General features: G+C 68.5%; 49 protein-coding genes and 1 tRNA gene (2 of these 50 cut by a window edge). 24 read left to right on the top strand and 26 right to left on the bottom strand.

Features of this window, described 5'->3' with window-relative positions; genetic code table 11:
* The 10 genes from ACSFA7_RS20960 to ACSFA7_RS21005 form a co-directional block, all read left to right on the top strand.
* On the top strand, nt 1-6446 hold the 3' portion of the coding sequence (locus tag ACSFA7_RS20960; protein WP_435501149.1) for a filamentous haemagglutinin family protein. 6118 nt of this gene lie to the left of the window's left edge; the window shows 6446 of its 12564 coding nt (coding positions 6119-12564); its start codon lies off the left edge, out of view; it ends in the stop codon at nt 6444-6446.
* 259 nt (nt 6447-6705) lie between these two features.
* Nucleotides 6706-8352: a ShlB/FhaC/HecB family hemolysin secretion/activation protein gene (locus ACSFA7_RS20965; RefSeq protein WP_435501150.1), complete on the top strand. Its 1647-nt coding sequence runs from the start codon at nt 6706-6708 to the stop codon at nt 8350-8352.
* Nucleotides 8353-8573: 221 nt separating this feature from the next.
* Entirely contained in the window at nt 8574-10379 is a 1806-nt protein-coding gene (locus ACSFA7_RS20970) for a DUF2341 domain-containing protein (RefSeq protein WP_435501151.1), read from the top strand.
* 16 nt (nt 10380-10395) lie between these two features.
* Nucleotides 10396-10809, top strand: coding sequence for an ExbD/TolR family protein (locus ACSFA7_RS20975; RefSeq protein WP_206173739.1), 414 nt, complete (start codon nt 10396-10398; stop codon nt 10807-10809).
* Between the two features lie 10 nt (nt 10810-10819).
* Entirely contained in the window at nt 10820-11554 is a 735-nt protein-coding gene (locus ACSFA7_RS20980) for an energy transducer TonB (protein ID WP_435501152.1), read from the top strand.
* Entirely contained in the window at nt 11551-13404 is a 1854-nt protein-coding gene (locus tag ACSFA7_RS20985) for a putative porin (RefSeq protein WP_435501153.1), read from the top strand. The genes ACSFA7_RS20980 and ACSFA7_RS20985 overlap by 4 nt, the downstream gene beginning before the upstream one ends.
* Nucleotides 13405-13414: 10 nt before the next feature.
* Nucleotides 13415-14164, top strand: coding sequence for a hypothetical protein (locus ACSFA7_RS20990; RefSeq protein WP_435501154.1), 750 nt, complete (start codon nt 13415-13417; stop codon nt 14162-14164).
* Nucleotides 14161-15102, top strand: coding sequence for a peptidylprolyl isomerase (locus ACSFA7_RS20995; protein ID WP_435501155.1), 942 nt, complete (start codon nt 14161-14163; stop codon nt 15100-15102). Before ACSFA7_RS20990 ends, ACSFA7_RS20995 begins: the two co-directional genes overlap by 4 nt.
* Before the next feature lie 24 nt (nt 15103-15126).
* Entirely contained in the window at nt 15127-15669 is a 543-nt protein-coding gene (locus ACSFA7_RS21000) for a YbjN domain-containing protein (RefSeq protein ID WP_435501156.1), read from the top strand.
* A 26-nt stretch (nt 15670-15695) separates the two neighbouring features.
* Nucleotides 15696-15929 carry a hypothetical protein gene (locus tag ACSFA7_RS21005; protein ID WP_435501157.1) on the top strand — a complete coding sequence of 78 codons (234 nt, stop codon included), beginning with the start codon at nt 15696-15698 and terminating at the stop codon, nt 15927-15929.
* Here ACSFA7_RS21005 and ACSFA7_RS21010 read toward each other — a convergent pair.
* The 4 genes from ACSFA7_RS21010 to ACSFA7_RS21025 are packed head-to-tail and all read right to left on the bottom strand — an operon-like array spanning nt 15915 to nt 19383.
* Entirely contained in the window at nt 15915-16616 is a 702-nt protein-coding gene (locus tag ACSFA7_RS21010) for a substrate-binding domain-containing protein (protein ID WP_435501158.1), read from the bottom strand. The genes ACSFA7_RS21005 and ACSFA7_RS21010 overlap by 15 nt on opposite strands.
* A 5-nt stretch (nt 16617-16621) precedes the next feature.
* On the bottom strand, nt 16622-17617 hold the full coding sequence (locus ACSFA7_RS21015; RefSeq protein WP_435501159.1) for a Bug family tripartite tricarboxylate transporter substrate binding protein: 996 nt from the start codon (nt 17615-17617) through the stop codon (nt 16622-16624).
* 36 nt (nt 17618-17653) lie between these two features.
* Nucleotides 17654-18352: a 4-carboxy-4-hydroxy-2-oxoadipate aldolase/oxaloacetate decarboxylase gene (ligK, locus tag ACSFA7_RS21020; protein WP_435501160.1), complete on the bottom strand. Its 699-nt coding sequence runs from the start codon at nt 18350-18352 to the stop codon at nt 17654-17656.
* A 2-nt stretch (nt 18353-18354) separates the two neighbouring features.
* Nucleotides 18355-19383 (bottom strand): amidohydrolase family protein, encoded by a 1029-nt coding sequence (locus ACSFA7_RS21025; protein ID WP_435501161.1) that lies wholly within the window; start codon nt 19381-19383, stop codon nt 18355-18357.
* 126 nt (nt 19384-19509) lie between these two features.
* Between ACSFA7_RS21025 and ACSFA7_RS21030 the strand changes: the two genes are divergently transcribed.
* A complete protein-coding gene (locus ACSFA7_RS21030; RefSeq protein WP_435501162.1) occupies nt 19510-20799 on the top strand; it encodes a LysR family transcriptional regulator in 1290 nt (429 codons plus the stop codon).
* Between the two features lie 20 nt (nt 20800-20819).
* On the opposite strand, the gene ACSFA7_RS21035 is transcribed toward ACSFA7_RS21030, so the two are convergent.
* From ACSFA7_RS21035 to ACSFA7_RS21045, 3 genes are all read right to left on the bottom strand, one after another.
* On the bottom strand, nt 20820-21959 hold the full coding sequence (locus ACSFA7_RS21035) for a hypothetical protein (protein ID WP_435501163.1): 1140 nt from the start codon (nt 21957-21959) through the stop codon (nt 20820-20822).
* A gap of 98 nt (nt 21960-22057) precedes the next feature.
* Nucleotides 22058-22930: an alpha/beta fold hydrolase gene (locus ACSFA7_RS21040; RefSeq protein WP_435501164.1), complete on the bottom strand. Its 873-nt coding sequence runs from the start codon at nt 22928-22930 to the stop codon at nt 22058-22060.
* A 296-nt stretch (nt 22931-23226) separates the two neighbouring features.
* Entirely contained in the window at nt 23227-24129 is a 903-nt protein-coding gene (locus ACSFA7_RS21045; RefSeq protein WP_435501165.1) for a LysR family transcriptional regulator, read from the bottom strand.
* Between the two features lie 118 nt (nt 24130-24247).
* On the opposite strand from ACSFA7_RS21045, the gene ACSFA7_RS21050 reads away from it, so the two are divergent.
* Nucleotides 24248-25261 (top strand): zinc-dependent alcohol dehydrogenase family protein, encoded by a 1014-nt coding sequence (locus ACSFA7_RS21050; RefSeq protein ID WP_435501166.1) that lies wholly within the window; start codon nt 24248-24250, stop codon nt 25259-25261.
* A 135-nt stretch (nt 25262-25396) separates the two neighbouring features.
* The gene (locus ACSFA7_RS21055; RefSeq protein WP_435501167.1) at nt 25397-26401 is read left to right on the top strand and encodes an AraC family transcriptional regulator; all 1005 of its coding nucleotides are present in this window, start codon (nt 25397-25399) and stop codon (nt 26399-26401) included.
* On the opposite strand, the gene ACSFA7_RS21060 is transcribed toward ACSFA7_RS21055, so the two are convergent.
* Nucleotides 26398-27585: an ABC transporter substrate-binding protein gene (locus tag ACSFA7_RS21060; RefSeq protein ID WP_435501168.1), complete on the bottom strand. Its 1188-nt coding sequence runs from the start codon at nt 27583-27585 to the stop codon at nt 26398-26400. The genes ACSFA7_RS21055 and ACSFA7_RS21060 overlap by 4 nt on opposite strands.
* Nucleotides 27586-27772: 187 nt before the next feature.
* On the opposite strand from ACSFA7_RS21060, the gene ACSFA7_RS21065 reads away from it, so the two are divergent.
* Genes ACSFA7_RS21065 through ACSFA7_RS21090 form a run of 6 tightly spaced genes read left to right on the top strand, consistent with a single transcriptional unit; the run spans nt 27773 to nt 33209 of the window.
* Nucleotides 27773-29032: a dienelactone hydrolase family protein gene (locus tag ACSFA7_RS21065; RefSeq protein ID WP_435501169.1), complete on the top strand. Its 1260-nt coding sequence runs from the start codon at nt 27773-27775 to the stop codon at nt 29030-29032.
* Nucleotides 29029-29985 (top strand): PDR/VanB family oxidoreductase, encoded by a 957-nt coding sequence (locus ACSFA7_RS21070; RefSeq protein WP_435501170.1) that lies wholly within the window; start codon nt 29029-29031, stop codon nt 29983-29985. The genes ACSFA7_RS21065 and ACSFA7_RS21070 overlap by 4 nt, the downstream gene beginning before the upstream one ends.
* 23 nt (nt 29986-30008) lie before the next feature.
* Nucleotides 30009-31352, top strand: coding sequence for an aromatic ring-hydroxylating dioxygenase subunit alpha (locus ACSFA7_RS21075; protein ID WP_435501171.1), 1344 nt, complete (start codon nt 30009-30011; stop codon nt 31350-31352).
* Nucleotides 31349-31834 (top strand): aromatic-ring-hydroxylating dioxygenase subunit beta, encoded by a 486-nt coding sequence (locus tag ACSFA7_RS21080; protein ID WP_435501172.1) that lies wholly within the window; start codon nt 31349-31351, stop codon nt 31832-31834. Before ACSFA7_RS21075 ends, ACSFA7_RS21080 begins: the two co-directional genes overlap by 4 nt.
* Nucleotides 31831-32424: a cysteine hydrolase family protein gene (locus ACSFA7_RS21085; RefSeq protein WP_435501173.1), complete on the top strand. Its 594-nt coding sequence runs from the start codon at nt 31831-31833 to the stop codon at nt 32422-32424. The genes ACSFA7_RS21080 and ACSFA7_RS21085 overlap by 4 nt, the downstream gene beginning before the upstream one ends.
* Nucleotides 32421-33209, top strand: coding sequence for an SDR family oxidoreductase (locus ACSFA7_RS21090; protein ID WP_435501174.1), 789 nt, complete (start codon nt 32421-32423; stop codon nt 33207-33209). The genes ACSFA7_RS21085 and ACSFA7_RS21090 overlap by 4 nt, the downstream gene beginning before the upstream one ends.
* Before the next feature lie 12 nt (nt 33210-33221).
* On the opposite strand, the gene ACSFA7_RS21095 is transcribed toward ACSFA7_RS21090, so the two are convergent.
* Genes ACSFA7_RS21095 through ACSFA7_RS21105 form a run of 3 tightly spaced genes read right to left on the bottom strand, consistent with a single transcriptional unit; the run spans nt 33222 to nt 36877 of the window.
* A complete protein-coding gene (locus ACSFA7_RS21095; protein ID WP_435501175.1) occupies nt 33222-34292 on the bottom strand; it encodes an MBL fold metallo-hydrolase in 1071 nt (356 codons plus the stop codon).
* A 49-nt stretch (nt 34293-34341) separates the two neighbouring features.
* Nucleotides 34342-35868, bottom strand: coding sequence for an amidase (locus tag ACSFA7_RS21100; protein WP_435501176.1), 1527 nt, complete (start codon nt 35866-35868; stop codon nt 34342-34344).
* Nucleotides 35869-35884: 16 nt separating this feature from the next.
* Nucleotides 35885-36877: a Bug family tripartite tricarboxylate transporter substrate binding protein gene (locus ACSFA7_RS21105; RefSeq protein ID WP_435501177.1), complete on the bottom strand. Its 993-nt coding sequence runs from the start codon at nt 36875-36877 to the stop codon at nt 35885-35887.
* Nucleotides 36878-37006: 129 nt separating this feature from the next.
* Between ACSFA7_RS21105 and ACSFA7_RS21110 the strand changes: the two genes are divergently transcribed.
* A complete protein-coding gene (locus ACSFA7_RS21110) occupies nt 37007-37921 on the top strand; it encodes a LysR family transcriptional regulator (protein WP_435501178.1) in 915 nt (304 codons plus the stop codon).
* Nucleotides 37922-37929: 8 nt separating this feature from the next.
* Here the strand turns inward: ACSFA7_RS21110 and ACSFA7_RS21115 are convergent, their stop codons facing one another.
* The gene (locus ACSFA7_RS21115) at nt 37930-38823 is read right to left on the bottom strand and encodes a CsgG/HfaB family protein (RefSeq protein ID WP_435501179.1); all 894 of its coding nucleotides are present in this window, start codon (nt 38821-38823) and stop codon (nt 37930-37932) included.
* A gap of 317 nt (nt 38824-39140) precedes the next feature.
* Here ACSFA7_RS21115 and ACSFA7_RS21120 point away from each other — a divergent pair, with 317 nt between their 5' ends.
* Nucleotides 39141-39359, top strand: coding sequence for a hypothetical protein (locus tag ACSFA7_RS21120; protein ID WP_257860230.1), 219 nt, complete (start codon nt 39141-39143; stop codon nt 39357-39359).
* A gap of 18 nt (nt 39360-39377) precedes the next feature.
* Here ACSFA7_RS21120 and ACSFA7_RS21125 read toward each other — a convergent pair whose 3' ends face one another.
* The 9 genes from ACSFA7_RS21125 to ACSFA7_RS21165 form a co-directional block, all read right to left on the bottom strand.
* Nucleotides 39378-40037 (bottom strand): M23 family metallopeptidase, encoded by a 660-nt coding sequence (locus ACSFA7_RS21125; RefSeq protein WP_435501180.1) that lies wholly within the window; start codon nt 40035-40037, stop codon nt 39378-39380.
* Between the two features lie 43 nt (nt 40038-40080).
* Nucleotides 40081-40317: a hypothetical protein gene (locus ACSFA7_RS21130; RefSeq protein ID WP_435501181.1), complete on the bottom strand. Its 237-nt coding sequence runs from the start codon at nt 40315-40317 to the stop codon at nt 40081-40083.
* 110 nt (nt 40318-40427) lie between these two features.
* Nucleotides 40428-40673 (bottom strand): hypothetical protein, encoded by a 246-nt coding sequence (locus ACSFA7_RS21135; RefSeq protein ID WP_435501182.1) that lies wholly within the window; start codon nt 40671-40673, stop codon nt 40428-40430.
* A gap of 118 nt (nt 40674-40791) precedes the next feature.
* A tRNA-Asn gene (locus ACSFA7_RS21140) sits at nt 40792-40867 on the bottom strand.
* Nucleotides 40868-40950: 83 nt separating this feature from the next.
* Entirely contained in the window at nt 40951-43113 is a 2163-nt protein-coding gene (locus tag ACSFA7_RS21145) for a TonB-dependent siderophore receptor (RefSeq protein ID WP_435501183.1), read from the bottom strand.
* 17 nt (nt 43114-43130) lie between these two features.
* A complete protein-coding gene (thiE, locus tag ACSFA7_RS21150) occupies nt 43131-44066 on the bottom strand; it encodes a thiamine phosphate synthase (RefSeq protein ID WP_435501184.1) in 936 nt (311 codons plus the stop codon).
* Entirely contained in the window at nt 44063-44875 is an 813-nt protein-coding gene (locus ACSFA7_RS21155) for a thiazole synthase (protein ID WP_435501185.1), read from the bottom strand. Before ACSFA7_RS21155 ends, thiE begins: the two co-directional genes overlap by 4 nt.
* Nucleotides 44876-44898: 23 nt before the next feature.
* Nucleotides 44899-45102, bottom strand: coding sequence for a sulfur carrier protein ThiS (thiS, locus tag ACSFA7_RS21160; RefSeq protein ID WP_206173657.1), 204 nt, complete (start codon nt 45100-45102; stop codon nt 44899-44901).
* On the bottom strand, nt 45099-46199 hold the full coding sequence (locus tag ACSFA7_RS21165) for an FAD-dependent oxidoreductase (protein ID WP_435501186.1): 1101 nt from the start codon (nt 46197-46199) through the stop codon (nt 45099-45101). The genes thiS and ACSFA7_RS21165 overlap by 4 nt, the downstream gene beginning before the upstream one ends.
* Nucleotides 46200-46243: 44 nt before the next feature.
* Here ACSFA7_RS21165 and thiD point away from each other — a divergent pair, with 44 nt between their 5' ends.
* The gene (gene thiD, locus ACSFA7_RS21170) at nt 46244-47110 is read left to right on the top strand and encodes a bifunctional hydroxymethylpyrimidine kinase/phosphomethylpyrimidine kinase (protein WP_435501187.1); all 867 of its coding nucleotides are present in this window, start codon (nt 46244-46246) and stop codon (nt 47108-47110) included.
* On the opposite strand, the gene ACSFA7_RS21175 is transcribed toward thiD, so the two are convergent.
* A complete protein-coding gene (locus tag ACSFA7_RS21175; RefSeq protein WP_435501188.1) occupies nt 47055-48389 on the bottom strand; it encodes a purine-cytosine permease family protein in 1335 nt (444 codons plus the stop codon). The two genes, thiD and ACSFA7_RS21175, sit on opposite strands and share 56 nt — an antisense overlap.
* A 320-nt stretch (nt 48390-48709) precedes the next feature.
* Between ACSFA7_RS21175 and ACSFA7_RS21180 the strand changes: the two genes are divergently transcribed.
* On the top strand, nt 48710-50674 hold the full coding sequence (locus tag ACSFA7_RS21180; protein ID WP_435501189.1) for an adenylate/guanylate cyclase domain-containing protein: 1965 nt from the start codon (nt 48710-48712) through the stop codon (nt 50672-50674).
* On the opposite strand, the gene ACSFA7_RS21185 is transcribed toward ACSFA7_RS21180, so the two are convergent.
* Complete coding sequence (locus tag ACSFA7_RS21185) at nt 50655-51395, bottom strand: TetR/AcrR family transcriptional regulator (protein WP_435501190.1); 741 nt, start codon at nt 51393-51395, stop codon at nt 50655-50657. The two genes, ACSFA7_RS21180 and ACSFA7_RS21185, sit on opposite strands and share 20 nt — an antisense overlap.
* 108 nt (nt 51396-51503) lie before the next feature.
* Here ACSFA7_RS21185 and ACSFA7_RS21190 point away from each other — a divergent pair, with 108 nt between their 5' ends.
* A complete protein-coding gene (locus tag ACSFA7_RS21190) occupies nt 51504-52808 on the top strand; it encodes an aspartate aminotransferase family protein (protein WP_435501191.1) in 1305 nt (434 codons plus the stop codon).
* Here the strand turns inward: ACSFA7_RS21190 and ACSFA7_RS21195 are convergent.
* The 3 genes in view from ACSFA7_RS21195 to ACSFA7_RS21205 are tightly spaced (at most 42 nt apart) and all read right to left on the bottom strand, a layout consistent with a single transcriptional unit that may run on beyond the window.
* Nucleotides 52795-53865, bottom strand: a complete 1071-nt coding sequence (locus tag ACSFA7_RS21195; protein WP_435501192.1) for an NAD(P)/FAD-dependent oxidoreductase — start codon at nt 53863-53865, stop codon at nt 52795-52797. The genes ACSFA7_RS21190 and ACSFA7_RS21195 overlap by 14 nt on opposite strands.
* Entirely contained in the window at nt 53823-54152 is a 330-nt protein-coding gene (gene fdxA, locus ACSFA7_RS21200; protein ID WP_093240594.1) for a ferredoxin FdxA, read from the bottom strand. Before fdxA ends, ACSFA7_RS21195 begins: the two co-directional genes overlap by 43 nt.
* Nucleotides 54153-54194: 42 nt before the next feature.
* Nucleotides 54195-55313 carry the 3' portion of a sulfate adenylyltransferase subunit 1 gene (locus tag ACSFA7_RS21205; protein WP_435501193.1) on the bottom strand. It continues 219 nt past the right edge of the window, so the window shows 1119 of its 1338 coding nt (coding positions 220-1338); its start codon lies off the right edge, out of view; the stop codon is at nt 54195-54197.

Below are 55313 nucleotides of genomic sequence, written 5' to 3' on the forward strand. Positions count from 1 at the left end.
TTCTGGGCGTGTGCACGACGTCGCCGTGCCAGGGCAGCAGCACCTTCTATTCGGAGGGCACGCTCACGGCGGCCACCAACGGCGCGTTCGAGCTGAACGAAGCGGCGCGCTACGGCACGCGCCACCTCGCGCTGGCGGTGGGCGGCGTGAACGCGGGCTCGGCCGCGTCGCTGGCCGACGCCCAGGCGCGCGGCGTGCTCGCGAGCGGACTCACGCTGACACAGGACGTGCTGCAGCGCCTCTTGAACGGCGACACCAGCACCGGCGCGCCGGCGCTCGAATCGCTCACGCTCACGGCGCGCGACGCCATCAACTTCTACGGCAGCGTCACGCTCGACACCGTCGATCCGGCCACAGGCAAATCGAAGCTCGATACGCTGGTGCTCGGCACACCCGCGATCTACGGCCACGGTGCGGCCGGCGACGTGGCGACCATCCGAACCCGCAACCTGGTCTGGAGCGGCGCGACCCAGGCGCCCGGCGCGGTGATTGCCGGCGGCGCGGGCACCGGCAGCGGCACGCTCGACATCCAGGCCGCGCGCATCGAACTGGGCGACGCGCCCCACACCATCAGCAACGGGCAGGACGACGATGCGCGCCTTGCGCTCGGCTTCGCCACCGTGAAGCTGGGCGCGAGCGAGCGCCTCACGGCCAGCCGCAGAGGCAGCCTCGCGGTCCACCAGAGCCAGGGCGCCTACGAGGAGGGCAAGGGCTACGCCTACAGCGGCGGCAACCTGGAGATCTCGACGCCGCTCATCACCGGCGATGCCGGCGCGGTCGCCCGCATCACCGCCGGCGGCATCTTGCGCATCGGCGCGCCCGAGGGGAGCCGATACGACGCGTCGGCCGCGAAGGCCATCCAGGCACTGGGCGCGGACCTGTCGTTCAGTGCCGGCAGCATCGTGCTGGACACCGCCATCGTGCTGCCCAGCGGCAAGCTCACGATGACCGCGCAGGACGACATCGCACTGGCCGACGGCGCCTTCATCGACGTCGGCGGCCGGAAGCTCGCCTTCAACGACGTCGACAAGTTCAGCTGGGGCGGCGACGTCGGCCTGGAGAGCCACGCAGGCAGCATCCGCCAGGCGGCGGGCGCGACCATCGACCTCGCGGCCGAGGGCAACCGCGCAGGCACGCTCAAGGCGGTGGCGCTTGGCGCGTCGGCCGGCGCGGTCGACCTGCAGGGCCGCATCCTGGGCGCGAGCAGCGGCCATTACGACGCGGGCGGCACGCTGGTGCCGTTCAAGGCGGGCAGCGTGGACATCCGCGCGCAGCGCCTGGGCGACGGCGGCACGCCGAGCGAGCAGTTCGCCGCGCTCAACCAGCGCCTGAACGAAGGCGCCGTGTTCGGCGCGCGCAGCTTCCAGCTCAAGCAGGGCGACCTCACCATCGGCGACGGCCTGAAGGCCGGAGAGATCAGCGTGTCGGTGGACCACGGCAGCCTCACGGTGCAAGGCACCATCGACGCGAGCGGCGAGCGCGTGGGCAGCATCCGCCTTGCGGGCAGGAACGGCCTGACCATCGGCGGCAATGCGCTGCTGGATGCGCACGGCACGGTGCTGCGCGTGGACAGCCACGGCAGGATCATCGATGCGCCCAACCGCGCCATCGTCGAATTGAACAGTGGGGACGGCATGCTCACCCTCGCGGGCGGCGCACGCATCGACCTGCGCCACGGCACCGGTGCCACCGTGGGCAGCCAGCCGGGACAGCACGACGGCCAGAAGCGTGGCACGCTCGACCTGTATGCGGCACGCACCGGCGAGACCAGCGGCGACATCCGCATCGATGCCAGCGGCAGCCTGGCCATCGACGGTGCGCGCACCATCGCGCTCAACGCCGTCTGGCGCTACGACGACACCGACCCGCTGGCCATCATCCGGGACGGGCAGGATTCGGTGAGCGGCCGTCCGTACCGCGAGATCAACCAGGCCTACATGGATGCCAAGCACGCGCAGAGCGTGAAGTTCATCGACGCCGCGCTCGCCAACGGTGCGCTGATCAACGGCAAGCTCGCGGGCCTGAACAACGCCGCCTACGCCGATGCGCTGCACCTGCGCCCCGGCGTGGAGATCGCGACCGACAAGGACCTGGTGGTGCAGGGCGACCTGGACCTCTCGGGCTACCGCTACGCGAGCCTCAACGCGCGCACGCAGAAGACCGGCGTGTACGGCTCCGGCGAAGCCGGCAGCCTGGTGCTGCGCGCCGCGGGCAACATGGACGTCTACGGCAGCATCAACGACGGCTTCGCGCCGCCGCCCGTGACGCCCGACGAGGATGGTTGGGCGCTGGTGCCGGGCGTGCAGCCCTACAACGGCGACCTGGTGCTGCCGATCGGCGGCGTTCGCGTGGCCGAGGGCACCGCGTTCCCGTCGGGCGCGACGCTGAACTACGACCTGCCGATGCAGGCGCTGACGCTGGGCGAGGCGGTGCGCCTGCCCGCGTCCGCGACGCTGGCGCAGCCCCTCACGCTGGCCGCGGGCACCGTGCTGGCCGCCGATGTGCGCGACGCAGCAGGCGCGCTGCTGCATGCGCGCGGCACCCTGCTCAAGGAGGCCGTGGTGCTGCCAGCGGGCACGCTGCTGGGTGCGGGCACGCCGCTGCCCAAGGGCGCCGCGCTGCAGGCGATGGTCTGGCCCAAGGGTGTGCCGCTGCCGGTGGCCTTCGAGAACGATGTCCTGCGCCGCACCGTGCTGCTCGGCGGCGCGCTCGACCTGCAGCGCGGCGCGCTCATTCCCTCGGCCACGCGCGTCGTGCTCGAAGAGGGCGTGGGCTTCATCGAACTGCGCCCGGCCAGCGACGGCACGCGGGGCCGCAACTGGGCGCTGGCGCCGATGCTGCCCGCGGGGAGCGAGTCGTGGTCGGTACGCCTGGTGGCCGGCGCCGACCTGGATGCGGCCGACACCCGCATCGCGATGGCGAAGGCCGGCAGCCTGCGCTTCGCCGACACCCACTATGGCGCCACCGTCACCAAGGGGGGCGGCACGCTGGTCTGGGCGCCGGACAACGGCTGGGGCATGCCCGCGGGGCAGCCGGTGACCGAGGACGAGAAATGGTTGTGCGAGCTTCTGAGCCCGACCGACTGCGTCAGCAAGACGGGCGTCGTGTGGGCGCCGGACAACGTCTTCGGCGAGCCCGCGGGAGCCCCGGTTCCCGACGAGTACCTGGCGCTCTGCGAGATCATTGCCGGGTCGTGCATCGACTACGGCTCGGCGACCAACGTTCTCACTGCGCACGGCCAGTCGCTCAGCGTGGTGCGCACGGGCACCGGCGACCTCGACCTGGTCGCCTCGGGCGACGTGGACGTGCGCTCGCTCTACGGCATCTACACCGCCGGCACGCAGTCGGCGGGCGTCGATCCGCGCTTCGACCAGGCGCGCGGCACCGCGCCGGGCGCGACCAGCGTGCTGGGCACGGGCGGCGCCGGCTACGAATCGCTGGTGGCGGGCGACGGCCGCGTCTACCGGGCCTGGTTTCCCGAGGCCGGCGGCAACCTCACGGTGCGCGCGGGCGGCGACATCACGGGCGACATGCTCTCGTCCACCCTCAACGACCCGGTGCAGCAGTCCAGCGCGCTGGTGGGCAACTGGCTCTGGCGCCAGGGCGACGGCAGCGCGCAGTTGCCGACGGCGTGGTGGATCAATTTCGGCAGCTACGCGGTGGACCCGGCGGGCGTGCTGGGGGCTGACGTCAAGCCCTCGCTGGTGGGCTTCACCGGTTTCGGCACGCTCGGCGGCGGCAATGTGCGGATGGAGGCGGGCGGCAACGCCGGCATGCTGGCGCGCAAGGGCACGGCCCGCAGCCAGGGCCTGGTGGTGGCGGTCGGCAGCACGGGCCGTGTGGCCGACGACGGCAGTCTCGTGCTCACCGGCGGCGGCGACATCGACGTGCGCATCGGCGGCGGCATCAACAGCTCGCAACAGGCGCGCGGCAACGCCAACAGCATGGACATTCCGAACCACGACCTGCAAGGCGCGCTGGTCAACCTGCGCGGCGCCACGCAATTGAGCGCGGCGTCCGTCGGCGGCATGATCCTGGGCGGCCGCAACCTGAAGGACCCGCGCGCCTTCGACCCCTTCGCATCGAACCGGGCCGAATCGACCGGCGGCCTCGTGCTGGTTCCCGGCGACTCGACCATCCGCATCGACACGCTGGGCGACCTGGTGGTGGGCGGCGCGGGCGACCCCGGCCGCGTGCCGATGCTCAACAGCTCGCCTTTCGGCGCGCAGGGCGGCGGCGGGTTGAGCTGGTTCTCGCTGTGGACCGGGCGCACCGCCATCGATCTCTTCTCAGCCGGCGGCAGCCTCACGCCGAGCACCCAGATGAGCGAGGGCACGCAGAACGGCCTGGTCAACGGCACCAACGTCGCGTCCACCGACTACCGCTTCGTCTATCCGTCGATCCTGCGTGCGGTGGCCGCGGGCGGCAGCATCTACAGCGGCGCCGCGGCCAATGCGGCGAGCGACAGCACCAACGAGTACACGTCGCGCACCTCGCTGCTGCTGGCGCCGTCCCGCAGCGGCCAGCTCGAACTGCTCGCGGGCGATTCGATGTACATGGGGGGCTACGCCATCAACCAGTCAGGCGCCGACCCCGCGCAGATGCCCGGGCCGCTGAACCCGGCGTTCGCCGGCTTCGAGGGCAACACGCGCGTGGCCAGCAACCTGGGCACCGGCGGCCTGGAGATGAACGCGCGCACCGATCCGTTCCGCCTGTTCGCCTTCGTGCCAGAGACCTATGCGGGCGCGCCGGGCGACGCGCCGCGCACGCCCGCGCGCTTCTATGCAATGGCCGGCGACATCGTTGGCCTGCGCAGCGGGGAGATCCTGGCGCGCCGCGATGGCGCCACCTGGTACGAGGCGGCTGCGCCGGCCTGGGTGATGGCCGGGCGCGACATCGTGAGTGCGGGCACGGCGCTCGGCGTGCCGACTGCCGTGAGCCTGGGCACCGGCTCGAACAACGAGGCGACATCCACCGGCAATCTGGCGGTCCATGGCCATGCGCAGGACGTCTCGCGCATGGTCGCCGGCCGCGACATCCTCTACAGCAGCTTCAACGTCGCCGGCCCCGGCACGCTGGAGGTGAGCGCAGGGCGCAACATCGTGATGGAAGACCGCGCGGCCGTCGTGAGCCTCGGCCCGCTGGCCGCGGGCGACAAGCGGCCCGGCGCGGGCATCGCGATGATGGCCGGCATGGGCGCGCAGGGCGCCGACTACGCCGGCTTCCTCGCGCGCTATCTCGACGCCTCCAACCGCGCGCAGGCCGGCACGCCGCTGGCCGACCAGCCCGGCAAGGTCGTGAAGACCTACGAGGCCGAGCTCTTCGCATGGCTCGCCGACAAGGACAACGGCCTGGGCTTCAGCGGCACGGCGGACGAGGCGCAGGCCTTCTTCGAGGCGCTGCCTGCGGCGCAGCAGCGCGTGTTCGCGCGGCAGGTGTACTTCGCGGAACTGAAGGCCGGCGGGCGCGAATACAACGACACCGACGGCGCGCGTTTCGGCAGCTACCTGCGCGGGCGCAATGCCATCGCGGCGCTGTTCCCCGAGGCCGATGTCGCGGGTACGCCGATCAGTTATCGCGGCGACATCACGATGTACGGCGCGGCCGGCGTCAACACGCGGTTCGGCGGCGGCATCCAGATGCTCACACCGGGCGGCGCGCAGGTGTTCGGCATCGAGGGTGGTGTGCCGGTGGCCAGGGGCGGCGTCACGCCGGGGGTCATCACCCAGGGCGAAGGCAACATCGCCCTCTATTCGCTGGGCAGCATCCTGCTGGGCCAGAGCCGGATCATGACGACCTTCGGCGGCCACATCATGGGCTGGTCGGCAGAGGGCGACATCAATGCCGGCCGGGGATCGAAGACGACGGTGGTCTACACGCCGCCCAAGCGCGAGTACGACGCGTGGGGCAACGTGACGCTCTCATCGGACGTGCCGAGCACGGGCGCGGGCATCGCGACGCTCGCGCCCATTCCCGAGGTGCCGGCCGGTGACATCGACCTGGTCGCACCGCTGGGCACCATCGATGCGGGCGAGGCCGGCATCCGCGTGTCGGGCAACGTGAACCTGGCGGCGCTGCAGGTGGTGAACGCGGCCAACATCGCGGTCAAGGGCGAGTCGGTGGGCCTGCCTGCGATCGCGGCGGTGAACGTCGGCGCGCTGACCGGCGCGAGCGCCGCGTCGTCGCAGGCGGCCTCGGCTGCGCAGGACGCGGTGCAGCGCGAGCGCAGCGCGCAACGCCAGGCGCTGCCTTCGGTGTTCACGGTGCGCGTGCTCGGCTTCGGCAACGAGGCCGAAGGCGGCGGCGACACCACCGCGCCGAAGGCGCGTGAACCGCACGCGGGCTACGACCCGCAGGGCGTGGTGCAGGTGCTGGGCACCGGCACGCTCACGGCCGCGCAGAGGCAGTCGCTCACGCCGCGGGAGCAACGCGGCCTGAAGCAATAGGCGGGCGGGGCTGGCGCACCGCGAAGGATCGCGCCGGAAGACCGCGCGAAAGAAAAGGGCCTCCCGCGTGGAGGCCCTTCTTCTTAAGCGCGCAAAACCGCCCGCCGCGATTTCTTGATGAAGTTTTCGTGACAAACGACAGTCGCCGCGCGCGCTGCACGTCTAGATATCCGTACGCAGCAGCGACATGAAGGCTCTCCATCATGAACACGCTGCCCCGCGAGCTTCATCCTTGAGAACCGAGCTGTAAATGCATGACATGAAGAAGAAAGGCCCACCGGCGCGCTGGAGAGCGGTGTGGCTGGCCACGATGGCGATGGGCGCGCAGGGAGCGGCCTTCGCACAGACGCCTGCGGCGGAACCCGCACCGGCCGCCTCGACGCCGGCAGCTGCGACGGCAGCGCCGGAGTCCGTGCGCAAGGTCGACATCAACGAATACATCGTGCGCGGCAACACTGTGCTGGACGCGCGCGCCATCGAAAAGGCCGTCACGCCTTTCCTGGGTCCCGAGCGCACGCTGAAAGACGTGGAAGGCGCGCGCGATGCACTGCTCGCGGCCTACCAGGCGGCGGGCTACCAGTCGGTGTACGTCGACCTGCCCGAGCAGCAGGTGACGCAGGGCGTGGTGTTCCTGCAGGTCAACGAGACCCGCGTGGGCCGCGTGCGCGTGGTGGGCGCCGAGTACAACTCGCCGCTCGACGTGCGCGACCAGGTGCCCGCGCTGAAGGAGGGCGGCGTGCCCAACTTCAACGCGGCGCAGTCCGAGCTCTCCGCGCTCAACCGCGGCCCCAAGCGGCAGGTGATGCCGCTGGTGCGCCAGGGCAGCATGCCGGGGACCATGGACGTGGACCTCAAGGTCGAGGACTCGAGCCCGTGGCGTGCGAGCGTCGGCCTCAACAACGACTACAGCGCCGACACGCGCAAGCTGCGTGCGACCGCCTCACTCGGCCACGACAACCTCTGGCAGCTGGGCCACAGCGCCTCCATCAGCTTCTTCGGCGCGCCGCAGGACCTGAGCCAGACCAAGGTGATCTCCGCCTCCTATGCCGCGCCGTTCGCCGGCACCAACTGGAGCGTGGAGGCCAATGCCTTCGTGTCCGACAGCAACGTGGCCACGGTGGGCGGCACCGACGTGCTGGGCAAGGGCAACTCCTTCGGGCTGAAAGCGACCTACACGGTGCCCAACGCCGGCAACTGGTGGCATGCGTTCAGTGTCGGCATCGACTTCAAGAACAACAAGGAGGCGCTGACGCTCAAGGGCAGCGGCGACACCGTGCCGCTGAAGTACGCGCCGATCACGCTCTCCTACTCGGGCTTCCGCCAGACGGAGAAGGGTCAGTACGGCGTGGGCGTCTCGCTGGTGGTGGGCACCAGCAGCTCGTTCAAGTACGGCAGCGACGAGGTCGAGTTCGACTACAAGCGCTACAAGTCCACGCCCCGGTTCATGGTGCTGAAGACCGACCTCAACGGCACGCACAACTTCGACGGCGGCTCGCAGCTTTCTTTCCGCTTCAACGGGCAGTTGGCCGACTCAGCGCTGGTGTCGAGCGAGCAGATCGCCGCCGGCGGCATGAACTCGGTGCGCGGCTATCTCTCGGCCGAGGCCACCGGCGACTACGGCGTGGTCGGCTCGGTGGAGCTGCGCAGCAAGCCGCTGACGTACCTGGGCAGCGCGGTGGAGAACTGGCGCGTCTATGCCTTCGCCGATGCGGCGCGGCTGCGCCTGAAGAGCCCGCTGGCCGAGCAGAACGACCGCTTCTCGCTGTACTCGGTGGGCGTCGGCACCACCTTCAAGGTCGGCCAGTACCTGGCCGGCCGCGTCGACATCGGCTACCCGCTCACGGACGGTCCGCGCACGAAGAAGCACGACCCGCGGGTGAATTTCAGCCTCACCGCGAACTACTAAGAGGCTGAGAGGCAATCCGACATGACCGCTCATCCCCCGCAAACGGCCCCACTCTGCGTTGCAAATGCTCGCCATAGCCCGAGCTATGGCTGCGCTTTGCGCCTTGATTGGGGCCGTTTGCGGGGGCTGCTCGGCCACGCCGAATTGCCTCTCAGCCTCTGATCCGCGCGGCGCCAAGTGTTCTTTCATTTTTTCTCACGAGTTTTCCGGAGACCCCTGTCATGCGACGAATTCTTCTCATCGTTCTCACGCTGCTGAGCACGCTCCTGCCGGGCCTGGCGCATGCCTGGTGGCAGGCCGAGTGGTCCTACCGCAAGCCCGTCACCATCGACGGCGGCCCGCAGGCCGGCGCCATCGGCAGCGATGCCGGGCGCGTGCCGGTGCTGGTGCGGCTGCATACCGGCAACTTCAAGTTCGAAGGCGTGAACGAGACCGGTGCCGACCTGCGCTTCGTCGCGGCCGACGACAAGACGGTGCTCAACCACCAGATCGAGCAGTTCGATCCGCTGCTGGGCATGGCGCTGATCTGGGTCGACGTGCCCAACGTCTCGGCCGGCACGCCTGCGAAGCTGTGGATGTACTACGGCAACCCGAAGGCGCCCGCCTCGGGCAACGGCCAGCGCAGCTTCGACCCCGACTACACGCTGGTCTATCACTTCGCCGAAGGCGCGGTGCCGCCGCGCGACACCACCGCCTACGGCAACAACGGCCAGACCTCGGCGGTGCCGGTCGAAGGCACCGTCATCGGCAAGGGCGCGCAGCTCGGAACCGGCGCGCTGATGTTGCCGGCCACGCCATCGCTCGCGGTGCAGGCCGGCGGTGCGCTCACTTTCTCCGCATGGGTGAAGCCCGACCAGCTCGGCGCGCGCCAGGCGATCTATGCGCGCCGCGACGGCGCCGGCGAACTCGTGGTCGGCATCGACCAGGGCGTCCCCTTCGTGCAGGTCAACGGCCAGCGCAGCACGCCGGGCCAGCCGGTGCAGGCCGGGCAGTGGTCGCACATCGCCGTGAAGGCCGAGGGCGAGAACGTGGCGCTGTATGTGGGCGGGCGCCCCGCGGTGTCGCTCGCGGCAAAGCTGCCGGCACTGAACACGGCCGCCGCCATCGGCGCCGACGCGCCGACCGGCGCACCTGCGCCGCAGGGCGCACAGCCCGCGGCAGCCTTCGCGCCGTTCACCGGCGCCATCGACGAAGTGCGCCTCTCGAAGGTCGCGCGTGCCGATGCATTGCTGCTGGCCGATGCCGTGTCGCAGGGCGCCGAGTCGCGCCTCACCGTCTTCGGTGCCGACGAGCAGCAGGCCGGCAAGAGCCACTTCGGCTTCATCCTCGCCGCGATGCCGCTGGACGCGTGGGTCGTGGTGGGCCTGCTGGGCCTGATGATGGTGCTGTCGTGGGCCATCATGATCGGCAAGGGCCGCAGCTATGGCGCCACCTCGCGCGCCAACGGCATCTTCATCGAGCACTTCCGCGAAGCCGCCGGCGCGCCGCTCGACCGCCTGGCCGTGAGCAACTCGGTGCCCGAAGACGTGCGCGCCGATTCGTCGCTGTGGCGCCTGTACGAAGTGGCGATCGACGAGATGCGCCGCCGCCATGACCGCGGCTATGACCTGAGCGCCGTGTCCAACGCCACCATCGGCGCGATCCGCGCCGCCATGGACGGCGTGATGGTGCGCGAGACCGAGCGCATGTCCAAGCGCATGAACTGGCTCTCGACCACCATCGAAGGCGCGCCCTACGTGGGCCTCTTCGGCACGGTGATCGGGATCATGCTGGTGTTCGTCGTCGCGGCCATGGCCGGCGCGGTGGACATCAACTCGGTGGCCCCCGGCATGGCGGCCGCGCTGCTGTGTACCGCCGCGGGCCTGGGCGTCGCGATTCCGGCGCTCTTTGGCTACAACTGGCTCGCCTCGCGCTCGGACGCCATCGGCGCCGACATGGCGGTGTTCGTCGACGAGTTCGTCACGCGCCTGGCGGAAGAGCAGGGCGAGGGCCGCTCCTTGCCGCACGCCGTGGCCAAGCGCGCCTGAGATCGAACGACACGCCATGGCAAACACCGCAGCCAAGTTCGGCACCCGCAAGCGCGCGGGCGGCATCAACATCACGCCCTTCGTCGACGTGCTGCTGGTGGTGCTGGTGATCTTCATCCTCACCAGCAACGCCAGCATTCCGGGCATCAAGGTCGACCTGCCGAAGGCCAGCGCCTCGGTGGCGCTGGAGAAGCCCAAGACCAAGGCCATCACCATCGACAACGCGGGCAACGTCTTTCTCGACGCCTACCCCGTAACGCTGCCCGAACTCGAGGAGCGCCTGCGCACCGAGAAGGCGCTGTCGCCCGACTTTCCGGTGATCGTGCGCGGCGATGCGAGCGTGCAGTACGCGAAGGTGATCGACGTGCTCGACCTGCTGCGTCGCATCGAGCTGAACCAGATCGGCCTCGTGACCGGCAAGCAGAAGTGAGGAACAGCGCGTGAAACCTCGCGATCCGACTTCCGCTTTCGCGCGCACGGGCGCGAAGGCAAGGCCGGCAGGGCTGTGGCGCCGATGGGGCGGCGTGGTCATCGGCCTAGCGGTCTTCGCCGCGCTGGTGGCGCTGGTGTGGCATCTGCTGAACGACACCGCGAGCACGAAGCGCGTGGTGGCCGATGCGCCGATGCTGATGCTGCCGCCTCCGCCACCCCCGCCGCCCGAACCCGAGAAGCCGCCGGAGCCCGAACCCGAAAAGGTCAAGCCCGAAGTGGTCGAGAAAGAGCCCAAGCCCGTCGAGCCGCTGGAGCCGCCCAAGGACGACACCCCGCCCAGCCCCTCGAAGGACCTGGGCGATCCGGTGACCATGGACGCCACCGGCCAGGCCGGCAACGACGCCTTCGGCATCCAGGCCGGCAGCGGCGGCGGCATGAGCGGCACGGGCGCCGGCGGCGGCCTGGGCAGCGGCTCGTATGCGCGCTACGTATCGAGCATGTTGCAGCAGGCGCTGTCGCGCGATCCGCGCACCCGCCAGCTGGTGTTCGACGACATCCAGATCGACCTGTGGCTCGGCGCCGACGGCAAGACCACACGCGCGCAACTGGTGCGCGGCACCGGCGCGAGCGACATCGACGAAGCGGTGCTCGCCATGGTGCGCGCGCTCGACCGCATCGACGAGAAGCCGCCGGCCTCGCTGCGCTTTCCGATGCGCGTGTCCATGAAGGGGCGCCGGCCATGACCACCACCCGTGCCGAAGCCCTGCCTGTTCCATTCAATCCTGTGAACGAAGCGATGAACCATCTCAAGAAAATTTCGAGCCGGGGCGCGATGCCGACCCTGCGCCAATGCGCACTCGCGGCGGCCGTGGCCTCCGTGTTCGCCTTCGCGGTCGGCAACGCTGCAGCCCAGGCGGCGCCCGCGACCGGCGAGACCGCCATGGTCAAGCTGATCCGCGGCCTCATCCAGAGCGGCACGCTCGCCAAGGACGTGGGCGAGGCGCTGCTTGCGCAAGCCCAGACCGAGGCCCTTGCCGCGCAACAGGCGCAGCAGCGCCTGGCCGCCTCGGCCACTGCGGCATCGGCCAGCGTGGCCGGCGGCGTGCGGCTCGAGGCGGGCGACGTGCGCGTGCCCTACATCTCGCAGACCGTGCGCGACCAGATCCGCGACGAGATCAAGGCCCAGGTCATGGCCCAGGCGCAGACCGAAGGCTGGGCCGCGCCCAACGAAACGCCCGAGTGGAGCAAGCGCATCCGCGTGGAAGGCGACGTGCGCGTGCGCAACGAATCGCGCAGCTATGCGAGCAACAACAGCAACATCGAGATCAACTGGGCCGAGCTCAACAAGGGCAGCGGCTACGACGTCAACCCGAACACCAACCTTGCGCTGCCGTCGATCCTCAACACGCTCAAGAGCCGCCGCAACGTGTTCCGCGCCCGTGCGCGACTGGGCGTGTTTGCCGACCTCTCCGAGAACACCAAGGCCGGCGTGCGCCTGGCCTCGGGCAGCGACGAGAGTCCGGTCTCGACCACGCAGACGCTGGGCGGGGGCCTCAGCAAGAAGAGCGTGTGGCTCGACCAGATGTGGATCTCGCACAAGCCGGTCGACTGGCTCACCGTGACGGCGGGCCGCTTCGGCAACCCGTTCATGTCGAGCGATGTGCTGTTCTCGAACGACCTGAACTTCGACGGCATCGCCGCGCAGTTCGAGAAAAAGCTCGCCTCGAACCGCGACCTCACGCTGTTCGGAACGCTGGGCCTGATTCCGCTCGAATACTCCTCGGACAACGCGCCCAACCGCACCCAGGCCGAGTTCAAGGCCAAGAGCGAGAACAAGTGGCTGCTGGGCGCCCAGGTGGGCGCCGACTGGAAGATCGACGAAGACAACCGCCTGCGCGGCGCGCTCGCGTACTACAACTTCCGCAACATCAGCGGAAAGGTTTCCGAGCCCTGCGCGCTGTACGCGGGCGCCGACGGCTGCAGCACCGACTGGTCGCGCCCGGCCTTCATGCAGAAGGGCAACACGCTCATGCTGCTGCGCGACATCGCGCTCGATCCGCTCAACCCGGCCGGCACGCCGCAGCCGCAGTACGTGGGCCTGGCCTCGCAGTTCCGCCTGATCGACCTGAACCTGCGCTGGGACACCCAGGTGGCCGGCAACAACCTGCGCCTGGACGCGAACTTCGTGCGCAACACCGCCTACGACGCCAAGGACATCTGGCGGCGCGCGGGCGTGCGCGGCACCATCCTCAACAACTTCGGCCCCTCAGGCGGCACCAGCCAGGCCGATTTCAAGAGCGGCGGCAACGCCTACATGCTGCAGGCCACCTACGGCAAGCCCGCACCGGCGGCGCGCGGCGACTGGAACGTGCTGGCGGGCTACAAGCGCATCGAGCCCGATGCGCTGCCGGACGGCTACAACGACTCGACCTTCCACGGCGGCGGCACCAATGCGCGCGGCTACTTCCTGGGCGGCTCGTATGCGATCGACAAGAACATGTGGTTCACCGGCCGCTGGCTCTCGACCCGCGAGGTCTTCGGGCCGCCGCTGTCGATCGACACGCTGCAGCTCGAATTCAATGCGCGTTTCTAAGGGAGCCGCCGTGTCCAGAAAAATACTTCCGGCGCTGCTGCTGGCCGCGCTGGCCGCCACGGCCGGCGTGGCCCATGCACAGCAGCCGCCGCAGGGCCAGAGCATGGAAGAGCGGTTGCGCGCGCAGTTGCGCATCACGACCTCGCAGTTGCAGCAGGCGCAGAACGAACTGGCTGCGCTGAAGGCGGGGCAGCCCGCAGGCGCAACAGCCGCGCCGGCGGCCGTAGCGCCGGCCAGCAAGTCCGAACTCGATGCGCTCAAGAAGGAATTGGCGCAGAGCCAGCAGCAACTCGCCGCCGAACGCCATGCGCGGGCGCAGGCGAGCGCAGGCGGTGAGCAATTGCGCCAGCAGGCCCAGGCCACGAGCGAGAAGGCCACGGCGCAGGTTGCGCAGTTCCGCGGCGCCTACGACGACCTGCTGAAGCTGGCGCGTGCCGCGGAGGCCGAGCGCCAGCGGCTTGCCGCCGAGGCGGCCACGCAGCGCACCGCGCTCACGCAATGCGAGGCCAAGAACGCGCAGCTCTACGCCGTGGGGCAGGAGATCTTGCGCGCCTATGAAACGGTGGACCTGGGCAGCGTGCTGGCCTCGCGCCAGCCCTTTGCGGCGCAGAGCCGCGTCAAGTTCGAGCAGATCGCGCAGCAGTACGGCGACAAGCTGTACGAAGGCAAGTTCGATGTGCGCGCGGTGAATGCGCCAGCGCCGGCGAAACCGTCGGATGCGGCACCCGCCGCACCCGCATCAGGAGAGCAGAAGCAATGACGAAACACCACATGAAATACGCCGCACTCGCACAGCGGCTGCGCGCCGCATGCGGCGTGCTGCTGGTCTCGTCGGTCGGCGTGGCCGCCGCGCAGGCGCCTGCATCAGGCAGCGCCGTCGTGGCGCGCATGGGCGAAGTCACGGTGGGCCAGGACGAGGTCGAGAAGCTGCTGCAGGCGCTGCCCGAAGCGGAGCGCGCGGCCGTCAAGGCCGACCGCGCGAGCCTGGACGGCTGGCTGCGCCAGCGCCTGTTGAGCGAGGCGCTGCTGCGCGATGCCCGCGGCAAGGGCTGGGCCGATCGGCCCGATGTAAGGGCCAAGGTCGATGCGGCCGTGCGCGAGGCCACCGCGCGTGTGGTGGCTGCGAGCTATCTGGAATCGGTGAGCCAGGTGCCCGCGGGCTATCCGTCGGATGCGGAACTGAAGGCCGCCTACGAACAGGGCAAATCCAACTTCAACCTGCCCGCCGGCTACCGCGTGGCGCAGATCTTCCTGGCCACGCCCGACCGCGATGCGGCCGCCATCGCCAAGGTGCGCGAAGAGGCGGGCAAGCTGGCCCGGCAGGCGCGCGCAGGCGACTTCGCCGCCGTGGCCCGCGCCAGCTCGCAGGACAAGCGCTCGGCCGAGCGTGGCGGCGAGGTGGAGACCCTGCCGCTGGCCCGCATGCTCCCCGAGCTGCGCGACACGGTGGCCACGCTGAAGCCCGGCCAGGTGAGCGAGCCGGTGCAGGCAGCGGCCGGCTTCCACGTCGTGAAGCTGCTCGACACGCAACCCGCGCGCACCGCCACGCTCGACGAGATGAAGCCGCAGCTGCAGCTCGCACTGCGCCAGCAGCGGCAGCAGCAGCTGGTGCAGGCCTACCTTGCGCAACTGGCACCGGCCACGCAATTGAGCATCGACGGCGCCGCGCTGGACGCGGCGCTCAAGAAGACGAACTGAACGAATTCACAACAGGGCAGACACATGAACAACACATCGACGAACAACGAAGCCAACGCCGCCGCAGGCGCGGCGCAGCACCTCGACCTGCTGGATGCGGTCACACCCGAGCAGGTGTCCGACGCCATCAAGGCCGCGGGCGCCGCCGTCACCACCATCGAGCAGAACGGCGTGGTGCGTCTTCACAGTGCGAGCCACGGCGTCGGCTTCCAGGTGCTGTGGGGCAACCCGGTCACGACCACGCAGTACACCGACTTCACCCTGAGCTGCCCGCTGCATGTGCAGGGCGGCACGCTGCCCGAGGCCGTTCTGGCCTCGTGGCACCGCACCAAGCGCTTCGCGCGCGTGGCGCAGCACGGCGACCTCGTGGTGCTGGAGATGGACGTGGTGGTCGCCGGCGGCGTGAGCCCCGCGTACCTCTCGTTCGCGATGCGGCTGTGGATGCAGATGATGGGCGAGTTCTTCCTGCACCTGCGCAACTACGGCCCGGCCGCGGAAACCCGTGGCGATGCGGCGAACGGCGGGGCTGTCGGAGAAGCCGCGCGGGGCGTTCCCGCCGCTGCCTGAGCGTGGCGGGAACGCGCCGAAACGCGATGCCTGCCAATGCCCGACCGGCGCTGTCAATCGACGACCACGAGGCGCCCGTGGTCCGCGCCATCCATGCCACCGAGCGCCAGGCGCAGCGGGCGCGGCGCGCCGAAACCGCGCGCCAGCGGCAGCGCGCGGCGCTGCTGGACTTGCTCGCGCAGACCATGGCGGAGCTGCACATCTCGATGTCGGAACTCAATGCGGCGCGGCGCGCGCGCGAAGGATCAAAGCCGAAGTGAGGCCGGCGCCATGCCGTGGCAGCGCTTGGCTTCGGCGCTGTCGTCCGAGGCCATGAAGTCGAGCAGGGCGCGCACGGCGGCCGGCTGCGGGGTGCCGATGCCTGGCGCGGCCGAGAAGGTCGTGACGATCTGGATGTCCTGCGGCAGCGGACCGAGCAAGCGGATGCCGTCGAGGCCGATCAGCTCACTCATCTGCTGGAACCCGAGCGCGGCCTCGCCGCGCGCGACCAGCGCACCGACCGGCACGCCCGGCGCCGCTTGTACGAGGCGGCTGCGGATCTCGTCGGCGATGCCCCAGTGCTCGAACAACGCGAGCAGCGCAACGCCGCTCGGGCCGGTCGAATAGGCGATGCCGGCCGCCGCCTGCACGGCGTGGTGCACGGCATCTTCCGTGGCGATGTCGAGCGGCTTGGCATCCGCATGCACCGCGACGCCGACTTCCGAGCGGACGATGTCGACCTTGTCCGTCGCATCGAGCCTGCCCGCTGCGATGAGCTTGTCGATCGCATCCGAGGCCAGGACCACGACATCGAACGATTCGCCATCGGCCACGCGCCGTGCGGCATCGACGCCGCCCACTGCCTCGAAGGAGACTGGCAAGCCGGTGCGCTGCGCGTACGCCGCCGCGAGTTCGTCCAGCAACCCGCGGGTCGCCATCGAACAGATGCCCCGGAGAGACGTTGCCATGGGTGTCAATCCGGCTTGATGTTCGCTTCGCGGATCAGCTGGCCATAGCGGGCCGCATCGCTCTTGAGCAGTTTCTCGAACTGCGAGGTCGGACCCGGCAGGGGAACGCCGCCCGCCGCAGCCAGTTGATCGCGCACCTCTTTCGATTCGAGCGCTTTCTGCACCGCGTCATGCAGCTTGACCAGCACCGGCGCTGGCAGCCCCGCAGGCGCCACAAAGCCGTACCAGACGCTGGCCTCGAAGCCCGGATAACCCGATTCGGCCACCGTCGGCACGCCCGGCAGCACGGCGGAGCGCTCGGTGCTCATCACCGCCAGCACCTTCAGCTTGCCGCCCTTCACGAGCGGTAGCACTTCGAGCGCGTTGACCGCCACCACGTCGACGTGGCCGCCCAGCACGTCGGTGATCGCCTGCGCGCCGCCCTTGTAGGGCACGTGGCTCAGCTTGAGGCCGGCGGTGTGCTGGAACAGTTCCATCGCCAGGTGCGGCGTGGCGCCGTTGCCCGGCGTCGCGACGGTCACGCCGCCCGGCTTGGCCTTGGCCGCGGCCACCAATTCGGGCAGCGTCTTGATCGGCGAGCCTTCGCGCACCGCGAACACCACAGGCACGCGGCCGACCATCGAGATGGGCGTGAAGTCGCGGTCGAGGTCGTAGGGCGCGGGCTGGTACATCGACGGGTTCACCGCCAGCGCGTTGGCCGCCAGCAGCAGCGTGTAGCCGTCGGGCGCGCTCGATGTCAGCGACTTGATCGCGATGTTGGTGCCGGCGCCGGGCTTGTTTTCGACGACCACCGGCTGACCGAGGATCGTCGCCATGCGCTGTCCGACCGAGCGCGCGATTGCATCGACCGCGCCACCGGCGCTGTAGCCGACGAGGATCTTCACGGGCCTGGAGGGATAGGCGTCGGCGGCACTTGCGTGGATGGAGGCGCCGAGCGCGAGCAGCCCGGCAAGGGCGAGGGAGAGAGCGAGGAAAGGGCGGCGGAGGGAAGAGGTCTTCATGGTTTCACGGGAGGGTAGGACTGCGGTGCAGTCTCGTCAGTCGATGTAGCGCAGGCCCGCCTTGGCCAGCGGCTCGCGCATGGCGTACATGTCCAGGCCCAGTTCGCCAGCGGCGAAGCGTTCGCGCTTGGCGGTCTCGTTGGCTTCGCGGGCCTCGGCCGCATCGGCCACCTGCTGCGCACGCGCGGCCGGCACGACCACCACGCCGTCGATGTCGGCAACGACCACGTCGCCCGGGTTCACCAGCGCGCCCGCGCACACCACCGGCACGTTGACCGAGCCGAGGGTTGCCTTGATCGTTCCCTTCGAATGGATCGCGCGGCTGAACACGGGGAAGCCCATCGCGTTGAGGTCGCGCACATCGCGCACACCGCCGTCGATCACCAGGCCCTTGCAGCCGCGCGCCTTGAACGAGGTCGCGAGCAGGTCGCCGAAGAAGCCGTCGGTGCTGTCGCTGGTGCAGGCCGCGACCACGACGTCGCCCGGCTGGATCTGCTCGGCCGCGACATGCAGCATCCAGTTGTCGCCGGGCTGCAGCAGCACGGTGACTGCCGTGCCGCAGAAGCGCGCATCGGGGTGGATGGGGCGGATGCGTGGCTGCATCAAGCCCAGGCGTCCGAGCGCTTCATGCACGGTGGAGACGCCGAAGCGCGAGAGCTTTTCGACCGCGGCCGGATCGGCGCGCACGATGTTGCGATGGACGACGCCTAGTTGTTGTTGAAGGGTGTTGGACATGGTCAGAGGCCTTTGGCAATGAGTGCGCGGTCGAGGCGCGGATAGACGCGGCGTGCGTTGCCTTCGAACACCTTGTGGCGCGTCTCGGCATCGAGCATCGGCGTTGCGTCGATGTAGCGGCGCGTGTCGTCGTAGAAGAATCCGGTCTCCGGATCGATGCCGCGCACCGCGCCGATCATCTCGCTCGCGAAGAGGATGTTGTCCACGGGGATCACGCGCGTCAGCAGGTCGATGCCCGGTTGGTGGTAGACGCAGGTGTCGAAGAAGATGTTGTTGAGCAGGTGGTCTTTCAGCAGCGGCTTCTTCATCTCCTGCGCGAGCCCGCGAAAGCGCCCCCAGTGGTAGGGCACCGCGCCGCCGCCGTGCGGGATCACGAAGCGCAACGTGGGGAAATCGGTGAACAGGTCCGAAGTGAGGCACTGCATGAACGCGGTGGTGTCCGCATTCAGGTAGTGCGCGCCGGTCGTGTGAAAGCAGGCATTGCAACTCGTGCTGACATGCACCATCGCCGGGATGTCGTGCTCGACCATCTTCTCGTAGAGCGGGTACCAGTGGCGGTCCGACAGCGGCGGCGAAGTCCAGTGCCCGCCCGACGGATCGGGATTGAGGTTGATCGCCACGAAGCCGTATTCGCGCACGCAGCGCTCCAGCTCGGGGATGCAGCTGCGCGGATCGACGCCGGGCGATTGCGGCAGCATCGCCGCACCGATGAAGTGGTCCGGGAAGAGCTCGCTCACCCGGAAGCACAGCTCATTGCAGATCGCGGCCCAGGTCGACGAGGTCTCGAAGTCGCCGATGTGGTGCGCCATGAAGCTCGCGCGCGGGCTGAAGATCGTGAGGTCGCTGCCGCGCTCCTTCATGAGGCGCAGCTGGTTGCCTTCGATGGATTCGCGCAACTCGTCGTCGCTGATCTTCAGGTCGGCGACGCGGGGCTTCATCGCGGGGTCTTTCAGCCCTGCAATCTGCTGGTTGCGCCAGTTTTCCAGCGCCTTGGGCGCGGTGGTGTAGTGGCCGTGGCAGTCGATGATCATTTCTTGCAACCCATTTGGTTTGGCTCGGAGCCATCGAGTGTGGTCGCGGACCCTCTCGCGTGGGGTGAGTTCGGGTTGCCCTACCATCAGACTTTCTTATCGATAGGGTTTACCCGGAAGGTTGAAATGAGTGGCACGCATCAACCAGACAAAGTGATCGGCAGCGCGCTCGCCATCAACCTGCGCCATCTGCGCGCGTTCTCGGCCGTGGCCGCCGCCGGCAGCATCGCCAGGGCCGCGGACGAGCAGCTGTACCGCGTCGCCTCGGGCGTCACGCGCTCCATTTCCGAACTCGAGCGCGTGCTGGGCAGGCCACTCTTCGATCGCCGCGCACGCGGCATGGCGCTCAATTCGTATGGCGACCTGGTGCTGGTGCGCGCGCGCCGCATCGAGCGCGAGTTCGAGGAGGCGCGCGCGCAGCTCGTGGCCCGCGGCGGCATCGGCGCAACCGCCGATGTGCCCTCGCTCTTCGCGTCGATCCTCAATGGCCGGCGCCTCGCGGTCGTCGCAAGCCTGGTCGAGAAGCGCAACATGCCGGCGGTCGCGCGCGAGTTCGGCATCACGCAGCCGGCCGTCAGCAGCGCGCTCAAGGACCTGGAGGGTGGGCTCGGCGGTGCGTTGCTCGAGCGCAAGGCGCGTGGCCTTGCACCGACGACAGCGGGCGAGATCGTGGCTCTCTACTTCAAGCGTGTGCTCGCGGAACTGCGCCACATCGGCCCCGACATCGCCGCGAGCGAAGGCATGCTGCAGGGCAGCGTGACCGTCGGGGCGCTCCCGCTCGGGCGCACGCAGATCCTGCCGCTCGCGATCGCCTCGCTGCTCGCGCGGCATCCGGGGCTGCATGTGGCCACGGTCGAGAGCCCGTACGACGCGTTGGCCGCATCGCTGCGCAGCGGCGACGTCGACTTCATCCTCGGCGCGCTGCGCAGCCCCGCCGAAGCCAGGGACCTGCAGCAGGAGGCGCTGTTCGAGGACAGCATTGCGGTGATCGCGCGCGCCGGCCATCCGCTGGAGCGCGCGAAGCGCATCAACTTCGACGCGCTGCGGCAGGCGACGTGGGCGCTCTCGCGGCACAACACGCCGTCACGCGAACTGCTCGAGCGCTTCTTCTCGGCGGCGCGCGAGGCGCCGCCGATTCCCGCGGTGGAAACCGGCGATCTCGCCGTGCTGCGCGGCCTGCTGCTCGAGAGCGACATGCTGACTGCGATCTCGCCGCATCAACTTCGCTACGAAATTCGCGATGGCAGCCTGGTGGTGCTGGACTTTCCGCTCGACGAGACGCGCCGCGAGATCGGGCTGACGCAGCGGCAGGGCGCATTGGCATCGCCGGGGGCGAGGGCGTTGATGGCGGAGATCGCGGCGGTGGTGGCGCGGTCCCCGGATTTCCGGGCGACGGTGCAGCGGGCGGGTGGTTGATCGGCGCTTTCGATCAGCGCTCACTGGGCCGCGGGTGCGCTTCGATCGAACCGGAGTCCTGCAGCGGTTCCGCTCTCGAGATCGAGCACGAAGCGCATCCCTGCGTCTTCTGACACAAGCTGGAGCCTGAGCTTCGCCTGCAGCGTATCGCAGCGCAGGTGCGCGTTCTTCGCCGCGGCGGCCGCGTCACGCACCGACAGCGAGTCGATCTCCGTCGTCACGCCGCGGCCCACGGCCTCGGAATGCAAGCCGATGCGGTTGCGGCCTTCGTCGCGACCTTCCAGTTGGCCTCGCAATCCCGGGAGCACGAAGCCCCCGTCGCCCAGCTGCAGGTCGCCGGACAGCGAGGTGCGTCCCAGCAGCTGGCGCGTCTGCTCGGTCAGCCCCTCGTGCCCCTGGCCGCGGCCCCGGCGCAGCATCGATTCGGCGAATTCCTGCAGCTGCAGCTTGCCGCGCTCGGAGACCCACGGGCTCAGCAGCGCGCCGCGGCGCTCGAACGTCACGCCGGCGAGCGGGGCCGAGGCGAACTGGTAGACGTAGCTGCGGCCGTTGGGCGCATCGACATAGATGCCCAGGCGGCTCACGCCCATGCGCGAGTCGGGGCCGATGTGCTCGACCGTCGCGTCGTTGAAATCGATCTGCCCACCGCGTACCGGCACCGTCACATCGGCATCGAAGAGCAGGTGCGCATCGGTGATCTGTCCGCGGATGGTGCCGTGGGCCATGCCGAGCGGGGCGAGGCTTGTCTCATCGGCTGATACCTGAGAGGCCAGGGCCTCGGCGGCGGACGCCGGCGCATGCGCGGTGTTCCATGCGTCGTGCAGCTGCGGCGGCACGCGCAAAGGGCCATGCAGCTTCAGGCCCGAGAACTCGGCCTCACGCGCCTCGAGGCCGGCCAATTGCGGCGCGCCGGCCTCGCTGCGTATCTGCGCGACGAGGCCGCGCACGGCCATGCGGCCGATTTCCAGCGTGAGCTCCCCCGAGGTGAACTGAAGGGATGTCGCTTCGAGTCGATCGATCCGGAGGCTGGCCGCGCCATCCTTTTCCGGTCCCCAGGCGAGGCCTTCGATCGCGAAGCGATTGCCTGCGGTTTCATCGGAGGTGCCGATGTCCACGCCGAACAGCAGTTGGAGGATGGAGGACGCGAGAGGAGTCGCCATGGCGTTGTTCTACCAGACCTCGCCATGTCGGCGTGTCGGCCTCCGGCGCACGTGCGGCGCCCCGGATGGCGGCGCTTCAACCGGCTAGCGCCCGGCCTTCAGGGCTTGCGCACGACGCGCGCAAGCCACGCCAGCAGCACCGCCACGACTTCATCCCGGTTGGTTTCGTTCAGCGTCTCGTGGCGCGCGCCGCCGAACACATGGCACGACACGTCGCGCAGCCCCGCATCGCGGTAGCGCTGCACCAGCGGATAGAACCATTCGGCCTTGTTGCTGACCGGGTCCTGGTCGCCGATGAAGAGGTACAGCGGCAGCTCGGACCGGATGTGCGATTGCATGGCCGTGGGCGTCAGGTCCTCGAGGTTCGCGAACATCGAACCCAGCCCCTCGGCCGAGACCGTGAAGCCGCACAGCGGATCGGCGATGTACTTGTCCACTTGCGCCGGGTCTCGGCTGAGCCAGTCGAACGGCGTACGCACCTCGGGCAGCGCGGCGTTCATGTCTTCGAGGCGAAAGCCGCTCTGCAGCGCGGCGCCCAGCAGGTCGAGTGCCGCGGTACCCGAGAGCACCGCGCCGGACAGCAGCTCGCTGTGCCGCACCAGGTAGTACTGCGTGGCGAACGAGCCCATGCTGTGGCCGATGAGGATGAGCGGCAGGCCGGGGTGCGCGGCGCGCGCATGCCGGCTCAGCAGCGCCATGTCGTCGACCAGGCCGGCGAAATTGCGCGGGCCGAATTCGCCGAGCTCGTTGTTCGCTGAAGCGTATTGGCCGTGGCCGCGGTGCTCGTTCGCGTAGACCACGCAGCCGGCCTGCGTGAGCGCATCGGCGAGCGGGCGATAGCGCAGCGAATGTTCGCCCATGCCGTGCGCCAGCTGCACGATGGCCTGCGGCGTCCCAGCCTGCCAGCGGTGGGCTTCAATCGGGTGGCCGTCGTTGGCGGTCAGTTCGAAGTTTGTCTCGGTATTTGGCATGCGGTGTCCTCTGTGGAAGAGAGTTGCCATCCTAGGGCCTGTTCACCCTACGCAAGGGGTCGCGAAGCTCGCCACGGCCCGCCCATCAAGGCGCGTGACGCCGTGCGTGCGTCCGCACGCACAAGGAGCGCAACGCCGAGGGGCGGGCCGTGGCGAGCTTCCCTCCGGGTTGTTTCGCAAAGGGGCCGTCTGCGGCGTTGCCCGCGCTTGCAAGGCCAAAGCCTTGCTGCGCCCGGGCGCCTTGCAGCCAGCCCCTTTGCGAAACAACGCGACCTCTTGCGTAGTGTGAACAGGCCCTAGTCGTTGAAGGCCCTCAGCATCGCCTTGCGCAGCCACATCTCCGCCGAGTCCTTGTCCGTCACCGCGCGCCAGGCGAGCTTGATCTGGTAGTCGGGGCTTTCGAAAGGCAGGGCCTCGAAGCGAAGCCCGCCTTGCGCGGACAGCGCCAGCGCCACGTGCTCGGGCACCGTGGCCACCAGGTCGGTGCCGGCGAGCACGGCGGGGAGGCTGCCGAACTGCGGCACCGAGAAGGCCACGTCGCGCTGCCGCCCGATTTCGCCGAGTGTTTCGTCGACAGTGCCGCACAGGTCGCCGGCATAGGTCACGAGCACGTGGCGACGGCGGCAGTAGTCGTCGAGCGAGAGCTTTCCGGGCACGGTGTCGGCGCGCAGCATGGCGAAGCGCGCCGTGCGGACCTTGCGCACCTTCGCATCGGCGGGCAGGTCCTTCAGGAAAGACATCACCGCGCTGACCTCCCCCTGCTCCAGGTAGCTCATGGCGTTGCGGTAGCAGACCGTGAGCGTCACCAGCTTGGCGCGGGGCACTTCGGCGCTCAGGGCCCGCAGCAGGCGCGGCAGCATCGCGATCTGCAGGTCGTCGGTGAGACCGATGCGGAACACTGGCGCGGCGCGCTCGGGTTCGAAGTCGGCTTGCGCGCGGAAAGTGGCCTCGATCTGCGCGAGCGCGGGACCCAGGCCCTGCATCAGCGCCAGCGCGCGCTCGGTCGGCTCCATCACGCGGCCCTGGCGCACCAGCAGCGGATCGCCGGTGAGTTCGCGCAGCCGCGCCAGCGCATGGCTCACCGCGGGCTGGCCGAGGTTCAGCCGTTCCGCGGCGCGGCTGACGTGGCGCTCGCGCATGAGCGCGGCCAGCACGGTGAGCAGGTTCAGGTCGATGCGGTTGAGTTCGACGGGTTTCATCGGGAGGTCCTGGCGTTATCGATTGCGCGCATAGCGAATATCCGGCGAATCGATTTCCTTGATTGTCCCGCGGCCTCTAGATTGATGCCATCGGTCATTCAAGAAGAAGGAGTTTTTCATGAGCAAGATGGTTCGCTTTCACACGTTCGGCGGCGCCGAGGTCCTGAAGCTCGAAGAGGTCGCGACGCCGGCACCCGGTGCCGGGGAGGTGCGCGTTGCGGTGCAGGCCATCGGCCTGAACCGGGCCGACGCGCTGTGGCGCGAGAACCTGTACATCGAAGACGCGACGCTGCCGGCCGGATTGGGCAATGAAGCCGCGGGCGTCGTCGAAGCGATCGGGGAGGGCGTCGGAGGGTTGAGCGTGGGCGACAGGGTCGCGCTCCTGCCGGGCGCCGGCCAGGGCCGGTATCCCACCTATGGCGAGAACATCCTCCTTCCGGCTGCGCACGTGGTGCGGTATCCGGGCAACCTCTCGCCCTCGCAGGCTGCAGGCGCCTACATGGCCTACCTCACGGGCTACTTCCCGATGTTCGAGATGGCGCGGTTGCAGCGCGGCCAGGTGATGCTCGTCACCGGCGCCTCATCGGGCACGGGCATCGCGGCGCTGCAGATGGCGCGTGCGGCGGGCATCGTCGCCATCGCGGTCACGCGCACGGCTGCCAAGCGCGAGGCGCTGCGGGAAGCGGGTGCAACGCATGTGGTCGTGACGGACGACGAAGACGTGGTCGAGCGCGTGATGAAGCTCACCGAGGGCCGCGGCGTCGACCTCGTGTACGACGGTGTGGGCGGCGCGCAGGTCGAGCGGCTCGGCGACGTGGTCGCGCACCGCGGCTGGTATGTGCTGTACGGCCTTTCCGGCGGCGCCGAATTCAAGTACCCGGTGATCGCTCAGTTCCGCAAAAGCTGGCGCTTCCATGTCTACAAGGTGCTGGAGCACACGGGCGCGCCCACGATGGGGTTGCCCCGCGACGAGGCTGCGCTCGGCCGTGCGTTGGCCTTCATCGATGCGGGCCTTGCCGATGGCAAGCTACAGGTGCGCATCGACCGCGAGTTCGCACTCGACGACGTGGTGCAGGCCCACCAATACCTGGAGCGTGCCGGGCACATCGGAAAGGTTGTTCTCACGGTCTGACCTGGGCGCTCCCGGGCAAGCTTCTTGCACGTCGGGGCAAGCCCCATGGCGGCAAGCGCGACCCGGCGGTAAATTGCGGGCACGCCCCCAGTGGCAAACAATGGTTTTCAACCACCTGACCCCCCAGGAGTGCCCGTGGACGCATGGTCGAGCCAGCAGCTTTCTCCCTTGTACGGACGCGAGGTGTTCCGCTCGCGCGAGGCGGACGAGACCCACGCGCTGGTCGCCCATGAACTGAAGGACCATCGCAGCGTCTGGGGGCGCGGCAAGGTCGATGCGGTGTTCTGCCGCGCCGAGCTGAGCGCACTGTCGCTGTGCATCCTGCGCTATGGTTGCGACGTGGACATCGAGCCCGATGCGCTCGGCAACTTCGTGCTGGTGCAGATGCCGCTGCGCGGCCATGCCGAAATCCGCACGGGCGGCCAGACGCTGCAGATCCATCCGGGTCAGGGCGCGGTGGTGTCCGCGCACAAGCCGGTGCGGCTGCGCTGGCATGCCGACTGCGAACAGCTGATGCTCAAGATCGAACTCGGCCGCCTGCAGGAAGTGGCGCGCCACGCCTTCGCCGCGCGCCATGCCGACGAGGTGGGCGAGATCGATTTCGACATGCCGCTGCAGCTCGACGACGCCGCCGGAACGCAGTGGTGCCGCATGGTGGCCAACCTTGCGTCGCTGCTGCCTTCGGCGGGCGACAGCAGCACGCCGTACGACCCGCGCTGGCTGGCCCACTGCGAAGACAACCTCATGCTCTACCTGCTGTGCCACCGGCCCAACTCGGTGCGGCGGCGGCACGATGCGCTGCGCCTCGGCTCGGAGGCCGCCAGCCTCGGACAGCTGCGGCGCGCCGAAGAGTTCATGCGCAGCAGACTCGACACCGCCGTGTCGCTCGAAGAGGTGGCGCAGGCCGCGGGCGTGACCCGGCGCATGCTGGCCCTCCTGTTCCGGCGCCACCGCGACCTCTCGCCGATGGAGGTGCTGCGCAACATGCGGCTCGATGCCGCGCACGCGCAGCTCGCGCGCCACGACGGCGCGAGCGTGACGCAGATCGCGCTCGACTGCGGCTTCTCGCACCTGAGCCGTTTCGCCGCCTGCTACCGGGAGCGCTTCGGCCAGCTCCCGCGCGAGACCTCAAGACACTAGGATTTCATCGCGCACTTGGCGGCCGTGGTGTCCTGGTAGTTCTGCAGCACGGTGCCGATCACCTTGTTGGTGATGCGGCCGCTGGCGTCCTTGCCGATCACGCGCAGGTAGTAGTTCTGGATCGGGAAGTTGTTGGCGCCGTAGCTGAAATCGCCGCGCACCGACTTGTATTTCGCGGCCTTGATCGCCTTGAGCAGCGCGGGCCGGTCGGCCACCTTGCCGCCGGCATCGCGAACGGCCGCGTCCATGGCCATGAGCACGTCGTAGGCCTGGCCGGCGTAGAACGAGGGGTTGCGCCCGTTGTTCTGCTGACGGAACTCGGCCACGAAGCGCTGGTTGGCGGGGTTGTCCAGGTCGTAGGACCAATGCGCGGTGTTGAAGAGCCCGAGCATCGGTTCGCCCACGGCGGGGATCATGTCCTCGTCGGCCGAGAAGGCGGTGGAGATCAGTGCCACGTCCTTCGACAGGCCCGCGCCGACGAACTGCTTGATGAAGCTCACGCCCATCGCGCCGGGCAGGAAGAAGTAGAGCGCGTCGGGCTTGCTCGCGCGGATCTGCGCGAGCTCGGCCGAGTAGTCGAGCTGGCCGAGCTTGGTGTAGAGCTCGTCGCCCACGCCGCCCTTGAAGTTGCGCTTGAAGCCGTTGACCGCGTCCTTGCCGCCGGGATAGCTGGGCGCGATGAGCGCGACCTTCTTGAACCCCTTGTCGGAGGCGAACTTGCCCGCGGCCTCGTGGTACGCATCGTTCGGGTACGACGCGCCGAAGAAGTAGGGGTTGCACTTGGCGCCCGAGTAGTCGCTCGGGCCGGTGTTGCTCGACAGATAGGGCACCTTGGCGGCAAAGAGCGGTGGGCCGACGGCGAGCGCGACGGACGAGCCCACCGGGCCGGTGAACAGGTCGATCTTGTCGCGCAGCAGCATGCGCTCGACCACCTGCCGGGCCAGGTCGGGGTTGCCGGCGGTGTCGGCCTCGACGAACTCGACCGGCACGCCGCCGAGCTTGCCGTTGAGCTGCTTGATCGCCACGGCGAAACCGGCCTTGGCCTCGGCGCCACCGACGGCGAAGGGGCCGGAGAGGTCCATCGCGATGCCGACTTTGACGGGTTGGGCCTGTGCCTGCGATAGCGATGCGCCGCCGATGACGGCGAAGGCCAACAAGGCCGTTCTGATGCTTGCCTGCGACATGAAAGATCTCCTCTGGAGGGATTCGGTTGACGTGGGGGAATGCAATGCGGGTCGCAGTCTGCGTGCCGCCGTGGCGGCGGGCTATCCGTTTCTTGCAGCGACGTTGCTTGCACGAAGTGGACAGACATCGGAGGAGGGCGCTGCCCAGAATTGCGCCGCAAGCCCCACCATTCAGGAGACACCCACGATGAGTCAGTACATCGACATCCCGGCCGGCGACGGCCGCAGCTTTCGCGGCTACCTCGCACTGCCCGCCTCGGGCAGCGGCCCCGGCATCGTGCTGTGCCAGGAGATCTTCGGCATCAACGACTACGTGCGCGAGGTGGCCGATCTCTATGCCGAGGAAGGCTACGTGGTGCTCGCCCCCGACCTCTTCTGGCGCATGGAGCCCAACGTCGATCTCGGCTATTCGCCGGAAGACTGGCAACGCGCATTCGGCTTCTTCCAGAAGTTCGACATCGACGCCGGCATCGCCGACGTCACCGCGAGCGTGAAGGCGCTGCGCGCACACCCGGCCTGCACAGGCAAGGTGGGCGCGCTGGGCTATTGCCTCGGCGGCAAGCTGGCCTATCTCGCGGCCGCGCATTCGGGCGTGGATGCGGCGGTGGGCTACTACGGCGTCGGCATCGAGGCGGCGCTGGACCTCGTGCCGAAGATCGAATGCCCGATCGCGCTGCACTTCGCCGAGCTCGATAAGTTCTGCCCGCCCGAGGCTCGCGCCCAGGTGCTGGAGGCCTTTGCCGGCAAGGCCGGCGCGCAGATGTACGTCTACCCCGGCGTGGACCACGCGTTCGCGCGCACCGGCGGCGAGCACTTTGACAAGCCTTCCACGCTCATGGCGCACCAGCGCTCGATGGCGCTCTTCAAGGAGGCCATCGGGCCGGTCTACGACCTCTCGGCGCTCTGGGACAAGCACTGCGAATACGAGTTCGCCACGCGCGACGTCGTTGCCACCATGGGCACGATGGTGAGCGAGCCTTACGTGAACCACATCCCGACCATGACCGGCGGCGTGGGCGCGAAAGAGCTGTCGCGCTTCTACAAGCACCACTTCATTCCGACAACGCCGCCCGACACGCAGCTCACGCCGATCTCGCGCACTGTGGGCGCGACGCAGATCGTGGACGAGATGCTCTTCTCTTTCACCCACACGGTGGAAATCGACTGGTTGCTGCCGGGCGTCGCGCCGACCGGCAAGCCGGTGGAAATTCCACTGGTGGCCATCGTGAAGTTCCGCGGCGACAAGCTCTACCACGAGCACATCTATTGGGACCAGGCCAGCGTGCTGGTGCAGATCGGCCTGCTCGATGCCAAGGGCCTGCCCGTGGCGGGGGCGGACACCGCGCGCAAGCTGGTGGACGAGACGCTGCCCTCGAACACGCTGATGCCGCGCTGGTCGAAGTCGAACGGCCTCACGATCGCCGACCCCGCGCTGCCCCTCGGATGACGCAGGGCGCAGACATGCTGGCGCTGGTCGTGGCCTCGGTCACGCCGCTCACGCCGGCGATCAAGGCTTTCGTGCTGCGGCCCACGAACGGCGGCGACCTGCCGCCGTTCGCACCGGGCGCACACCTGAGCGTTCAGGTGGCGCATTCGAGCGGGCAGCGCGCGTATTCACTGGTTCGCCCGCACGATGGCTCCGGCAGCTACGAGATCGCAGTACTGCACGAGCCGCAGGGCACGGGCGGCTCGGCATGGATGCACGGGCTCGCACCCGGCGCGGTGCTGGCCGCGCACCCGCCGCGCAATGATTTCACGCTGCACAAGGGCGGCCTGCCGCCGCTGCTGGTGGCGGGCGGCATCGGCATCACGCCGCTGCTGTGCATGGCGCGCTCGCTGGCAGCCGAGGGCCAGGCCTTCGACTTCTTCTATGCGACGCGCAGCAAAGAGGCGACCGCCTACCTGGACGAAGTGCGCGCGCTCGGCGGCACGGTGGTGCACGACGGCGGCGACCCCGCGCGCGGCCTCGACCTGCGCGCACTGCTCGCGGAGCCGCAGGGCGGTCGCCACCTGCACGTTTGCGGTCCGCGCGGCATGGTGCAGGCGGTGGTCGACACCGCCCGCGCACAGGGCTGGCCCGACGACCACGTGCACTTCGAGCTCTTCGCCGGCGCGGTCGCAGAGGCCGGCGACACCCCCTTCGAGGTGCGCACGCTGCGCTCGGGCAAGACGCTGACGGTACAGCCCGGCCAGAGCCTGCTCGACGTGCTGATCGCCGCCGGGCTCGACCCGATGTACGACTGCCGCCAAGGCGATTGCGGCGTGTGCGCCGTCGACGTAGTGGAGGGCGTGCCCGACCACCGCGACCACAACCTGAGCCCGCGCGAGAAGGCGGGCGGCAAGACCCTGTGCACCTGCGTGTCGCGCGCCAAGACGCCGCACCTGGTGCTCGACATCTGATGACGCTTCAGGAGACCTACCCGATGAATTCCGTGATCCCCATCATCCCTGTCGCAGCGACAGACCCGATCGATATCCAGTCGCTCGTGCAGCCCGACCGCGTGCACAAGCGCGTCTACACCGACCCCGCCATCTTCGAGCTGGAGATGGACCGCGTCTTCGGCCAGGCCTGGCTGTACGTGGGCCACGAGAGCCAGGTGCCTAACGTCGGCGATTACTTCACCACGCGCCTGGGCCGCGAGCCCGTGGTCATGGTGCGCCACACCGACGGCGCAGTGAACGTGCTCTACAACCGCTGCCCGCACAAGGGCGCCAAGATCGTCCCCGACGGCAGCGGCAGCGCCGGCAAGTTCCTGCGGTGCCTCTATCACGGCTGGACTTTCAAGTGCGACGGCAGCCTCTTGTCGGTGCCGCTGCGCAGCGGCTACGAAGACACGGCGCTCGACCTCAAGAGCGGGTCGCACTCGGTGCGCAAGGTGGCCCGCGTGGCGAGCCACCGCGGCTTCGTGTTCGCGAGCCTTTCGGAAGAGGGCCCCGAGCTCGCCGACTTTCTCGGCGGCGTGGCCACGTCGCTCGACAACTTCTGCGACCGCGCGCCAGATGGCGAGGTGGAAGTGGCCGGCGGCGTGCAGCGCGTGATCCAGCGCAACAATTGGAAGATCTTCTTCGAGAACCTGCACGACACGATCCACGCGGTAGCCACGCACGAGTCGTCGTGGCGCGCAGCCAAGGAGGAGTTCGAGGCCATGCCCTCGGGCACGCCCAAGCCCTTCGAGGTGGTGATCGTCGACGGCAACGGCGAGCCGCTGGAGTTCTGGGAGAACCTGGAGCTCAAGGGCTACGACAACGGCCACGGCTTCATGGAGGGCATCTTCGTGCCGCCCACCGACCCGGTGAGCCTGGCCTACGTGGCGGCGCTCGAGGCCGGCCAGGGTGCGCAGCGCGCCGACGAGATATTGCGGGTGAACCGGCACAACACCATCGTCTACCCGAGCTGTTCGCCGCACACCTCATTCCAGCAGATCCGCGTGATCCGGCCGCTGTCGGTGGACCGCACGCTGGTGGAGATCTTCAGCTTCCGCCTGAAGGGGGCGCCCGAGGCAACCTTCCAGCGCACGCTGAAGTACACCAACATCGTCAACTCGCCCTCGTCGAACGTGATGCCCGACGACCTGGAGGCCTACAACCGCGTGCAGGAGGGGCTGACTTCCGACGGCGGCGACTGGGTCAGCATGCACCGCGCCGCCGGGCGCGACCAGCCGCTGCCGGGCGGGCGGGCCTCCAACGGCAACAGCGAGATGCCGTCGCGCAACATGTTCGCGGCATGGGCCTCGTACATGGGCGTGCCGGCCGGGAGCGGCAAATGAACTTCAACGACTGGCACGAGCAGCAGGCGATCACCCAGTTCCTGCACCACGAGGCGCGCCTGCTGGACGAGCACCGCTGGGACGAATGGCAGCGGCTCTTCACCTCCGATGGGCTCTACTGGGTGCCGCTGGTGCACGGGCAGGCCGACCACATCAATCACGCCTCGCTGTTCTGCGAGGACGCCTTGCTGCGCTCGATGCGGGCGCGGCGGCTCGACCAGGCGCGCGCCTATTCGCAGCAACCGCCCACGCGCACGGTGCATGTGGTGGGGAACATCGGGCTCGAATCGCGCGATAAAGAAAGCTGTGTCGTGCGCTCGACCTTCCTGCTCCTCGAATGGCGCAAGACCGAGCAGCGCACCTTCGGCGGCAGCGTGCTGCACACCCTGCAGCGCGAGGGCGACGGGTTCCTCATCCAGATGAAGCGCGTTGAGCTCGTCAATTGCGACGCGCCGCACGAAGCCCTGCAGGTGTTCATGTGAAGGCCGCGCTCCTGGCCATGCACTACCAGAACGACGTGCTGCACGTCGATGGCAAGGTGCGTGTGGGCGTGGCGGCCGACGATCCGGCGCGCCCGCTTCTCATCGCCTCGGCCGCGCGCCTGATCGCCGGCGCGCGGACGAACGGCGTGCCGGTGATCTTCGTGCGCATCGCGTTCGCGCCGGGGTACGCCGATTGCCTGCGCAACTGCACGCTGTTCCGGCGGGTGGCCGAAACGGGCGCGGTGCTCGACGGCGAGTGGGGCGCGGAGTTCTACGGAGAACTCGCGCCGCTGCCCGGCGAGGCCATCGTCACTCACAAGCGCAACAACCCGTTCTGGGCCAGCGGGCTGGAAGGCGCCGTGCGCAGCACCGGCGCATCGCGGCTCTATGTGGCGGGCATCGCGACCAACCATGTGGTTGAACACGGCGCGCGCCACGCGAGCGACCTGGGCTATGAGGTGGCGGTCGTCGCCGATGCCTGCAACACTGCGCAGGCGCACCTGCACGCAGCGAGCCTGGAAACATTGGCGATGCTCGCGGACGTGGTGCACGTCGATGAAGCGGTCGCACAGATGAAGGCCATGCCATGAGCTCGAATCTCGAAGGAAAAGTCGCCATCGTCACCGGCGCGGCGGCCATGCTCGGCAGCGCCATCGTTCGCGCTTTCGTGAAGGCCGGTGCGCAGGTGCTGGCGGTGGACATCGATGCCACACGCGGCGAGGCGCTGGCGGCCGAGCTGGGCCCGTGCTGCCGCTTCATCGCGTGCAACATCGCCTCGGACGCGGCGCTCGATGCGCTGGTGGCCGATGCGCTCGCCAGCGAGGGGCGCATCGACTTCCTCATCAACAACGCGGTGGTGTACGGCGACAACGGGCTGGAAGCCTCGCGCAGCGAATGGCTGCATGCGCTCGACGTCAACCTTGTCTCTGGCGCGCTGCTGGTGCACAAGACCGCCGATGCCCTGGCGGCGCAGGGTGGGGCGGTGGTGAACATGGGCAGCGTCGGGGGCAAGTTCGGCACGGCGGGCCGGGCGCTCTATCCGGCGGCCAAGGCGGCCATCCTGCAGCTCACGCGCAACCAAGCCGCGAGCCTGGCGCACCGGCGGGTGCGCGTGAACTCGGTGTCGCCCGGGTGGACCTGGTCGGATGCGCTCTCGCGCATGGCGGGCGGCGACCGCGCGTATGCGGACCGCATGGCGGCGCCGCTGCATCCGCTGGGCCGCGCGGGTGACGGCGACGACGTGGCGCAGGTGGTGCTGTTCCTGTGCTCGGACGCCGCGCGCTTCGTGACCGGCGCGGACATTCCGGTCGACGGCGGCTTCTCGATGCTGGGCCCTGATCAGGGGCGCTCGGCGCGCGACTGGTTCGGCGGTTAGGCGGTCAGGCGGTCAGGCGGCGAGTCGGTACCAGCCGATGCCGTCGTCGGCGATGTCGCACGCGACCTCGCCGCGGTGCAGCAGGTAATTGAGGCAGGCGAGGCTTTCACCTGTCGCCATGCCCAGCAACTGCACGTCAGACTCGGCGATGCTGCGCGCGAACAGGCTCGCGAACACATCGACCGCGCGCTTCGGCGTCTTCAGGGTGTTGCGCAACCGGTCGAGCGAGCGCTCCTGCCCTTGCTGGAGCCGGTCGATGCGTGCATGCAGGCCGCGGAAGCACTCGTTGTGCGAGGGCAGCACGAGCACGTCGTCGGGCACCTCGCGTTTGAGCTTCGCCAGCGACGAGAGCCAGTCGGCCATCGGGTCGGCGTCGGGCTCGATCGGCGAGACCGAAACGTTGGACGAGATGCGCGGCAGGATCTGGTCGCCCGAGATCAGCACCTTGAGGTCGGGGCAGTACAGGCACGCATGCTCGGGCGAATGGCCGTTGCCGGTGACGATGCGCCAGTCGTGCGCGCCGATGCGCAGCACCTCGCCGTCGCGCAGCCGCCGGAAGCTGTCGGGCAGCGGATGGATGTGCTTGCCGAAGTTGCCGAAGCGCGTGCGGTAGGTCTCGATGGCGGCATCGCTCCAGCCGGCGCGCCGGTAGAAGGCGATGGCGTCGTCGGGTGCTTCGCGGCCGGTGTCGGACACCATCACGCGGCACATGAGGTATTCGGAGCGGGTCATCCACAGTCGCACGCCGAACTTGCGCGTGAGCCAGCCGGCCATGCCGACGTGGTCGGGGTGCATGTGCGTCACGAAGACGCGGGTGAGGCCGCGGGTGTCCGGCGAGTTGGCGAAGAGTTCGCGCCAGACAGCCACCGTTTCCTCGGTGCGCACGCCGGTGTCCACCACGGCCCAGCCGGCACCGTCGTCCAGCGCCCACAGGTTGATGTGGTCGAGCGAGTAGGGCAGCGGCATGCGGATCCAGTGCACGCCCGCGGCGACCTCGATCGACTTGCCGCGCGGCGGGAGCCCCGCAAAGGGGTAGACGAGCTTGCCTTTTGCCGCTTCCGCCGTCTCTTCCAGACCATCCATCGTGTTCACCTCCAGAGGGAGGTCAATTGTGGCCGTTCTGCCGATGCTGTCAGACGGCGGCGACGATGGCTGCTTCGCGCGCGCCGCCGGACAGCACCGGCGGCGTCCGGACGATCGAGGTGAGCGAAGGTTCGGCAGGGCGCAGCAACGACAGGTCGGGCCGCGGGCGGCGAAGTTGCACATCGCGGGCGAACGCCATTTCCATGGCATGCGCCGCGCCCAGCACCTGGTGGTCGGCCCGGAAGCCGCCCACCACCTGCAGGCCGAACGGCATGCCCGCATGATCGACGCCGCAGGGCAGCGAGATCGCCGGATGCGTGGTCAGCGTGACGACATAGGTCAGCGCGAGCCAGCGGTAGTAGTTGGCCTGCTTCTCGCCGTTGATGGTGTCGGCGTAGGGCTGTGTCCACGGAAAGGGCGACACCGGCGTGGTCGGCGAGAGCACCAGGTCGTAGTCGGCGAAGGTGGACTGGAAGCGCTTGATGAGGCGGGTCTGCTCGGCCTGCGCCCAGGCGCTGTCGAGCAGGCTCATGCGCGCACCCATCTCGTAGTTTGCGCGAGGGTTCGGGCCCAGGCTGTCCGGGTCGCGCTCGTAGGCGGCGTGCATGCCCGCCACGAAGGCCTCGGCGCGCAGCACGTCGAAGCAGCGGTGGGCATCGCCCAGGTCGAAGCTCACTTCGTCGCAGCGCTGGAACAGGTGGCGCATCGAGCCGATCTTGCGGCGCATGGTGGCGCGGATGCTGTCGTTCACCGCGCAGGTGCCGAAGTCTTCGGTCCATGCAACGCGAAGCCGGCCGAGATCGACATCCAGCGGCTTGAGAAACGAGAGAGGGTCGAGCGGGTAGCTCAACGGGTCGCCGGCGTTCATGCCGGCCGATGCCGCGAGTTGCAGGCACGCATCTTCCACCGTGCGGCCCATCGGACCGACAACCGAAATCGGCGTCCAGCCCAGCGGCTTTCGCACGCTCGGCACGATGCCCGGCGACGGCCGAAAGCCCACCACGCCGCACTTGGCGGCCGGAATGCGCAGCGACCCGCCGGTGTCGGAGCCGGTGCACACGGGCAGCATGTCGCACGCGAGGGCCGCGGCCGATCCGCCCGAGGAGCCGCCGGCGTTCAGGTTCGGGTTGAAGGGGTTGCCGGTGGCACCCCAGACCTCGTTGCGCGAATTGGCGCCCGCGCCCATCTCGGGCACGTTGGTCTTGCCGGCCACGATGGCGCCCGCCTTGCGAAGACGGGCCACGAGTTCGATGTCTTCCTGCGGCACATGGTCGCGGTAGATCGGCGATCCCCAGGTGGTGAGCAGGCCCTCGGTGGGCTCCAGGTCCTTCACGCCCAGCGGGAGGCCGTGCAGCAGTCCGAGCGGATCGCCTTGCATCACCGCGTTTTCCGCGGCCGCGGCTTCGGTGCGCGCGCGGTCGAAGCAGGTCGCGGTCACTGCGTTGACGAAAGGGTTCACCTGCTCGATGCGTGCGATGCAGGCCTCGAGCAGTTCGACCGGCGAGATCGCCTTGCTGCCGATCAGGCGGCGCAGTTCAACGGCGGAGTGTTCGACGAGTTCGGTGGGTATGGGCATTGCAATGGTCGATGGATCAGTCGGCGGTGATGTTCGCGCGGGCAGCGACGGCCCGCATCACGGGCAGTTCCCGGTTGATCAGTTCGCTGGCCGCCGCTGCATTGCTGTAGACCGGCTCCAGCCCCTGGGCGCTCAGCTTGGCTCGCGTGTCCGGATCGGCCATGGTCGCGGCGAGCGCCTTCTCGAGCCGGGTCTTCGCATCGGCGGGCAGGCCGCGCGGTGCGGCGAGGATCAGCCAGGAGTCCATGTCGATGTCGGGATAGCCGCTCTCGGCCAGACTGGGGACGTCGGGCAGGAGGCTGGACCGCTTGGCCGTCGTCACTGCAATGGCCTTGATCTTGCCGCTCTTGAGTTGCGGGATGGCGGCGCTCACCGTGTCGACGCTGAACGCGACCTGCCCGCCCATGAGGTCCGTCATGGCCGGTGCGCTGCCCTTGTAGGGCACGTGCGTCATCTTCAGGCCGGCCGCATGCAGGATGGTTTCGCCGGCGAAATGCGAGGTCGTGCCGGTGCCGTAGGAGGCGTAGGAATACTTGCCCGGCGACGCCTTCACGTAGTCCACGAACTGTTTGACGGTCTTCACCGGCACCTCGCTGTTGGCCAGCAGGATGAGCGCGAGCCGCCCGGCGATGCCGATGGGCTCGAAACCCTTGACCGGGTCGTACGGCAGGTTGGGGCGTATCGCGGGGTTGACGGTGAAAGTGGTGCCCGAGCTCACGAGCAGCGTGTAGCCGTCCGGTGCCGCCTTGGAGACGTAGCTCGCGCCGATGATCGTTCCGGCTCCGGCGCGGTTCTCGATGACGACGGGCTGGCCCAGCTCCTTGCTCAGCCGCTGGCCGAGGATCCGGCCGTTCACGTCCGTCGCGCCACCCGGCGGAAAGGGAATCACGAGCGTGACCGGCCGCGATGGAAAACCCGGCTCCGCGGCAATGGCGGCGCGTGGTGCCAGCGGGGCAAGACCGAGGCAGGACATCAACGCGATGCCGGCCAGTGCGGGAAGGCTTTTCATGACGGGGGGCTCCTGAGAAATCCCATCGTAGGAGTGGGCCTCGGCTGCCACAAGCGCAATGTTTAGAATTGTGGATTGCTGAATCGGCAATCGACGTGGCCACTTGTCCGCGGCTGTTCGGAGGAATTCATGCGACTTCACGCGCTGCAGGAAACAGCGGTCCGGTACTTTCTCGAGGTCGTGAAGACGGGCTCGGTGAAGGATGCGGCGCTCAAGCTCAACGTCGCGCCCTCGGCAGTGAGCCGGCAGGTCGCGCGCCTGGAGCGCGAGCTGGACACGCTGCTGTTCGATCGCCATGCGCGCGGCATGGTGCCCAATGCGGCCGGCGAGTTGCTGGCCGCGCATGCCAAGCGTACGCAGCAGGACATCGAGCGCGTTGCGAGCGACATCGCCGGCCTGCGCGGCCTGCGCAGCGGGCATGTGCGGGTGGCGAGCACCGAGGGCTTCGCCTTCGACTTCCTCCCGACGCTGATCTCGCGGTTTCGCGCCAAATACGAGGGGATCCGCTTTCACCTGGAGGTCGGCTCACCGAACGAGATTCCCCGGCGGATTCGCGACGGTGAAGCGGATGTCGGCATGACCTTGAGCGGGCTGCCCGAGCCCGGCCTCAAGGTCGAACTGCGCCATCCCAGCCCCATCCTGGCAGTGATGGCCAAGGGCCATCCGCTGGCGGCGCAGCGGCAGTTGTCGTTGCGCCAGGTGGTGGGCTATCCGCTGGGCCTGCCGCAGGAGGACAGCTCCATCAGGCAGTTGCTCGACATCGGTTGCAGCAGGCAGGGGCTGCAGTACGTGCAGGCCATGTCCAGCAACCATGCGAATGCGCTGGTGAGCTTCGCGGCCGCGGGCGGCGGCAGCATTGCTTTCTATGGAGAGCTGTCGATCCGCACGCTGCTCAAGACCAAGGCGCTGGTCGCGATCCCCCTGAAGGACAGGGAGATGAACGAGCGCCATCTCGAGGTCCAGACACTGGCCGGCCGCTCGCTGCCCGATGCGGGCAAGGCGTTCGTGCAGTTCCTGACCGATGCCATCAGCGCAACGGCCTGATTTGCGATTTACTTGCGGCGGGGGCGTGCTGCGCCCGGCGCCGAGGTTTGCGACGGCGCGGCGCCGCCGTCCACGCCCAAGCGACCGCCACCGCCCAGACCCTGGCCGCGCACCGTCTGCGCCTTGTAGTTGCGCAGTGAACGAACCATCTGGTTGAAGGCGTCCATGAACGCGGCGGCAATCACCTTGCCCTGCGGCGTGCGCGTGTAGCCGCCGATGCCGCCCGCGGCGGAGAGGCCGCCCAGGCCGCCGAAGCCCGCGAAGTCGGTCTTGGAGGCGCTGCCTTCGGCGGCAGCCACCTGCACGCCCGAGCGGTTGTCGATGAGGGTCAGGAGCGCGCTGGCTTCCTTGGTCTGCAGGCTGGCGCCGATGCTGGCGATGGCGCGGCCGCGGCCGCCGCCCACCAGGCCGCCCAGCGCACCGCCGATACCGCCGGCGTCGTTGTTGCTGAACACGATCTCGGGCGACAGGCCGTAGTCGGAGGCCACCATCTGGCCGCGGCCGAAGTTGCTGCCGCCGCGCATTTCGCCCGACTGCATGAGCGCGCGCTCGCGCGTCATGGCGTTCATGCCGGCCGCGCCGCGCTCGACCACCACGAAGCAGTTCGATTGCTGCACCAGCAGGCGCAGCAGGTTCGCGGTGGGCGGGAGCTTGTATTCGCCGGTGAGCACGGTGTACCAGCCGGCGTTGACGTTCTCGATGAGCGAGACGGTGCCCAGCGGCGAATCGCAGCGCTCGAGCGCGCTGCTTTCACCGGAGGTGGCCGAGCCGGCGGCACTGCCGGTGGCCATGGTCTTGGCCGACTGGCTGCCCATTTGCATGTCGGTGGTCGCGCAGCCGGAGAGAGCCAGCGCGCCGGCAAGAACGCTTGCGCTTGCGAAAGAGAATTTGGAAGAAGCCATGTCCGGATCCAGAGAGATAAGAGTGAGGAGGCGCCCCAGGGGGAGACGCCACTCATCGGATACCGAAGTGGGACCGCATGGCCTGTGTGACCTCCCCCGATTCGTCGCGCCGCCAGCGACCGCGCGACGATACGACCTCAAGAATCGGCATGCCAGTGCCGAAAGTCATGGTCTGCGCGCAGCGAAGCGGGCGAGATTATTACCCAGTGCGGCCCCGTGGGCAGGCGGCAACAAGCGCCCCGGAACGGGCAGGGGGATGGCCTTCGGCGGGGCGCCGGGGCCGTTACAGTCGGGCCTTCATCACGAGGAGTTTTCAGATGGCAACCACCAAGAAGAATGTCGTTGGCGAAGCAGCAGCGGAACTGACCCGCCAGCAGGTCGCCCAGGCCCTGGCTATCGCCGGCGCCTCGAATTTCAGCGGCGCATCCGATCCGTCCTTTGTCGGCTCGATCCTGGTGGCTCTGGCCGTCAACACCAACTCCGTCAGCGCGACCATCGACAACGCGAAGGGCCGCACCCCCGTCGTGCAGCACTGATCGTCGGCGCGACCCGCCCTAGTCTGGCGAAGCGAAGTAGGGAACGGGATCGACCGCGTTGCCGTTCCTGCGCAACTCGAAGTGCAGCTTGACGCGATCGGCTTCGGTGCGTCCCATGTGGGCGATCACCTGGCCTCGCTTCACCGACTGCCCCTCCTTGACGAGCAGCTTGCTGTTGTGCGCGTAGGCGGTCACGAAGACCGCGTCGTGCTTGATCATGACGAGCTGGCCATAGCCACGCGGACCCACGGCCGAATACACGACCTTGCCATCGCGCGCGGCGATGACGGGATCGCCTTCCGAGCCCGCGAAGTCGACGCCCTTGCTGTTGCGGCCATTGAATCGCTGGATGACGGTGCCGTTCGACGGACGAAAGAAATTCCGCTCCGCCTTGGCTACGGGCGCGGACGGTGTGGACGATGCCGCAGATGCCGGCTCGCTGCTTCGCTGGCGGCGCTCCGGTGCGGGACGGGCGTCGTTGCGGGCAGCAGGTGCGGGCTTGGCGCTCGCGGACTTCTTCGGTGCGGGTGCGGGCGCCGGGGAGGGCTTGGAAGCGCAGCCGACGAGCAGAACGCTCAGCGTGCCCGAGGCGAGGGCCAGTGCGATCCGATGGGGGATGAGCGAGCGGGGCGTGGGGGGGGCGGGAAGTCCGGGTTCAGCTTGCGGCTTGAAATGCATGGTGAGAACTGTATTGGAATCCGCCGACCGTCCGACTGAGCAATCAGCTCCCGATGCGATGGTCCGCGACGGAATGCACGCGGTTGTGCTCGAGCGGCTCCTTCATGGCATCTCTGAGCTTTCGAAGCGTGTTGGTGAGGGCTTGCGGGCTGGTGCCGACTTCGCGGGCCGCGACGCCGGGGCGCACGCCGCCGACGAGAACCATGTATGCGGCATCGCGAGAGCGGGTTTCTCGCAACCGGGCACGCCTCGACAGCGTGTTGAATTCGCTTCGCGTCATCCTCGGTCCCTCCTTCTGGTTGGCAGGAGTCTGACCAGATTTCAGTGTCGAGGAATAGCCGTTTTTGGAAACTGCAGGTAAGAATTCTTCCCGTGGCCCGGCTTTGCCGATCAGCCCGGGGTCCGCACCGGCAGGAGACCGATGGGTGCCATGCGCGCAATGATCTCTGCCTGCATGAGCGCGAGGGAGTGGGCCGGAAGGAAGGTGGCCTGTACGGTCACTCCGGCCGATCCGGTGCTGCGGTTGACCGTGGAGGTCGTTATCGCGCCGGGGAGCATGAGCACCTTCTGGACCTGCAGCTGCTGCTCTTCGCTGCAAAAAGGCAGGCTGAATTCGTATCGACTCGTGTTGTTCATTGAGGACCTCGATTCGGTGGACGAGGTGCGAGTCTAGCTGCCCAAGAAAGCGCTCCCAAATGAAAATGCCCCGCTACCTTTTGAGTAGCGGGGCATCCAGTTGCCTTGCGGCTTGTAGTGGCTCCTCGACCTGGGCTCGAACCAGGGACCTACGGATTAACAGTCCGGCGCTCTACCAACTGAGCTATCGAGGAACAAGCCTCAGATTATAGCGTGGTTTTTTTGGCCTTCTCAAGCCTCCCGAACTTTTGCAGAAAAAACTTTCGCTCGTGCATCTTCACAGCGCGACGCTCAGGCCCAGACGCAGCGTGCGCGGTGCACCGGGGAACAGGTAGACATGCCCGAACTGGTAGGGCGATTCCTTCCAGTAGCGGCGATCGAACAGGTTGTCGACGGCCAGCGTCCAGCTCGTGTTCACGCCGCGCAGTTTCGTGTCGTAGCGCAGCATCGCATCGACGCGCGTCCACGAGGGCAGTGTGATCGACCCGTCGGCCAGCACGTTGCGACGTCCTTCGTGCGACAGCTGGCCCGCCACTTCAAGGCCTGGCACCGCGGGCACGCGATAAGCCGCCTGCGCGCGAAGCACTTGCTTGGGCACGTTGGTCGGCCACTGTCCGTTGCTCGCGGGTTCGACGGTGCTGCCGCGGCGCTTGGCGTCCATCAGCGTCACGCTGCCGCCGATGCGCCACGGGCCCTGCGTCCACTGCGCGCCGGCTTCGAGGCCTCGGTGCACGGCGCGGCCGTCGTACTTCGCTTCGCACGGCGTGATACCCAGACGGTTGCATGCATCGAGGTTGGTCATCGGACGCGAGATGTCGAACCACGCGAGCTGCCAGTTGAAAGTGTCGTTGCCGCCCTTGATGCCCAGTTCCCATTGGCGCGAACTCAGCGCGGGCAGCGCCTCGCCGGCGTTGCTGTACTGCGAGCTCTTGTTCGGCACGACCTGCGATTCGACACCCTTGCCCCAACTCGCATACGCGAGCAGCCCGGGCTGGATGGCATAGCTCGCCGCGATCCACGGCGTGGTGATGCCGTCCTTGTAGCTCGTGGGGCGCGAGCCGTCGGTGCGAACGCTGCTGCGGTCCAGCCGCGTGTGGCGCACGCCGACCCATGTCGTGAAGCGGTCACTCCAGCGGATCGCGTCCTGCACCGACAGTTCGGTCGAGCGTTCGTCGCGGTTCGTGTTGACGTCGGTGAGCGTCGGGTCGGCCGGCACCACGGCAGTCGCCCAGATGTTGCCCGTGCCCACATAGTTGTAAGCCTGATCCTGGAACCGGTTGCGCACGCGGCTTTGCAAGAGGCCAAAGCCCAGCTCGTGCCGCACGCTGCCGGTCATCACGTTGCCCTTCAGGTTCAGGCTGCCCGCGGTCTGCGTGCGGCGTTCGTTCTCGCTGCGGAAGTCGTAGACGTCGAAGGTGCCGTCAGAGCAGTAGCGGTCGTAGTTGCCTTCGGCGCCGCAGCCGAAGGCGTAGGCCAGGCGGTCGTCGGTCTTCAGGCGCTGCTGGCCGATCTGCGCGCTCCAGCGCCAGTCGGCGTTCAGCGCCTGGCTGAAGCGCACGGTGCCCGTGAGCGCCTTGAACACCGAGGGCTGCGACCACGGCTGGTTGTTGAGGTTGATGCGCGGGTCGACCGGCGCGGGCAGCACGCTGCCCAGGAGGCTGTAGCCGTTCTGGCTCGGCTGCGTCTTGCGACTTTGCTCGACCTCGAACTCCAGCACCGAGTCGCGCGTGATGCGCCAGTCGGCCGCAAGCGAGAACATGTTGCGGTTGCCATCGAGGTTGTGCACGAGCGGCTTCAGGTTTTCGCTCGCCATGTTGAGCCGGTAGCCGAACTGTCGGTTCTCGCCGAAACGGCCGCCCAGGTCGAGCGCGCCGAGCACGCTGCCACGGCTGGTGGTCTCGATGCGCACCGTGCGCAGGTCCTGCTCGGTGGGGCGCTTGACGACGTAGTTGACGAGCCCACCCGGGGCGCTGGTGCCGGCCTGGATGCCGCTGGTGCCGCGCAGGATCTCGACGCGCTCCTTGTTGTCGAGAGGGATCGAGGTCTCGGCGCTGATCGGCAGGCCTTCGCGCCGGTAGTTGAAGCGGTTGTCGAGCACGAAGCCGCGCACGGTCAGGTAGTCCCAGTAGCCGGCGGAGTTGTAGGCATCGGTCACCGACGAGTCGAACTGCGTCAGGTCGGCGAGCCGGCGCGCGCCGCTGGCATTCAGCTGCTTGCTGTCGATCACCGTGGCCGAGAGCGGCAGCTCGCGCAGGGGCACGTCGCCGAAGCCGCTGACGTCAGCCTGCGGCGCAGCCGCGCCTTCATTGACGACGACTTCGCGCAGCGTTGTCTGCTGCGCGTGTGTGCTGCAGGCGGCCGCGAACAGCACGGCAGCGACCGCGTACGAGATGGGCGAGAGCGTCAGGGCCAGGGAATGTGGAAAGCGTCGTTGAGTCATTGAGGGAAGGGATGTGTTCAGTTGCCGATGACGGCGCCCATGGCCGTCATCCATTGCGCGGCTGTGGCCTCGGGATCGGTGGCCGTCACCAGCGCGCGCACCACCGCGACCGAGCCCACGCCGGTGGCGAGCACCTCCGGCAGTCGCTCGGCATCGATGCCGCCGATGCCCACTTGCGGATAGCCGCGCAGCAGGCGCGCATACGCCGCGAGCCGGGCCACGCCTTGCGGCGCGGTCGCCATCTTCTTGAGCGTGGTCGGGTAGACCGCACCCATCGCGATGTAGCTCGGGCTCACCGCATCGGCGCGCACCATCTCGGCATAGCCGTGCGTGCTGACGCCCAGGCGCAGGCCGGAGGCGCGCAGCTGCTGCAGTTCCTCCGGCGACAGGGCATCGAGGTCTTCCTGGCCAAGGTGGATGCCATAGGCGCCTGCGGCGATGGCGACCTGCCAGTGGTCGTTGATGAAGAGCAGGGCGCCCGTGGCCTGCACGGCCTCGACGGCCGCTTGCACTTCGCGCTCGACAGCCTCGGCATCGTCGGACTTGAAGCGCAGTTGCACCGTCGGCACGCCGGCACGCGCCATGCGGCCGACCCATGCCGCATCGGGCAGCACGGCGTAGAGGCCGAGCCGCTCGGGGCAGGGCAGGAAGGCGTCGTCGCGCGACGCCGGCGGAAACGAACGCATGCCGAAGTCGGCGGGCGCATCGGGCCATCGGGCGCCGTCGAAATGGCCGATGCGTTCGGTCTGTGCATGCCAGGCGAGCGCGAGGCATTCGGCATCGACCTCGATGAAGCCGAGTGCGGTGCAGGCCTGCTTGGCGCCGCGATAGACCGCTTCGTCCGACGAGAAAGTGGTGGCACCCACGGTCGATGCGGTGATGGCGCCGAATCGCAGCCCGTGGGCCGCGACGATGGCGTGGGCGATGGAACGGGCGTCGGTCATGTGGCTCATGCGGTGTGGTGCCAGAAGGGCGTGCCGAGCACCGGTGTGCTGGGCTGTGCGGAGTCCTGCGCGGCCATCGCGCCGGCGCGGTGAGCGGTGCGGCCTGCCTGCACCGCATCGGCGAAGGCGCCGGCCATCGCAACGGGGTCCTGCGCGAGCGCAACGGCGGTGTTGAGCAGCACGCCGTCGTAGCCCCACTCCATCACCTGGCAGGCGTGCGAAGGAAGGCCCAGGCCCGCATCGACCAGCATCGGCACCTTGAGCCGCTCGCGCAGCACCTGCAGCGCATACGGATTGACGGGACCACGGCCGCTGCCGATGGGCGCGGCCCACGGCATCACGGCCTGGCAGCCCACATCGACCAATCGCTGGCACACCACAAGGTCCTCGGTGCAATAGGGCAGTACCTTGAAGCCGTCGCGGATCAGCTGCGAGGCGGCGTCGACGAGGTTCAGCGTGTCGGGCTGCAGCGTGTAGTCGTCGCCGATCAATTCGAGCTTGATCCAGGGCGTGTCGAACAGCTCGCGCGCCATCTGCGCGGTGGCGATCACCTCCTGCACGCTGTGGCAGCCGGCCGTATTGGGCAGCACGGGCACCGCCAGCTTGCGCAGCAGCGCCCAGAAGCCGTTGCTCGTGTCGTTGCCGCCGGAGCCTTGGTTGGCGGTCTGGCGGCGCAGCGATGCGGTGAGCATCGCGGGCTTCGCGCGCTTCACGGCCGCTTCGAGCAGGTCGGGCGAGGGGTAGCGCGCGGTGCCGAGCAGCAGGCGGCTCTGAAAGGTTTCTCCGTAGAGAACCAGCGGGTCGTTCGGGGTGGTCATGGGTGTCGTCTCCATCTCTTTTTTCAGCCGCCCGTCACGGGGCGGATCACTTCGATGCGATCGTCGGGCTGCAGTGCGCGCGCGGCGTAGGCGGAGCGCGGCACGAACTCGCGGTTCACCGCCACCGCGAACGGCGGCACGGCCTCCAGCGCGGTGAGCGCGTCGGTGAGCGTGGCGCTGTCGGGCAGCGTGAAGGGCTTGTCGTTGATCAGGATGTTCATCGTCATGCGTCGTCGGATGTCGGGGTGTCCATGCCGAAGCCGTGTGCCAGCGTGCTGTGGCCGTGCACGAGCAGCTCCATCGCCGCATCGAGCAGCGCTGGCGCGATCATGAAGCCGTGGCGGTAGAGACCGTTGATCTGCAGCACGCGCGGCTGCGGCCGGCGGATGGCGGGCAGGTTGTCGGGCAGCGTGGGGCGGCACTGCGTGGCGATCTCCACGATGCGCGCTTCGGCGAAACCGCTGTGCACCGCATAGGCTGCACTCAGCAGTTCGAGCGTGGAGCGCACGCTGGCGGGCGACATGTCGTCGGACTCGATCTCGGTCGCGCCGATCACGAACAGGTGGTCGGGCTTAGGCGCGATGTAGAGCGGATAGCGCGGATGCACCAGCCGTGTCGGGCGCTGCAGTGTGACCTCGGGCGCATGCACGCGGATCACTTCGCCGCGCACGCCGCGCAATGCACGCCATTGCGGACGGGCACCGAGGCCGCGGCAATCGATCACCCAGTCGGGCCGGCCGGTTGTGCCGGGTGCGAAGTCCTCCGGCACATGCGGCGATTGCCAGTGCAGCGTGACGTTCACGTTGGCCTGCAGCGTGGTGAGGAGCGAAGCGAGCAGTGCGCGGTTGTCGAGTTGGCCTTCGCCCGGAAGGAACAGCCCCTTGGCGAAGCGCTGGCCGAGCGACGGCTCCAGCGCGGCGATGCCTGCACCGTCGAGTGCTTGCATCGGCGCCAGCTCGGGCACCTGCGTGCCGGTGTGGGCGAGCACGCGTTCGAGCCGCGCGGCCTCGGTGGCGTCCTGCCGGTGCCACAGCACCAGCGTGCCTTCGCGCTGGAAGAACACGGGTTGTGCCAGCGGTGCGAGCAATTCGGGCCAGCGCGACAGCGCGTAGTGCCCCATGCGCACGACCGACACGGGCGCCACCGCCGATTCGGCCAGCGGCGCGAGCATCGCTGCCGCGACGCGGGCTGCCGCGCCTTCGGCTTCGGGGCTGCCGGCTTCGTAAAGCGCAACCTTGCAGCCTGCCTGCGCGAGCGTGACCGCCATCAGTCGACCCATGAGGCCCGCACCGATGATCGCGGCCGATTGCAACGGAACGCTCATGCAGATGCTCCCGCGGCCTTCATGGGTCGCCGATAATTTTCAGCATGACCCAAGGACCTTCCTCCGCGCTGCAAGCGCCCCTGCGCTATGCACGCGTGCTCTCCATCGCAGGCTCCGACAGCGGCGGCGGCGCCGGCATTCAGGCCGATCTCAAGACCTTCGCGGCCCTCGGCTGCTACGGCATGACGGCCATCACCGCGCTCACCGCGCAGAACACGCGCGGCGTCTCGGGTATCCATGGCGTGCCGCCCGCTTTTCTCAAGGCGCAGATCCAGGCGGTGGTGGAAGACATCGGCGTCGATGCCGTCAAGCTCGGCATGCTGCATGCGCCCGAGGTGGTCGATGTCGTGGCCTGGGCCATCGATCACTACAAGTTGCCGAACGTGGTGCTCGATCCGGTGATGGTCGCCACCAGCGGCGATCGCCTGATCGCTTCGGAAACCGTGCAGGTGCTGGTGCGCGAACTGTTCCCGCGTGCCGTGGTGGTCACGCCCAATCTCGACGAAGCGGCGCTGCTGATCGGCCATGCCATCGACGGCATCGGCGCGCTCGACGGCGCGGCCGACGAACTGCTGGCGCTCGGCGCCAAGGCCGCGCTGCTCAAGGGCGGCCATCTGCCCGGCAATGAAGTGGTCGATGTGCTGTTGCAGGCCGATGGCACGCGCAAGCGCCTGGCCTCGCAGCGCATCGCGAGCCGCAACCTGCACGGCACGGGCTGCACGCTGTCGTCCGCCATTGCGGCGCACCTGGCATTGGGGCTGAAGCTGCCCGAGGCCGTCGAGCGCGCACGCGCGTACATCCTCGGCGCGATGGCGGCCGGTGCGGATGTGCAGGTCGGCGCGGGCCACGGTCCGCTCAACCACGGCTTTGCGCCAGTGCCGATGCATCGGCTGCAGGCGACGGCCGGCTGATCCAGGCCAGCACGAAAGTCGCGGCCAGCGTCGGCAGGGCCGAGCCGAACTGCGGCGCCCACTTGGCGAGCGCATGGTAGGCCGCGATGCCCGCGATCCAGATCAGCGCCGCGGCCCAGTCGATCTGGCGCGTGCCGACGGATGCCACGGTCCTTCCGCTGCCGAGCCGTCCGAGGATCACGCCGTAGAGCGGCACGAACACCGAGCTCAACAGCAGCAGGAAAGGTTCGAGCGTGTGCATCGGCAGTACCAGCGCGAGCCCGATGCACAGCGCGGCCAGCAGCAGGCCCCAGCGCTTCACGCTCCAGCGCGGCAAGAGGCTGTGCGTGGAGACCGAGCCCGAATAGACATCGCCATATGCGTTGTCGAGCTCGTCGATCAGGATGAGGCCCAGCGCCACCAGCCCGCCCTGCGCGAGCAGCAGCGCGGTGACCAGGCCCGTGCCCGGCTCGGCCACGCTCACCACCATCACGCCGAGCGCATAGCACCAGATGTTGGCGAGCGCATAACCGATCCAGGTGCCGCTGAAGGCGCTGCCGAGGCCACCCGCGCTGCGCTTGCCATGGCGCGCATAGTCGGCCACCAGCGGCAGCCACGACACCGGCATCGCGATCACCAGGTCGAGCGCGCCAAACATGCCCATGCTGCCGTCGCCGGGGCGTGCCCAGAAGGCGTCCAGGCCCTTGGCCTGCAGCCGCGTCGCGAACTGCCAGGTCAGCCAGAGCAGGGAGATCACCACCAGCGGCAGCCCGAAGCGGCTCACGAAGCGCCGCACCAGCTTGACCATCGAGCCCGCGAGCAGTGCCAGCAGGACCGCGCCCCAGAGCAAGGTGGTGAAGACGCCGCCCCAGAACGTGCCCAGCGAAGCGCCGAAGGCGACCTGCCCGATGGCCTGCGTGCCTTCCCGCATGATCACCAGCTCGAAGGTGGTCCAGCCCACCAGCTGCACGATGTTGAGCAGCACCGGCAACCGCGCGAAGGCGCTGCCGTAGGTGGCGTGCATGAGGCCCGCGCTCGCGAGGCCGGTTTCGCAGCCGAGCCGCGCGGTCCAGGCAAGGAGGCCGGCGCCGATGACGGAGCCCAGCGCAATCGCCAGCGCCGCATCGCGCGTGCCCACGGCCGGCACGAGGTACGCGCCGATCTGCATCACCAGCAGCCCGACGCCCAGGCTGAACCAGAGCGATGCGTGGTCAGTCCAGCCGAACACGCGGCGGGACGCGGGCAAGGGCGTCAGCGCCTCGTTGCCGGAGGAAATTCCGTTGTCGTCGTCGTGTGCCATCCGTTTGCTCCAGTGCAAAAGGTTTGGCAGGTGGGCGAGGCTCCAGCAGCGCTGCCGCCACGCGAGACAACGTGACAGGCCGCCGGACCAGCTTCCCTGCGCGAGGATTACCTCAGTCAGGTTCAAAGGGACTCTCTCAGTCAGCCCCGGAACGAATTCCGGTTCGACACCCCTAGCGATGCGCCCCGGCAAGCCGAAGCGCGGGGCGGATTTTATCCCCTGCCGGAAAAGCACACGCCCATGGAAACCCAGGCCACGCGCAGGGCGGAGGAAAATCGCCGCCACAAGCGCATTCGAATGCGCAGGAGGACCCCCCGCACATGACAGACGACTTCACGCAGCAGCCGGGCCCGGCGCAGGCCCCGCACGCGACTTCTTCTTCACCCCGCGCACGCCTGCGCCGCTTCCGGGTCGATGTCGGCACCATCATCTGCGCGGTCGCGCTGCTCCAGTCGCTGCTGCTGGTGGCCTTCGGCTACTGGGGCGCGGAGCAGCTGGTTTCCAAGGTCGGCGAGTCGGCACACAAGGTCAACCACGACCGCGTGGAGGACAACGTGCTCGCCTTCCTCGCCAAGACCGAGGCGCTGGTGCGTGCCATCGCGCACACGCCCAGTCTGCATCCGGCGGGCCACGACGGCGACCGGACCGCCGAGCTGCTCTGGGCTGCGCTGGAGCAGACGCCCGAGCTCGACAGCGTCGGCGTGGCCAGCGACGACGGACACTTGCTGATGGCGCTGCGCTATCCGGAGGCGGCGGTGCGGCAGGTGCTGCGCGATGCAGACTTCAGTACCGAGACCTGGGAATACAAGCAGTCACCGGACGCCGATGGCGATGGCGACGACGACCCGCGGCAGCGCTACGCCACGAGCCGCATCGAGGCCTTTCGCAGCGACGACGACCCGGTGCACGAAGAATGGTTTGAGCAGGCCTTGAAGGCGCAGCACGCGCTCTGGACTGCACCTTTCGTGCTCGGCTCCGCCAAGGAGCTCGGCGTCGGGCATGCGCGGCCGAGCCTGCGGCGCGACGACGAAGGCGTGCTGCAGACGCTCGTGGTGGTGGGCAGCGTGTCTCTTGGGCATCTCTCCAGCCTCGTGCGGGTGTTCGGTGGCACGGGCCATGGCCACAGCGCCTTGCTGAGCGCTGATCACCATGTGATTGCGCGCAGCGACAACCCCCACGTCGTCCGCGTGCTGGAAGATCCCGACGACGGCCTGCTCGGTGCGCTGCACGCCCACATGCTGGCCAACGGCAGCCGGGGCTGGACCGAAGACATGGCCTTCACCCTCGATCACGGCGGGGCGCGCTACCAGGTGCAGACATCGCACATTCCGTCCACCGGCTGGCGGCTTGTCAGCTGGGAGCCCGAAGACGCGCTGCTCGGCGGGCTGCACCGGAACGTGCTCTTGTCACTGTTGTTGGCACTGAGCTTCCTGGCCGTGGCGCTGTTCATTTCGCTGCGGTTGTCGAAGCTGGTGACCGCGCCGATCGAGAGCCTCTCGCGCACGGCGCGCCGCATCGGGCGGCTGGAGCTGGACGACCTGCCGCGCGAACCGAGCCGGGTGCTCGAGATCCAGAACCTGAGCCAGGCGCTGGACGATTCGGCGCGCAGCCTGCAGGCCTTCAGCAAGTTCGTGCCGGTGGACGTGATCAAGCAACTCGTCGCCGAAGGCCATGCGCTCGTGCCCAACGGCTCGCCGCGCCGCGTGACCGCGATGTTCACCGACGTGGAAGGCTTCACCAGCATCTCGGAATCGATGGGGGCCGACGTTCTGATGCGCCAGCTGACCGAGTACTTCAACCTCGCCACGCGCGTGTTCGCGCGGCATGGCGGCGTGGTCGACAAGTTCATGGGCGACGGGATCATGGTGCTCTGGGGGGCGCCGGCGGACCTGCCGGATGCGGAGTACCAGGCCTGCATCGCCTCGCTCGAACTGCATGAAGAGATGAAGGCGCTCAACCGCAAGTGGCAGGAGGAAGGGCTCCAGGCGTTCCGCACGCGCATCGGCATCCACACCGGTGTCGTGATCGCGGGCGTGCTCGGTTCGAGCGACCGGCTGTCCTACACCGCGCTGGGCGATGTGATCAACGTGGCGAGCCGCATCGAGGGCACGAACAAGCTGCTGGGCACGCGCACGTTGATCTCGGAAGCGACATTCGCGGGGCTGGGCGGGCGACTCTCCACACGGCGGATCGAGGAGCTGACGGAACTGCGCGGCCGGCAGACGCGCATGGTGCTGTACGAGTTGCTGGACCCGCCAGACCCCGCTACTGCTGCGAACCCTTGACCCTGCGCGCGAACGCCTCCAGCCCATCGACGGTGATCTGGATGTGCCGCTCGAAGCTGCTGTCCAGCGGCACCGTGGTGCCGTTGTCCCAGCGCACGATGAAGGCGTTGTTGGCGAGCAGCGGCAGGTTGCGCGCGAGCACCGGATGGTCGAGCGGGCGGATGGTGTGGACCCGTTCGCGCAGCTCCTCGGCCCAGGCCTGGGTGTTGTCGGCGGGCAGGGGCGAGAACTCCATCGTGAGAAAGCCCAGCATCGCAGCGATCACGCAGTTGTAGGCCTCCAGCAGCGCTTGGCCTTCGAAGCCGGCCTCCGTCAGCGCCTCCAGCACGCCTTCGACCAGTTCGGTCGGCAGGCTGGCGTTGGACACCAACTGCGCGCCCAGCAGCTGCGCCACGTTCGGATGACGACGCACCGCGGTGCGGCAGCGGCGGAACAGTTCGGCGATCCATTCCTGCCAGAGTAATTCAGTCGGCGGGGTGACCTCTGCCATCACCGTGGCGGCAACCTCGGCGAGCAGCGCTTCGCGCGTGCTGACGTGCCAGTGCACCGTGGCCGGATACACGCCAAGCTGCGTCGCAATCTCCCGCATGCTGAAGGCACCCAGGCCGAACGCGTCGATGTGCGCGAGCGCGGCTTCGGCGATGAGTCGCTTCGAGAGCGCGCCGCCGCCGGTGGGGCGGCCGGCGGTCTTGGATTTGGGCTCGGGGGCGGTCTTTTTCATGGAGGAAATGGCGTTGTGCGGCGGGCGAATTGATTGTATAAATATTATTAATTGAGCAGCGATCAATTAATCGCGACAAAGCGCCAACCCAACTTCAAGGACCGTTCCATGACCGACGCCGCCATCGACCAAGCCCTCGCCGGGGCGCATCAACGCTTTACCGACGGCAATCCCGAAAGCCGACGCCGCTTCGAGGACCAGACGCGCTACATGCCCGGCGCCAATACGCGCTCGGTGCTGTTCTATGCGCCGTTTCCCTTGACCATCGCCAAGGGCGAGGGGGCCGCGCTTTGGGATGCCGACGGCCACCGGTATGCCGACTTCATCGCCGAGTACACGGCCGGCGTCTACGGCCACTCGGCGCCCGAGATCCGCGATGCCGTGATCGAGGCGATGCAGAGCGGCATCAATCTCACGGGCCACAACCTGCTCGAAGGCCGGCTGGCAAAGACCATCTGCGAGCGCTTTCCGCAGATCGAGCAGTTGCGCTTCACCAACTCGGGCACCGAGGCGAACTTGATGGCGCTCACGGCCGCGCTGCACTTCACGGGGCGGCGAAAGATCGTGGTCTTCTCAGGTGGCTATCACGGCGGCGTGCTCGGCTTCGGCGACAAGCCTTCGCCGACGACCGTGCCGTTCGACTTTCTCGTGCTGCCCTACAACGATGCGCAGCGTGCAAGCGAGGAAATCGCCAGGCACGGGCCGGAAATCGCCGCCATCCTGGTCGAACCGATGCAGGGGGCAAGCGGATGCATTCCGGGGTGTCTCGATTTCTTGCAGGCGCTGCGCGACGGTGCCACGCGGGTCGGTGCGCTGCTGGTCTTCGACGAGGTCATGACCTCGCGCCTCGCGCCGCACGGCCTTGCCAACAAGCTGGGCATCAAGTCCGACCTCACCACGCTGGGCAAGTACATCGGTGGCGGCATGTCGTTCGGTGCTTTCGGCGGGCGCGCGGACGTGATGGCGCAGTTCGATCCGCGCACGGGTGCGCTCGCGCATTCGGGCACCTTCAACAACAACGTCATGACGATGGCGGCCGGGTATGCGGGGCTCACGAAGCTCTTCACGCCCGAGGCGGCCGGCGCTCTGGCCGAACGCGGCGAGGCGATGCGTGCGCGGCTCAATGCGCTGTGCCTGAAAGAGGGCGTGGCCATGCAGTTCACCGGCGTGGGCTCGCTGATGAATGCGCATTTCCTCGGTGGCGAAGTCAGGCGGGTGGACGATCTTGCGGTAGTCGACGGACGCCTGCGGCAGCTGTTGTTCTTCCACCTGCTGAGCCAGGGCATCTACACCTCGCCGCGAGGCTTCGTCGTGCTCTCGCTGCCGTTGTCCGATGCGGACATCGACGGCTACGCCGCCGCCATCGGCAGCTTCATCGGCGAATACCGGGCGCTCTTGTCTAGCGCGAAGTAGCCACGCCCAGCAGCTCGTGCAGCCGCGTGCTGGTGGTCGTGTACTGCAGCGGCACCGCCTTGCCCGGGAACACGATGGCGGTGGCGCCCCAGGCCGCCAGCGTGGCTTCGTGGAAGCCGCAGACGATGAGCTTCTTCTTGCCCGGATAGGTGTTGATGTCACCGACCGCGAACACGCCACGCTCGCGGGTTTCGTACTTCTCGGTGTCGACCGGCACCTGCTTGCGTTCGAGCTCGAGGCCCCAGTCGGCGATGGGGCCGAGGCGCGGGGAGATGCCCAGGCACGCGACCAGCGCATCGAGCGGCAGGTCGACGGTGGTGGCATCGGGCGTGGTGATCTGCAGTTGCTTGCCATCGAACGCAGTCGGCTGTCCGACCTTGAAGGCCAGCTTGCCGGCAGCGACAAGGGCGCGCATCGCGGCGATGTTCGCCTCGTCGGCCTGGAAGCCGTCGCGGCGATGGACCAGCGTGACCTGCCCGGCGATAGCCGTGAGCGCCATGGCGGTTTCGAGTGCGATGTCGTCGCCGCCGTTCACCACCACCGTCTGACCCGCAAAGCGGTCCAGCGATTCGGGGTGATAGAAAAGCGAAGTGCCTTCGAACTGTGCGATGCCCTCGAGCGTGATGCGCTTGGGAACGAACGCCCCGACACCGGCCGCAATGAACACCGTCCTCGCGAGGAATGCCTTGCCTGCAGAGGTCGTCAGCAACAGCCGCCCGTCGTCCTGGCGGGCGAGCGTGGCGACCTGCTCGCCGAAATGAAACTGCGGCTTGAACGGCGCCACCTGCGCAAGCAGCGACTGCGCGAGATCGCGCCCGCTGGTCACCGGCGTGCCGGGAATGTCGTAGATCGGCTTGTCGCCATAGAGCGCCACACACTGGCCGCCCGCGGCGGGCAGTGCATCGACGATATGGCAGGAGATTTCAAGCAGGCCCAACTGGAAGGCCTGGAACAGCCCGACAGGGCCGGCACCGACGATCAGCGCGTCGGTTTCGATGGGGGCAGGCAGCGCGCTCAGCGCACCAGCTCCCCGACCTTGTCGGTCTTGTCCTTCCACTCTTCGGCATCAGGCAGCGCGGGCTTGCGCTTGGTGATGCTCTTCCACCCGTCGGCCACGGCCAGCTCGGCGTTGATCTTGATGAAGGCGATCTGGTTGGCCGGAAGATCTTCCTCGGCGTAGATCGCGTTGACCGGGCATTCGGGGATGCAGACCGCGCAGTCGATGCATTCATCCGGGTCGATCACCAGCATGTTGGGACCTTCGCGGAAGCAGTCGACGGGGCAAACGTCCACGCAGTCGGTGTATTTGCAACGGATGCAGGCTTCGGAAACGACGTGGGTCATTTGTCTTTTAAACGTCAGTTTGATCGGGGAAAACCCCAGATTTTAGGCCTTTGCGGCGGCGGGCTGCACGAGAACGGCAGCAGCGGTCTTGTGGGAGGCCGTATCGACCAGCACCAGCGAGCCCAGGGCGCGCGATTGCGTGAAGGGCAGAACGGCCAGCGGCTGCTGCAGTGCGAGCACCACATCACCGATGGAATTGGCTTCGAGCTGCGTCGCCGGTTCCGATTCGAGCGTGGTGATGTTCACGCGATCGACGATGCGCGCGACCTTCGCCTTGACCCAGCGATGGCCCTGCAGTGCCCAGTAGACGCGGCCTGCGACCAGCGGCTCGTCGTCCAGCCAGGCCACGGTGGCGGTGATCTCGCGCACCGGCTCGAAGGCGCCGGGCGCCAGCAGCCAGTCGCCGCGCGACACATCGACCTCGCGGTCCAGCACGATGCCGGCGCTGTGGCCCGCATGCACCGACTTCGGCTGGCGCGTGTGGCTCAGAACCTGCGCGACGGTGGCGGTCTGGTTGCTCGGCAGCACGGTCACGCGCTGGCCGGGCTCCACATGGCCCGAGGCCACGCGGCCCCAGAACACGCGACGGCCCTGCGAGGTGTCGGACGAAGAAGAGAATTTCTCGACCCATTGCACCGGGAAGGCGAAGGGCACGACCTCGTCCTGCACCGTGACCGGCAGGTCTTCGAGCAGCGCGAGCAGGCTCGGGCCTTCATAGCCCACCCAGTCGGCATGGCGCGTGGCCACGTTCCAGCCCTTGAGCGCGGAGATCGGCACGATGCCGGCCACTTGCACGCCGGCCGCTTCGGCAAAGGCGCTCAGCGCGGTCGAGATGCGCTCGAAGGCCAGACCCGCGTCGTCGATGGCGTCCAGCTTGTTGACCGCGAACACGATCGATTGCACGCGCAGCAGGTGGCACAGCAGCGTGTGGCGGCGCGTCTGCGGCAGCAGCTCGCGCTTGACCACGGTGCCGTCTTCCACTTCGGCGGCCCAGGCCAGCTTGGTCGCGTCGACCAGCACCACGGCGGCATCGGCGGCCGAGGCGGCGGTGACCATGTTGCGCGTGTACTGCTCATGGCCCGGCGCGTCGCCGATGATGAACTTGCGCTTGGCGGTCGAAAAGTAGCGGTACGCCACATCGATCGTGATGCCTTGCTCGCG

The organism is Variovorax trehalosi (genome assembly GCF_051216415.1).
Lineage (GTDB): Bacteria > Pseudomonadota > Gammaproteobacteria > Burkholderiales > Burkholderiaceae_C > Variovorax.

What these genes read in the sequence shown, in the direction of transcription:
- ACSFA7_RS20965 (WP_435501150.1), top strand. Translation starts at nt 6,706, where the DNA reads ATGAAGAAGAAAGGCCCACCGGCGCGCTGGAGAGCGGTGTGGCTGGCC.
- ACSFA7_RS20970 (WP_435501151.1), top strand. Translation starts at nt 8,574, where the DNA reads ATGCGACGAATTCTTCTCATCGTTCTCACGCTGCTGAGCACGCTCCTG.
- ACSFA7_RS20975 (WP_206173739.1), top strand. Translation starts at nt 10,396, where the DNA reads ATGGCAAACACCGCAGCCAAGTTCGGCACCCGCAAGCGCGCGGGCGGC.
- ACSFA7_RS20985 (WP_435501153.1), top strand. Translation starts at nt 11,551, where the DNA reads ATGACCACCACCCGTGCCGAAGCCCTGCCTGTTCCATTCAATCCTGTG.
- ACSFA7_RS20995 (WP_435501155.1), top strand. Translation starts at nt 14,161, where the DNA reads ATGACGAAACACCACATGAAATACGCCGCACTCGCACAGCGGCTGCGC.
- ACSFA7_RS21000 (WP_435501156.1), top strand. Translation starts at nt 15,127, where the DNA reads ATGAACAACACATCGACGAACAACGAAGCCAACGCCGCCGCAGGCGCG.
- ACSFA7_RS21005 (WP_435501157.1), top strand. Translation starts at nt 15,696, where the DNA reads ATGCCTGCCAATGCCCGACCGGCGCTGTCAATCGACGACCACGAGGCG.
- ACSFA7_RS21010 (WP_435501158.1), bottom strand. Translation starts at nt 16,616, where the DNA reads ATGGCAACGTCTCTCCGGGGCATCTGTTCGATGGCGACCCGCGGGTTG.
- ACSFA7_RS21015 (WP_435501159.1), bottom strand. Translation starts at nt 17,617, where the DNA reads ATGAAGACCTCTTCCCTCCGCCGCCCTTTCCTCGCTCTCTCCCTCGCC.
- ligK (WP_435501160.1), bottom strand. Translation starts at nt 18,352, where the DNA reads ATGTCCAACACCCTTCAACAACAACTAGGCGTCGTCCATCGCAACATC.
- ACSFA7_RS21025 (WP_435501161.1), bottom strand. Translation starts at nt 19,383, where the DNA reads ATGATCATCGACTGCCACGGCCACTACACCACCGCGCCCAAGGCGCTG.
- ACSFA7_RS21030 (WP_435501162.1), top strand. Translation starts at nt 19,510, where the DNA reads ATGAGTGGCACGCATCAACCAGACAAAGTGATCGGCAGCGCGCTCGCC.
- ACSFA7_RS21035 (WP_435501163.1), bottom strand. Translation starts at nt 21,959, where the DNA reads ATGGCGACTCCTCTCGCGTCCTCCATCCTCCAACTGCTGTTCGGCGTG.
- ACSFA7_RS21040 (WP_435501164.1), bottom strand. Translation starts at nt 22,930, where the DNA reads ATGCCAAATACCGAGACAAACTTCGAACTGACCGCCAACGACGGCCAC.
- ACSFA7_RS21045 (WP_435501165.1), bottom strand. Translation starts at nt 24,129, where the DNA reads ATGAAACCCGTCGAACTCAACCGCATCGACCTGAACCTGCTCACCGTG.
- ACSFA7_RS21050 (WP_435501166.1), top strand. Translation starts at nt 24,248, where the DNA reads ATGAGCAAGATGGTTCGCTTTCACACGTTCGGCGGCGCCGAGGTCCTG.
- ACSFA7_RS21060 (WP_435501168.1), bottom strand. Translation starts at nt 27,585, where the DNA reads ATGTCGCAGGCAAGCATCAGAACGGCCTTGTTGGCCTTCGCCGTCATC.
- ACSFA7_RS21065 (WP_435501169.1), top strand. Translation starts at nt 27,773, where the DNA reads ATGAGTCAGTACATCGACATCCCGGCCGGCGACGGCCGCAGCTTTCGC.
- ACSFA7_RS21070 (WP_435501170.1), top strand. Translation starts at nt 29,029, where the DNA reads ATGACGCAGGGCGCAGACATGCTGGCGCTGGTCGTGGCCTCGGTCACG.
- ACSFA7_RS21075 (WP_435501171.1), top strand. Translation starts at nt 30,009, where the DNA reads ATGAATTCCGTGATCCCCATCATCCCTGTCGCAGCGACAGACCCGATC.
- ACSFA7_RS21080 (WP_435501172.1), top strand. Translation starts at nt 31,349, where the DNA reads ATGAACTTCAACGACTGGCACGAGCAGCAGGCGATCACCCAGTTCCTG.
- ACSFA7_RS21090 (WP_435501174.1), top strand. Translation starts at nt 32,421, where the DNA reads ATGAGCTCGAATCTCGAAGGAAAAGTCGCCATCGTCACCGGCGCGGCG.
- ACSFA7_RS21095 (WP_435501175.1), bottom strand. Translation starts at nt 34,292, where the DNA reads ATGGATGGTCTGGAAGAGACGGCGGAAGCGGCAAAAGGCAAGCTCGTC.
- ACSFA7_RS21100 (WP_435501176.1), bottom strand. Translation starts at nt 35,868, where the DNA reads ATGCCCATACCCACCGAACTCGTCGAACACTCCGCCGTTGAACTGCGC.
- ACSFA7_RS21105 (WP_435501177.1), bottom strand. Translation starts at nt 36,877, where the DNA reads ATGAAAAGCCTTCCCGCACTGGCCGGCATCGCGTTGATGTCCTGCCTC.
- ACSFA7_RS21110 (WP_435501178.1), top strand. Translation starts at nt 37,007, where the DNA reads ATGCGACTTCACGCGCTGCAGGAAACAGCGGTCCGGTACTTTCTCGAG.
- ACSFA7_RS21115 (WP_435501179.1), bottom strand. Translation starts at nt 38,823, where the DNA reads ATGGCTTCTTCCAAATTCTCTTTCGCAAGCGCAAGCGTTCTTGCCGGC.
- ACSFA7_RS21120 (WP_257860230.1), top strand. Translation starts at nt 39,141, where the DNA reads ATGGCAACCACCAAGAAGAATGTCGTTGGCGAAGCAGCAGCGGAACTG.
- ACSFA7_RS21125 (WP_435501180.1), bottom strand. Translation starts at nt 40,037, where the DNA reads ATGCATTTCAAGCCGCAAGCTGAACCCGGACTTCCCGCCCCCCCCACG.
- ACSFA7_RS21130 (WP_435501181.1), bottom strand. Translation starts at nt 40,317, where the DNA reads ATGACGCGAAGCGAATTCAACACGCTGTCGAGGCGTGCCCGGTTGCGA.
- ACSFA7_RS21135 (WP_435501182.1), bottom strand. Translation starts at nt 40,673, where the DNA reads ATGAACAACACGAGTCGATACGAATTCAGCCTGCCTTTTTGCAGCGAA.
- ACSFA7_RS21145 (WP_435501183.1), bottom strand. Translation starts at nt 43,113, where the DNA reads ATGACTCAACGACGCTTTCCACATTCCCTGGCCCTGACGCTCTCGCCC.
- thiE (WP_435501184.1), bottom strand. Translation starts at nt 44,066, where the DNA reads ATGAGCCACATGACCGACGCCCGTTCCATCGCCCACGCCATCGTCGCG.
- ACSFA7_RS21155 (WP_435501185.1), bottom strand. Translation starts at nt 44,875, where the DNA reads ATGACCACCCCGAACGACCCGCTGGTTCTCTACGGAGAAACCTTTCAG.
- thiS (WP_206173657.1), bottom strand. Translation starts at nt 45,102, where the DNA reads ATGACGATGAACATCCTGATCAACGACAAGCCCTTCACGCTGCCCGAC.
- ACSFA7_RS21165 (WP_435501186.1), bottom strand. Translation starts at nt 46,199, where the DNA reads ATGAGCGTTCCGTTGCAATCGGCCGCGATCATCGGTGCGGGCCTCATG.
- thiD (WP_435501187.1), top strand. Translation starts at nt 46,244, where the DNA reads ATGACCCAAGGACCTTCCTCCGCGCTGCAAGCGCCCCTGCGCTATGCA.
- ACSFA7_RS21175 (WP_435501188.1), bottom strand. Translation starts at nt 48,389, where the DNA reads ATGGCACACGACGACGACAACGGAATTTCCTCCGGCAACGAGGCGCTG.
- ACSFA7_RS21180 (WP_435501189.1), top strand. Translation starts at nt 48,710, where the DNA reads ATGACAGACGACTTCACGCAGCAGCCGGGCCCGGCGCAGGCCCCGCAC.
- ACSFA7_RS21185 (WP_435501190.1), bottom strand. Translation starts at nt 51,395, where the DNA reads ATGAAAAAGACCGCCCCCGAGCCCAAATCCAAGACCGCCGGCCGCCCC.
- ACSFA7_RS21190 (WP_435501191.1), top strand. Translation starts at nt 51,504, where the DNA reads ATGACCGACGCCGCCATCGACCAAGCCCTCGCCGGGGCGCATCAACGC.
- fdxA (WP_093240594.1), bottom strand. Translation starts at nt 54,152, where the DNA reads ATGACCCACGTCGTTTCCGAAGCCTGCATCCGTTGCAAATACACCGAC.